Genomic DNA, 53,037 nt, shown 5'->3' with positions numbered 1-53,037 from the left:
CCGCCAGTACCGATTGGCCAAATGGCTGCTGCCAGCCTGCGTAGCGCTGGTCCTTGAAGTGTTGGAGTTTATCGTTCTGCACCATGGCCGCGGCACGCTCCAGCGCCAGGGCTAGGACATCCATCGCGGCGACGTGGCCGTGAAACAGGTCGATATCGTCGAGACTCTGGCGACGCACCTTGGAGTCGAAATTGAAACCGCCGTTGGTGAAGCCGCCAGCCTTGAGGATTTCGTAGGTGGCGAGGGTCATCTCTTCGACGCTGTTGGGGAACTGGTCCGTGTCCCAGCCGTTCTGCGGGTCGCCACGGTTGGCGTCGATGCTGCCGAAAATCCCCAGCGAGACCGCCGTGGCGATTTCGTGGTGGAAGCTGTGCCCGGCCAGCGTGGCGTGGTTGGCCTCGATATTGACCTTGATCTCGTTTTCCAGGCCGTACTGCTGCAGAAAACCGAACACCGTGGCGCTGTCGTAATCGTACTGATGCTTGGTCGGCTCCTGTGGCTTGGGCTCGATCAGCAGATCGCCCTTGAAACCTATCTTGTGCTTGTGTTCAACGACCATGCGCATGAAGCGACCGAGTTGTTCGCGTTCACGCTTGAGGTCGGTATTGAGCAGGGTTTCGTAGCCTTCGCGACCGCCCCACAACACGTAGTTGGACCCTTTGAGACGCTGGGTGGCATTCATTGCGCTGAACACCTGGGTCGCGGCGTAGGCGAACACTTCCGGGTCCGGGTTGCTCGCAGCGCCTGCGGCAAAGCGTGGATTGCTGAAGCAGTTGGCCGTGCCCCACAGCAGTTTTATGCCGCTCTGTTGCTGATGGCGCTCAAGATGATCGACCATGTGCGCGAAGTTGTGGCGATACTCCTTGAGTGAGGCGCCTTCCGGTGCCACATCGGTGTCGTGGAAGCTGTAGTAGTCGATGCCGAGCTTGGAGAAGAACTCGAACGCCGCTTCGGCCTTGCCGATGGCCAGTTCCATCGGGTCACCGGAACCTTGCCATGGGCGCTTGAAGGTGCCGACACCGAACATGTCGGCGCCCGGCCATACGAAGGTGTGCCAGTAGCAGGCCGCCATGCGCAAGTGCTCGCGCATGGGTTTGCCGAGGACCAGCCTGTCGGCGTCATAGTGGCGAAAGGCGAGGGGCGAGTCGCTGTCAGGGCCTTCGTAGCGAACCCTGTCGACGTCGGGGAAGTACGGCATGAGCGTTTTCCTTATTGTTCTTGGCGGTGTCTGGATACTAGCAACGGCCCTGCATGCGCTGATTATGAAAATCGTCAACGTACAGTGCGATTTTGAGTGTTGAGATTCGTCGGTCAGCGGCCTAGTCTGTGGCCCACGGCGTCGTGCTTATCGAATCGGCATAAAAACAATGAAAACCGTACCTCCCGTTCACCGCATCGCGCTGTTGTTCAACGGCAGCAAGATTTATGACCGCGGCATCATCAGTGGCATCGGCAACTACCTCAGCAGCACCCGGGTGTCTTGGGACTTGTTCCTCGAGGAGGATTTCCTCTGTCGCCTGAAAGGCATCGAGCGCTGGCAGGGCGACGGGATCATTGCCGATTTCGATGACCCGCTGATCGGCGAGGCCCTGGCCGGGATCAAACTGCCGGTGGTAGCGGTGGGCGGGTCCTATCAGGACGAGCGCGCCTACCCGAAGGGCATTCCATATGTGGCGACTGACAATCATGCCTTGATCAAGGCAGCCTACGAGCACCTGATCGAGGCCGGGTTGACGCGCTTTGCCTGCTTCAGCCTGCCTGAAGCACAAGCCAATCGCTGGGCACAGGAGCGCGAGCAGGCCTTTCGCCGCTTGCTGCAACGCGACGGCCTGCGCGCCGAGGTCTATCGTGGCCTGGGCACCAGCGCGCCGCTCTGGGACAGCGCTGTGGAGCAGCAGATCGCCTGGCTGCAAAGCTTGCCCAAGCCGATCGGCATCATCGCCGTGACCGACGCCCGCGCCCGTCAGCTATTGCAGGCCTGCCTGACCGCCGGAATTGCTGTCCCCGAACAGGTGGCACTGATCGGCATCGACAATGATCCGTTGACCCGGACCCTCACTCGCGTGCCACTGAGTTCGGTCGTTCAAGGAACCGATACGATGGGTCGCACCGCTGCACGTCTGCTGCACCAGATGCTGCACGGCATGCCGTCCTCGGGTACACACATTCTGATACCGCCGGACACTGTCAACGTGCAGGCTTCGAGTTTGCATCAGCCCTTGGGTGACCCCTATGTGATGCAGGCGCTGCTGTTTATCCGGCAGTACGCGTGCCAGGGCATCAAGACTGCACAGGTAGCCGCCTATGTGGGCGTCTCGCGCTCGTCACTGGAGTCGCACTTTCGCCGCGTAAGGGGCTGCAGCGTGCACGACGAGATCCTGCGTTTCAAACTGGCCGCCGCTGCAAACGGACTGGAAAACACCGGGCTGGCCATTGCCGAGATCGCCCGTGATTGTGGTTTCCGGTCTGCGCAATACCTGCACACCGTGTTCCGTCGCGAGTTCGGCTGCACGCCGCGAGAGTACCAGCAGGGTGCCCATGCGGCCGTGCAATGCTCAAGTACCTGACAAGGTCAGGCAGCCACGACCCTGATCGTCCAGAAGTCGGAGGACAGATTTTCATCCAGCAGATAACTGTAGGGCAGGGTGAAGTAGCCTTCCATGCCCCAGCCCGCGCCCCATGAGTTGCGCAAGATGAAATGCTGATGGGCATCGTTGTAGCCCACTGCCAATACGCAGTGCCCTCCCAGCATTTTTTCGTGAGGACCCGGCATTGGGGCATGCCCGGTCTTGGCAACTTTCTTGCTTTCAAAGCTCTCGTAGACGGAAAAACCAATGACAAACGGATAACCTGCCGCCAGGCAGCCTTTCATCTGATTGAGGTTTTGCGCAACTTTCTGATAAGACACCGCCTTGTACTTTCTTGCATCCTTGTAGCAGGCTGCCGGAGGTTTGACAGCAAACTTCTCAATATCATAAGGCCACTCTTTCTCGGGACAATCACCTTGCTTCACTACACTTTTAATGCCGTGCCGGATCATCGCGCCGCTGTCCGAATCGACGGTATGTTCAATAACCCGTTCGTTGTAATAGATAAACAACCGCGAGGGTTCGAATGCCGGCGTCAGCTTTTGCTTCATGCGATCAAACTGAATCGCTCCGGCAATGCCGTTTGCGGTGCAACTGCCCAGTTGGCCCTGATCGTATACAGGCGGGCAATGGGGGCGCAGGTCAACCCTGTGTGGAAGCGCCGCCAGTGCGGTGGGCGGGGCGGCATACAGATGATCGCGATGATCAGGCAGATCGCGAATCCATCCATACTGTTTGACGGTATAGGTCATTTCGTATCCCCTTGTAAGGCACGGTCAGGAAAATTGATATCGCTCATGTAAGCAGGTTTTCGATAGGCGTGGATTAAAATTCATTTAGTACATAGTGTTCTATGAGTTGGCCGGGCAGGCTTGGTTGGTCAAGGGTGTTAGTTGAGTAAAAACCACTTTAATCAGTTCATTACATGGCCTTATGCAATGGGCTTACACCTCTTTTTGCGCATGGCACGGACCAGGGGTTTTATCGGAAGTGGCGAAACGATACCGCTTGGGCGGAACCTGTCCTGCACCCTGATAAGCGTACCAATGGGTACATTTAAATTGACAGCGTGCGGTGCACGGGCTAAAAAATACTCCTTGGTACAGTTATGGGCGAAGCGTCAATCGCCGCATGCAAGATGAGGGGGTAGGGGGATGGAGACGATGAAACTGCATGAAGTACTGACTGCTCGCCTGCGTATCGATAAGCCGCAAGCGCTTTGCAACCCGCAGCGGGGGCAGCGCAGCAGCGGTGAGATACTGGGAGGAGAGTTTAACGGCGATGGATTGCAGGGGCAGGTTCTTCCGGGAGGCAGCCTTTTTCTCGTGCCCCAGGATGACAGCCTTGCACGATTCAGCCTGTACTACACCTTGCTGACTGACGATGGAATAAAGATAGATGTCGTTGGAGAGGGGCTCGTGGCCTTCGATGAAACGGACCGCGCACCATTGGACGAATCGCGCTGTCGGTTCACGTGCAGCAAGCAGTTCAGCGTTGCTTCCGGTGCGCATGATGACCTGCAGAGAAACCTGTACGTCGGCAGAGTAAATATACACGCCGGGGATGACCGCATGCGTGTCAGTATTTTTCAGGTTAACGAGATATAAAGAGCCTTCACAGAAGCAGGCAGATGTGAAAGCGAGTGTTGGCTTTGTCTATCGAGGCGCAACCCTTGTCGTCGACACCTGTCGGGCCCGGCGCAACGAAATTTAAACTATTTTTCCTATTGATGTATAGAAGCAGGTCTTGATTCGTTTGCACCCGGAAGAGGGGGGGCCTTGTCAGGCCTGAGCGTGTGGGAGCTGGATGCTCCGGGTACTCGGCAGCACAAACACAGCATCGTGAAAAGGCTTCATCCGGGGCCGTTGAAGCATGTTCATTGCATCCCGATCATTTTGTCGAAGTCGCCAGTTCACAGGGGTTTGAACTGCTCGAAATGTTGTCTCCCGACAAGCAGCTCGAGCGTTACTGTCAAAGGCGTGAGGAGGGTCTGTCGCTCACGCCGAATATCTATCTGGTTTATTCGGTTAAGGCGTGAACCTTACTGGCTGACAAAAAAGCTCAAGCCCTTGCCGACCCCACACTCATAACTCACTGGACTGCCCACCTGTTGATAACCAGGAACATTCAGCGTGGTCATGCTGAATGTGGCGGTGCCGTTCGAGCGTATCTGATAGCGAATGAATTGCTCGATGGGCTTGTTATTGCGATCGAGGCTGAAGTGAGTGTCCGAAAACGCCAGGGTGCCGTCGGGGGTAATGCGGTAGGCATCGATGCGTTTGCCGCCTTTGGTTTTGGACGGCTCGGCACCGGCGATCGAGGATTTGCATTGTCCCAGGTCGATCACCACGGCGACCGACTCTCCAGTGTTCAACGCCTGGGTGATGGCGGAGTAGGTGGGTAGCGCGTCGCCTGCGCAAGCGAGGCCTGGCAGTGAAAGAGCAAACAGTGCAGCGGCGTAGGAATGTTTCATGGCAGCTCCAGGAAGTCAGTCTGAAGGGCGAAAAGACCCGTCCATCTCGCAATTATCGAGCGTCGCGAAACCTACCATAAGCTTCGATCCAGATGGGCCCACGATAGCAGTGGCACCTCTCTGTTCAGAGCATCTTCATCCTTTTTCCTGTTCTGCCGATAGACATGACGGAGTTAATTTATTCACCGGTCACGGGAAGGGGATTGAAGATGCTGAGACAGCTGAAAATAGCCGCGCGGACCTCCGCCTGCTTTGCGTTGATGGTGGTGCTGGTGTTCGGGCTTGGTATTTTCAGCATTCAGCAATTGCACGGTATTCGTGAGCAATCGCTTGAAATCGAAAACGATGCCCTTCCCGGGATTGCGCTGGGTGACGATATTGCCCTGGCGGTCGAGAAAACCCGCACTACCGTGGCTAAAATGCTTGCCTCGCATGACCCTGCACAGGTGACTCTGGCTCACACCGAGCTCCTTGAAAAGAAGGCCGGGTTCCAAAAGGCCGTAGAGGCCTACGACCCGCTCATCACCGAGGATGACGAGCGCGCGCTCGTCGAGGGGCTGAAGAGCACTTATCAGGGCTACATCGACCGTGCCGAAAAGGTCTATACGCTGATCAACGAGAATCAGGCGGATGCCGGAAGGGCGCTCGTATGGGGCGAGATGAAGGCCATGGCGGAAAGTATCGAAGCCGCCCTGGGCAAGCTGGAAAAGATCAATGATGACTCCGAAGCCGAATCCAGCGCTGCAGCGACGTCGGTGTATGAGAACGCCCTGATCGTCACTTATGGGGTCATGTTTCTGACGGTGTTGTTGACCGTATTGCTTGCCTGGCGTCTGACCAAAAGTCTCGCAGTGCCGATCAGTCAGGCGCTGCACAGCTCGGAAACCATTGCCGCGGGCGACCTGCGTCCCAGCGCAATCAACCGTGAGGGCACTGATGAGGCGGCCCTGTTGCTGCAATCGATGGAGCGCATGCGCGGCAATTTGAGCCAGACCCTGACCCAGGTGGGCGATGCCGCTCACCAGTTGGCGTCGGCCACGGAAGAAATGAGCGCCCTGATGGTCAACAGCAACGCCGATCTGGTGGTGCAGAACAGCGAAATCGAAATGGCCGCCACCGCCGTCACCGAGATGAGTCAGGCGGTCGATGAAGTGGCGCGTAATGCGGTGACCACTTCGGTGGAATCCAAAGCCTCTTCGGTGTCGGCCCGCGAAGGTCAGGAAGAGCTCAATCAAACCGTCAAATCGATCCTTGAATTGACCCGAAATGTTGGCACGGCCTCGACCGAGGCGCAGGCGCTGGCAACCCGCACGCTGGATATCACCAAGGTTCTGGATGTTATCCGCGCAGTGTCCGAGCAAACCAACCTGCTGGCGCTCAACGCGGCCATCGAAGCGGCACGCGCGGGCGATGCCGGACGGGGTTTTGCTGTGGTTGCCGACGAGGTGCGCGCTCTGGCCCACCGCACCAGCGAATCGACTCGCGAGATCGAAACCATGATCGGGCACATCCAGCAGGGCACCAAAAGTACTCTGGTCGCGCTTGAAGTCAGTACCGAACAGGCGCAACGCACCAAACAACAGGCTGAGTCGGCCAATGCTGTGCTGGCCAGCATCGCCAGTTCGGTCATGGTTATCGATGAGCGCAATACGGTGATCGCCAGCGCCTCCGAAGAACAAGCGCTGGTTGCGCGGGAAGTGGACCGCAACCTGGTGCGCATCCGTGATTTGTCGGCACAATCGGCGGTGCGCACCAGCCAGACCGGCAGTGCCAGCCAGTCACTGGCCGAGCTGGCGAGTGACCTGACGACCACCCTGGGGCAGTTCAAGCTCAGATAACACGGGCCGATAGCAGGCCCGTTACCGCATCGATTCGTTGTTGTCCGTGCAACAGCGAATCGACAAAGTGTCCGGCGTTTGCGCCGGTAAAACCTGGCTACTGCGCACCCACACCATCCAGCGCAACGGCGTGAAAGCGCCTGCCGCCGGGCCTCGCGCCATAGCCAGGCGCAGCGCACGGTTTTGGGCATGACCTGTGCACTGCTGATCAGGATTGTTTTCCTGAGCCAGCGGAGCCACCCGAATGCCTGATGTCGTCCCGATCCCCAAGACCAACCGCCTGCATGCAATAGGGCGCACTCTGGTGCTGACCCTGTTGGCCACCAGCCTCGTCGCAACCGCGTATGCCGAGGACAGCGATGTGCCTTCGCTGGCCGGTAAACGCATTGCGATCAGCATGACCGGCACCAGTCACTACTTCGATATCAAGGCTTTTCAGGCGCAGGTGGATGAGGTCAAGCGCCTGGGCGGCACGCCCATCACGCTCGATGCCGGTCGCAACGACAAGAACCTGGTCAATCAATTGCAGACCGTGGTCACGCAAAAGCCCGATGCGGTGATTCAGACCCTCGGCACCCTCAGCGTTATCGACCCGTGGCTCAAGCGCATCAGCAAGGCGGGGATTCCGCTGTTCACCATCGACGCGCCCTCGCAATACAGCCTCAACAACACCACGTCCGACAACGTGGCCACTGGCAAGGCATTGGCCGGGCAACTGATCAAGGACGCAGGTGGCCAGGGTAATGTGCTGGTGTTCAATGGCTTTTATGGCGTGCCGGTCTGCGCCATTCGTTATGACCAGCTCAAGTTGGCACTCAAGGATCATCCGCAGCTGAAAATCATCGAGCCCGAGTTGCGCGATGTCATTCCCAACACGGTTCAGGACGCCTACTCGCAAGTCTCGGCGTTGCTCAACAAGTACCCCAAAGGCAGTGTTTCGGCGATCTGGGCCGCCTGGGACATCCCGCAACTGGGCGCCAGCAAGGCACTGATCGATGCCGGCAGAACCGAAATCAAGACCTACGGCGTCGACGGCACGCCGGAAGTGCTCGAGCTGATGCGCCGCGAAGATTCGCCGGTGGGTGCTGTGGTTGCCCAGCAGCCTGCATTGATCGGCAAAACCGCGGTGCAGAACGTCGCCCGTTACCTGGCCGGACAGCACGATCTGCCAAAGGAGACCCAGGTGCCCACCTTGCTGACCACGGCCGCCAATCTGCCGGACGTGCAAAAGCTCAGAGGCGACAACTGACGCGGGAGATCGATCATGGGATCAGCGATTACAGACGTTGCGGCGTTGCCACCAGCCTTGCACTTGAAGGGTATCAGCAAGCGCTTTGGCGCCACCCAGGCGCTGGACGGCGTCAACCTGCGAGTCGAGGCCGGAACGATTCACGGGCTGGTGGGTGAAAACGGGGCGGGCAAGTCGACCCTGATCAAGGTCCTCGCCGGTATTCATCGCGCCGATGCCGGCCGCTTGAGTATTCATGGCCAGCCGTTCGAGAGTTTCACGCCGCGTCAGGTCGAAGCCGCAGGCGTGCATTTCATTCATCAGGAGCGATTGCTGCCGGGCAGCTTCAGCGTCGGCGAGGCACTGTTTTTCGGGCAGGAAATCAAGCGTGGGCCCTTCGTCGATCGCCGCGCCCAAGAGCGTGAGGCGGCAAGACTTCTGGACGATTACTTTGCCATACGCCTGCCCGCCGGGGCGCTGGTACGCGATCTGGACAGCGCCCAACGACAGATACTGCAGATCACTCGCGCGTTGCTGGCCAGGCCGAAGGTGCTGGTGTTCGACGAGCCGAGTGTGTCACTGGTCAAGCAGGAGGTGGACCGCTTGCTGGACATCGTTCGCCGCCTGCGCGATGAAGGGCTGACCATTGTCTACATTTCCCACTACTTGCAAGAGATCGAATCGCTGTGTGATCAGGTAACCGTGTTGCGTAACGGCCGCGATGTGGCGGTGGTCGATCCGGCACTCACCAGCACTGCGCAGATCGCCCGGCTGATGGTCAATCGGGAGGTAGGCGAGCAATATTTTCGTGCCCGTACATCACCCGGCACGCCCGTGCTGCAACTGCGCGGGCTGGGGGCAGGGCGCTTTTACGACGGCGTTGACCTGAGCGTGCGGCGTGGCGAAGTGCTGGGCCTGACCGGTCTGGTCGGCTCGGGTGCCAAGGAGCTGCTCAAGAGCCTGTTCGGGCTGCTCAAGCCGGATCGCGGCGAATTGCTCTTGAACGGTCAGCCTTTGCAATTGAAATCACCGCGTGACGCGGTACGCCATGGCATCGCACTGGTCCCCGAGGAGCGCCGCACGCATGGCGTGGCACCGGCGCTTTCGGTGCTGGAGAACATCACGCTGGCCAGCCTGGGGCGCTTCAGCCGCTGGGGATTGCTCGACGCTGCGGCGCAAGCCGGGGAAAGCCAACACCTGATCGACGAACTGGCAATCAAGACCTCAGGCCATGATGCGCCGGTGCACGCGCTCAGCGGTGGCAACCAGCAGAAGGTTGCGCTGGGCAAGTGGCTGAGCCGCCATTCGACGTTATACCTGCTGGACGAGCCCAGCGTTGGCGTCGACATCGGCGCCAAGGTGGAGATCTACCGATTGATTGCCCGGCTTGCCGAGGGCGGCGCGGCGGTGCTGGTGCTGTCGTCGGACTTGCCGGAGCTGATCGGCATCACTCAGCGCATTGTGGTCCTGCACAGAGGACGCATTGCAGGCGAATTCGATTCATTGAGCACCGACAGCGACCAACTGCTGGCCTGCGCCACGGGCGCCAGTGAAAGCGACCATGACAGCCAATCACTCCCTGCGGAGGCCCATTATGTCCGCGCTTGATCTATCCGTTGCGCAGGCTGGCGATCCAGCGCAACGCTGGCTCGTGCAGCTGGCTCAGCGAGGTTCGTTGCTGGTGTTTCTGGCGATTTTGCTCGGCTTTGCCGTCAGTGCGCCGAACTTTATCAGCCTCGGCAACATCAGCAATGTGTTCGCCCAGTCAGCAACCCTCGGCATACTCGCGCTGGGGCTGACCTGCGTGGTTATCGGTGGTGGTTCCAATGTGGTCAGCGGCGGCCTGGACCTGTCGCTGGCGGCCAATCTCGGTCTGTGTGCGGCCGTCTACAGCAGCCTGAACAATGCCGGGTTCTATGCTTGGCAAGCGATTGGCCTGACGCTCGGCTGCGGCCTGCTGGTCGGCGCGTTCAACGGCCTGGCGGTGGTGTTTCTACGCTTGCCGCCGTTACTGGCGACCCTGGCGAGCATGAACCTGATTGCCGGCCTGGAGCTGGTGCTGACCCAGAACACTGTGCTGGCGACCGACTCGGCCTTGCTCGACAGCCTGGCGTCCGGCGTCTGGCTGGGCATTCCCGCGCTGGCCTGGGTACTGCTGGGTGTCGCTGCGGTGTTGTGGCTGGTGATTCAGCACAGCGCGTTTGGTCTGCGTCTGTACGCCATTGGCGAATACCCGCAAGCCGCCGAGGCTGCCGGGTTGAATCTGCGGCGCTATGTGTTTGCCAGTTACCTGATTGCCGGCGGATGCGCCGCCATTGCTGCGTTCTGTTCCGCAGCGTTTTTCAGCGGCAGCACGACCGGTTCCGGTGACATGTTGCTGTCAGTGGTGGCCATCGCTTTTCTCGGCGTGGTGTTCTCGCGGCGTCTGACCGCGAACATTCCCGGCACCCTGTTGGCGACGCTGCTCCTGGGCTTTTTGATCAACGGTTTTCAATTGCTGAACATTTCCAGCTTCTGGGTCAACGGCGTGCAAGGTGTGTTGATTCTGTTGGTGGTGGCATTTTCCGGGGCATTCGGCCGCCGGGAGGGTGAACAATGAGTACGCTGACCCTGAGTACCTCCTCGACGCTGGTCAAGGTGCTGCCGCGCCTTTTGCCAGCGGTCCTGCCGCTGTTGGTGTCGGTCATCCTGCTGTTTTTCGCGATCAATGCGCCGGGCTTTCTGAGTTGGGGCAACCTGTCGAGCCTGGTGCTGAACAACTTCGTGTTGCTGGCCATCGTCGCAATCGGCATGACCTGGGCCGTTGCGGCTGGCGGTATCGATCTGTCGGTGGGAACGGCGCTGGACTTTGCCAGCCTCGGTTTCGTCGTCACCCTGAATGGCGGTCATGGCCTGGGCGCGGCCATTGCGGTGGCCCTGCTGGCGGGGGGCATCGCCGGGGCGTTCAACGCGATGCTGATCGCCGGGCTGCGCATTTCGCCGTTCCTGGCGACGCTGGGTACGCTGTTTATCGGCACCAGCGTGCAACAGTTGTTGTCCGACGGTGGCCAGCCGATCTATATCGCTCAGGGCGCGTTACCGGGCATCAGCGCTGTGTTGATCCTCGGCGTGCCGTTGCCGTTGTTGGTGGTAGGGTTGCTGGCAGGGCTTTACGGGCTGATTCTGGCGCGTGGCCGTCTGGGACGGGAAATCCTTGCGCTGGGCACGCAGCCGCAACTGGCGTATTACTCGGGCCTGCCCACGCGACGCATTGCCGTGCAGGTGTTTTTCGCCAGCGCGCTGGCCTGTGCGGTGGCGGGTATCCTGCTCAGCTCGACGGTCAACGCCTACGTGCCGATGTCAGGCAACGCTTACCTGATCAATGCCATCGGCGCGGTGTTCATCGGTACGACGCTCAGTCGTCAAGGGCGTCCGAATATTCCGGGCACACTTTTGGGTGTGCTCTTCATCAACGTGATCGCCAACGGCCTGTTGCTGATCGGCTGGAACTTCTATTGGCAGCAGGTTGCGACCGGGGCGCTGATCTTTCTGGTGCTGGCGTTCAGTTTTACCAGTCGCCACCTGCTGCGTAACGCGGCGTGAGTGCTCTTTACGCGTTGCCTTTACCGCTGCCGATCTGCCAGACAAACGGCGGCTCGGTGCCGTTGATGCGCCAGTCACCGACAATGCGCGCCTTGTAGATCAGCGGATTGTGCGATGCCGCTGTGCGCGCATTACGCCAGTGGCGATCCAGCGCCTTGTTGACGCTGACACCTGAAGCGCCCAATGCATTGAACAGTTCGCTTGCAGCGCGCAGCACCAGTTCCGAGACGATCACCTGGGCCTTGGCGGTCTCGATTTCGGCGGCGATATTGGCGTCTTTTTCCCGCTGTGAGTCATTGCCAAAGCGTGCCACGTACGCACGCTGCAATGGCTCGGCGGAGCGCAACGTTGCGGCCTCTGCGGCGTAAACCTGAGCGGCGATCTGACCGACCACTTGCTGCACTTGCGAGTCCTGGCTGACGCTCCCGGCGTTGCCATGGCTGAAGACGCGTTTGCGATCGCGCACTTCCTGAGCGATGTCGCGTTCGACAGCTCGACCAATACCGGCCAGCACCGCCAGCAGCACCAATTGATAAAACGCCGTCTGGTATTTGAAGCGTTGCTCGAACGGTATGACGTGTGTGGCCGGCAGCGGTACATTGTCGTAGACCGAGGTGCCGCTGCCGGTGGTGCGCTGGCCGAACCCGTCCCAGTCGTCACTGTGGCGCACACCGGCATGCCTGGCGTCGACGACCGCGATCACGTCGGCACCGGTATCGGAGCGCTGGGCATAGACGTCGATCCAGTCGGCAAAGATGCTGCCGGTGCTGTAGAACTTAGTGCCGCTGAGCACGAAACCATCGCCTTGCGGGCTGACCTTGGTAATCACGTCGCCGATTTTCACCGCGCCGACTTCGGTCCAGCCGTTACCCACCAGATCCCCGGCGACAAAGCGCGCAAACCACTGGTCACGGTCCGCACCGGGTGGTGCATTCAGGCGGTCTTCGACGAAAGCGAAGTGCGCGCGCAGGGCTTGCGGAATATTCGAGTCGGCTTCGGCCAGCTCGATCAGCAGTTGAAACAGCTGGCTGATCGATGCACCCGCACCGCCATATTCGACGGGCACACGCACAGCGCCGAAACCGGCTTTCTGCAGCCAGGCAATCGCTTCATGGGGCAGGGCGCGGGCTTTTTCGCGTTCGACGCTGCCAGCGCCGATCTCACGGAAGATCGGGCGAAATCGGTTGGCCAGGGTTTCGTAATCGGTCCCCAGCGAGAGTGGGTTTGAGCCGGTTGTTTGAGTCATGCAGTACTCCTGAGCGCGAAGAGATCGGCACACGGGCCGGTGGAAGGTTCGCAGGACTCTCTGCATGCTTTATGCCTGAATATAACTAATTGATTTTAATAGCTTATTTTTGGTGAGATGTTTTTCTTGTTGGTCAGCCAACAGTGGCATGAGCGCTGGCTGGCAAACCCCATCGCGTCGTCAGCCACGTCGGCAGCTCATGAGCCCTGAAATACCTGTGTCTGCGCTGGATGCGCTGCGAGTGCGCCGCTGTTCGGCCAGCAACAGCGTTTGAACATTTTGCGCTGCAGGGTGCGGCCATTCATGAGCGTTGCTTCGCAACTTACTGCTTTTAAAGGGAAATATTTTTCGGCACGGGCTGTGCAATGTTCAGGGTCAAGCGTGTTGAGTGTTTTCAACCTGTCGCCAACGAGCAGGAGCCTGTCCATGAGTTTTCCTTCCTCCCTTTCAACTGCCGCACCTCCCGCAGCGCATGTCATTGGCTCGGACGCCGAAGCCCTTGAAGTGGCCAGAGCATTGGCCGGTCGCTTTGCTGAAGAAGCTTCAGTGCGTGATCGCGAACGGCGTCTGCCAGTCGCCGAGCTGGATGAGTTCTCCGCCAGCGGCCTTTGGGCTATTACCGTACCCAAGGCCTATGGCGGTGCGGGCGTTTCCTATGTCACCGTCGCGGAAGTGATCAAGCTTGTTTCTGCCGCTGACCCTTCACTCGGGCAAATCCCGCAGAACCATCTGGGCGTGCTCGACATTCTCTTGCAGACCGGCACCGAGGAGCAGAAGCGCCACTACTTCGGCAAGGCGCTGGCCGGCTACCGCTTTGGCAATGCGTTCTCGGAGTCGAAAAGCAAGAACGCCGGCGCCTTCCAGACCCGGATTCGATTCGATGGCGAGCACGCAGTGCTGGATGGCGAAAAGTTCTACTGCACCGGCGCACTGTTCGCGCACATCGTGCCGGTTTCAGGCGTCAACGAGCAGAATCAGGTGTTCATCGCTTTCGTCGAGCGCGACAATCCGGGGCTGACCATCATCGATAACTGGGACGGTTTCGGTCAGCGCACCACGGCCAGCGGCGGGGCGGTGTTGAAGGCCGTTCGCGTACCCTCGAGTGCGGTGATCCCGGCGCATCGCGCTTTCGACGAACCGACTGCCCATGGGCCGATTTCGCAGATCATTCAGGCCGCGGTGGATACCGGCATTGCTCACGGCGCGTTCGAGGAAACCCTGAAGCACGCCCGGTTGGCCCGGCCATGGATCGACAGCAAGCAGGATTTCGGCTGGCAGGACCCGTTCAGCATTGCTGCCATCGGCGACTTGCAGTGGCGGCTGCACGGCACCGACGCGATCCTCGCCAAGGCCGGGCAGGCCATCGACCATGCCCTGGCCGAACCCAGCGAAGCCAGCGTCGCACAGGCCTCGGTAATCGTCGCCCAGGCCAAGGTGCTGTCGGCGCAGATTGCCTTGCTCGCCAGCACCCAGCTGTTCGAACTGGCCGGCACCCGCTCGGTGCTCGGCAAACTCAATCTGGATCGTTACTGGCGCAACGCGCGGACCCACACGCTGCATGACCCGGCGCGCTGGAAATACCACCTGATCGGCAATCAGGCGCTCAACGGTATCGCGCCGCCACGTCACGCCTGGAACTGATCGAGGAGTACGCCCATGACACATCCCGCTATTACCGCACAACTGGCGGTTGCTACCGAAGACCTTGATCAGGCGCGCCAGGGCCTGCAACACACACTCGACTACCTGCGTGAGCACGGTCGGCCGTGGTCGCTCAGTGGTCTGCAGCGCATCGTCGATGACCCCTATGTGATCAGCAAGGTCGGGGATCTGCAGATTCGTCTGGACGTCGCCGCCGCGCTGCTGGAACGCGCCCGGCGGCAGGACGGTTCTGCCGAACAACGCCTGATCGCCAGCAGCGAGGCGGTCATTGCCAGCGCCGATGCTTTGCAGGCGGTGGGCAATATTCAGTACGAATTGACCGGGCAGCGCCCGTCATTGCCAGCCCCAACCGGCCGTGAACCGCTGCGCTGGCACTATCAGGTTATCGGCAATCAACGCCTCAATGGCGTGGTTCCGCCGCAGCTTCAGGAGTAAGTGTATGTCCCGCCAAATCCGCCTCAACGCGTTTGACATGAACTGCGTCGGCCATCAATCGCCGGGCCTCTGGGCGCATCCGCGTGATCGCTCCTGGCAGTACAAGGACCTCGAATACTGGACCGATCTGGCGAAAATTCTCGAGCGCGGCAAGTTCGATGGTTTGTTCATTGCCGATGTGCTGGGTATTTACGACGTCTATCGCGGCAACGGCGAGGCGGCGATTCGCCAGGCCACTCAGGTGCCGGTCAATGACCCGTTGCAGCTCATCCCGCCCATGGCGCTGGTGACTGAACACCTGGGCTTCGGCCTGACCGCGTCGCTGTCGTTCGAACATCCCTATCCGTTTGCCCGTCGCCTGTCGACGCTGGATCACCTGACCAAGGGGCGCGCAGGCTGGAATATCGTCACCTCGTATCTGGAAAGCGGCGCGAAGAACCTGGGCCAGAAAACCCTCACCGAACACGACGCGCGCTACGACTACGCGGAGGAGTATCTGGAGGTGTGTTACAAACTCTGGGAAGGCAGCTGGGAAGACGGCGCAATTCTGCGTGACCGGGAGCGCCGGGTATTCAGTGATCCCACCAAAATCCACGAGATTCGCCATGTCGGCAAACACTTCCAGGTGCCTGGCATCCACTTGTGCGAGCCGTCGCCGCAACGCACGCCTGTGCTCTATCAGGCCGGCGCTTCAAGCCGCGGCAAGCAGTTCGCCGCCGAGCACGCCGAATGCGTTTTCGTTGCAGCCCCCTCGAAAGTCCTGCTGAAAAAGACCGTGGCCGATATCCGCCGGCGCACTGCAGAGGCTGGTCGTGACCCGTCCAAGGTGCTGATTTTCAATTTGCAGACGGTGATCCTCGGCGAGACGGATGCCAAGGCCAAGGCCAAATTCGAAGAATACAAAAGCTGGGTCAGTTATGAGGGCGCGATGGCTTTGATTTCCGGCTGGACCGGCATCGACTTCAGCCAGTTCAAGCCCGACGAACCCCTGCGCCACGTTCACACCAATGCCATTCAGTCGGCCGTCGAGACTTTTTCCACGGCAGACCCGAACACGATATGGACGCCGCAGGCACTGGCCGATTGGGTCGGCATCGGTGGCTTCGGCCCGCTGTTTGTCGGCAGTCCGGAAACCGTGGCTGATCTGCTGCAGGAGTGGGTTGAAGAAACAGACGTCGACGGGTTCAACCTGGCGTACGCGCTGACCCACGAAACCTTCATTGACGTGGTCGAACTGTTGGTGCCGGAGCTTCAGAAACGCGGCGTCTACAAGACCGAATACGCCAATGGCACGTTGCGCGAAAAGCTGTTTGGCGATGGCCCGCGCCTGGAAGCAGGTCATCCGGGTGCTGTCTTCCGTGACCTTGCTGCGCTGCATCGCAACCGGCAAACGGAGACTGCGTGAACGCGTGACACATAGGGTCACGACAGGCATTCCCACTGGAGCGTGGGAAACGAGAATTCTCCAGATCACTATTGTGCCCACTCCGCGTGGGCATGCCTTTCTGGACGCTCCGCGTCCGATGTTGAGTGCTCGGAACGGTATGGATGCGTGATGCGCGCTCAGCACAGTGACGGTCACAACTCCAGCTTATAGCCCACCCCCATACAGCGATTGGATCGGGTCTTGACCCGGGCAGGCCTGTTCCTGTCTGCGGCTCAGGTTGCCAACAGATGCAGTGCTGTCGGGGCTCTTCCAGCGTGGCACCGTCCAACGAGGCTTTGGTGATTTTTTCTACTAGCCTTTGAATAATCGTCAGGCTTAAACGTTTTACCCTTACGCGCAGTGCGGCCATTTGCAGGTTCGCACTGTGGTTTTGATCCTTCATGAACAGGAGTTCTCATGAAACCCTCCCAGCCGAAGTACGCCCACGCCTTGTTGCTGCTGGTCACTTCACTCAGCATTCAAACGCCGGCTATGGCCCGTGTGGCATCCTCGGCGACCGCCGACAACGTGGCTCGGCTTGCAGTGGTCAAACCGGTCAGCAGCTGTGCTGCACTGAGCAGCGTGGATCTCAGTGATCTCGGCGGGCAGGGCAATCGTGTGCTGGCGGCCAGTGAGTCGACCCGTGATGGTGTTGCGGTGTGTACTGTGGAAGCCCGGTTGGCTCCGCAGATCAACTTTCGGCTCGAGCTGCCAACCGGCACCTGGGAGCAGCGTTACCTGCAAGTCGGCTGCGGCGGGTTGTGTGGCAACGTCAACTCGACCGTGCGTGCCGCTGATGGCTGCAGATCCCTGAGTGCTGGCGCATTCGCGGTGGCCTCCACCGACATGGGCCATCTGGCGGCAGACGAGCATTTTGGCGATGACCCACAAAAACGCGCCGATTTCGCCCATCGTGGTGTGCACCTCACTGCGCTGGCCTCGAAGAAACTTATCGCCGCATTCTATGGACGCAAAGCGCAATATGCCTACTTCAGTGGCTGCTCGGACGGCGGTCGCGAGGCGTTGGTCGAAGCACAGCGTTACCCGGACGATTTCGACGGCATCATTGCCGGAGCCCCGGCGCTCAACTTCCAAGTGCAGAAAACCCTGTATCACGGCTGGATGGCACGTTCCAACCGCGGCGCGGACGGCAAGCCGATCCTACTCGCTTCACGACTGCCGTTGCTGCACAAGGCAGTACTCGAGCAATGCGATCTGCTGGACGGGCAGATCGATGGCCTTATAGCGGATCCGCGTATCTGTCACTTCGACCCTACCGCGCTGCAATGCAAGGCTTCCGCCGACCCCGCCACGTGCCTGAGCGCAGAGGAGGTGGCCACGGTCAGACGCTTTTACGAAGGCCCGAAGGACGCTGTCAGTGGCGAGCGGCTGACCCTGGGCGGCCCGCAGCCGGGTTCGGAACTGGCTTGGGCCGGCGTGTTCGTGCCGATCAGCGCCGATCAGACTGTGTACAGCGAAAAGGCCGCGCTGGAAGCCATTCGCAATGTTGTGTTCGAGAACAACCCACCAGCAAGTTTCGATTTGAATGCGCTGGACTTCGACAAGAAAACCTTTGACCAGCTACGCCCGCTGCATGCGCTGTACGACGCTACCAATCCCGATCTCTCGCCATTCGCCAGCCGCGGCGGCAAGCTGATTCTCTGGCACGGCTGGGCCGACCCGAACGTCTCACCGCTCAACACCCTGGCGTATCACGAGGCGCTTGAAGCCGAGATGGGCAAAACCCGCACCGAGGCCTTCTCGAGGCTGTACATGCTACCCGGCGTTTATCATTGCGGCGGCGGGGAAGGTCCAAGCCTGGTCGATCTGCTGACGCCGATCATGGCCTGGGTCGAAAAAAGCCGCGCTCCGGATGCCATCGTTGTCCGACAGGCAGGCCCCGACAAGGCCGGCAACAGGCAGAGACCGCTGACACAGTCGCTGCCGGCGTCCATGGTCAAGGAAAACGTGGGCAATCGCGGACGCACCCGCAAGGTCTTCCCGTACCCGTTCATGGCCGAGTACGACCACAAGGGCTACGCGAAAAACGCAAACAGCTACCAGCGCGCCCAGCCGCTGACCACGGAAAAAACACCGCAATGGATGGGCAGCGGGTTCTTCAAACCCTATACGCCTCTGGAACGTCAGGCGCATTAGCGGTTGCATCGGTACAGCGTGGGCGAATTATTTTCTCCTCGTTCTTGACATGGCATGCGAACCAGTACAGAATTGCGTCCATTCCTGAGCGAGGAATTGAAAAAAACCCTTTAGATTCAATGGGTTGGAAGCCAAAGAAATACAGGTTTCCCGCGAAATCAAAATACGTTTGATGTTCAAGTGAAGCATCTTTCGTTTGAGGCCGAGTAGCAAAATGGTTATGCAGCGGATTGCAAATCCGCCTACGCCGGTTCGATTCCGACCTCGGCCTCCACTATTCAAAGCCCCGCAGATTAACGTCTGCGGGGTTTTTTATTGGGCGCAGATTTGTATTTTTCCATCTGATCAGGACAACTCCGGGACACTGAAATCATTCATAGGCACCACGTTTAGCAAGCAAAAGAACTGACTCATACACGTTTGAAAGCTGGCGTGAGTGGCGTGAGTGGTCTATTAATTTGATGTGTGTCTTAACGAGGGTTCAGCCTTGGTCGGTAGAATTTCTGATTCCGAACTTCATGAAATGCGGATTCGCAAGTTGCAGAACGACATCGCCGATTCGGAGCGTCTCGGGATGCCGGTGAAATTCATGCATCTGTCCGCGCTGACGCCCACCAGTCGGGAGCAGCATATCGAACGACATGGCGAGTTGTTCACGGGGCAGCAGATGCTCGATTGGTGGGCAGAGGGAGATAATCGGGTGCGCTGTCGATGCGCATGCACCCCGGTTCTTCTGGACAGGCAAGGCAGGCCAATGACGCCTGACCTGATAGCCAACGCCAAGCAGGCGCTGAAGGCCTTCAAGCTTTCCTGATCTTTCGTCTGATGCTTTTTGCGAAATGGACGTGTTTCGGCAGACCCGATTCTCGACTGTGCTCCCACCATTCAAAAGTCCCGCAGATTAACGTCTGCGTGGTTTTTATCGGGCGCGAGAAAATGAGGGATTCCGAAAGCCGAGTTCAGACGCTATTTAAAACGGCTTGCGTTGATATAGCCGTATTGGTTTTGCTGATAAATCGTGTAAGGCAGGAGCAATGTATCTACGATGCCTGATAAGCCCATGTCCAGTAAAACCCACTCAGGCGCATTGGTCTTCTGATAAGCGCTACTCTGTCTGGGCTCGGCGTTCAGTTCACAGAAATCGAGCATGACCCCGCTGTAAACGCGCGGAATGGAGGAGCAATTTGATTTCCAGTCAGTAAGCTTTTCACCTGCGACGGAATCGGGTCTAAACGTAGTGTTGATCGTTCCGCACCCCGTCAAGGCAAGTGCCAGCAGTAGCATGGCATGGGTTTTCAGATGAAACCTGCCTGACGGTTTTTGCTCTACGAAACTCGGCTTCATAACAACGTTCCTTGTATTTTCGATGCGTTTAGGACGGCAGTTCAGGCGCATGAGGCACATACGTTGTAATGCCGCGTGAACAGTGCACAGTCCTTCCCTGCTGATGCTATGGAGACCTACAGCACGATTATTGCTTGGCAAGACTACCTATCCTGTCAGGCTCAATCGAGGTAAGTCCCATGAGCAAACCCCTTGTCCGCTGGCCGATCGATCCGCGCAGAACGGCGGTCATCGTTGTAGACATGCAAAAGGTATTTTGTGAGCCCAGCGGGGCGTTGTACGTAAAAAGTACTGCGGACATCATCCAGCCTATCCAGAAGCTGCTGCAAACCGCACGGGCTGCGCAGGTGCCGGTGGTTTATCTTCGCCATATCGTGCGCGGCGATGGTTCTGATACCGGGCGCATGCGCGATCTTTATCCGAATGTGGAGCAGATACTGGCACGGCATGATCCGGACGTTGAGGTCATCGAAGCACTCGCGCCCAGGTCGGGTGACGTGATTGTCGACAAGCTGTTTTACAGCGGCTTTCATAACACGGACCTGGACACCGTGCTGCGTGCGCGGGATGTCGACACGATCATCGTCTGTGGTACGGTCACCAATGTGTGTTGTGAAACCACGATCAGGGACGGCGTGCATCGTGAGTACAAAGTCATCGCCCTGAGTGACGCGAATGCTGCGATGGACTACCCGGACGTCGGGTTCGGCGCTGTTTCAGCCGAGGAGGTTCAGCGCATATCGCTGACGACGATTGCCTATGAGTTCGGCGAAGTAACGACGACCGCCGACGTCATCGAGCGTTTTGCAAGCGCCTGAAAACAGCGGGTCGAATGTGCGCAATTCTGGCCCGTTTTTTCATACCTGTGCATTCAAACCATGCGTTCTGTTTCAGACCATTTGATCCGGCTTTAACCGTCGAAACAGCTAACTGCTTGTATGAACGATGAATTCTTCCAGTGGCATGCTTTCTGCTCTTGCCTCGCTGACCTTCACCCTTGTAGGTGAGCCTTTTCGGCAGCGTGTCAGCGAGAGGAAACAGCCGTATGACTCTGCACTATGTGCCCATTATCAACCTGGCCCCTTATTTTTCAGAAGACCCGGACGGCAAGGCTGCCGTAGCCAAGGCAGTCAATCAGGCATGCAGGGACATCGGGTTTCTGGTCATCACCGAGCACCAGATTCCCGGAGAGCTTATCGACAGGGTCTCGCGTTTGACCCGCCAATTCTTTGATTTGCCGCTGGCGGAAAAGCGCAAGGTAGATCGGCCCAGCCCGGAGATGGTGCGGGGTTACAGTGCGGTGGCCGAGGAGAGCCTTTCCTATTCTCTGGAGGAGAGTGCGCCGGGAGATCTCAAGGAGTCTTTCTCCATCGGGCCGAGCGATGTGCCGGATGAAGATTATTATCACAATGCTCAGGCCGGCTCGCACTTCGCACCGAATGTCTGGCCTGCGCAAAACCTGCTGCCCGGATTCAAGGAGACTTATCAGGCCTATTTCGATGCCATGAGCGAGTTGGCTCAATCGTTGATGCGCCTGTTTGCCCTGGCATTGGAACTGGATGAGTGTTTTTTCAATGACAAGATCGACCGGCATATCAGCATGTTCCGCAGCCTGAGTTATCCGGACATCAAGACCGAAGTCGAGGCTGGCCAGTTACGCGCCAGTGCGCATACCGACTACGGCAGTCTGACGATAGTGCGCCCTGATAACGCGCTGGGCGGCTTGCAAGTACGTAATCGTCAAGGTGAGTGGGTCGATGTGCCGTATGTCGAAAATGGTTTTGTGGTCAACATTGGCGATCTGATGATGCAGTGGACCAACGACCAGTGGATTTCCACGCTGCATCGAGTGGTTAACCCGCCGATGACCAGCGAGCAGGACAATCGTCGACAGTCTCTGGTGTTTTTCCACCAACCCAACTACGACACGTTGATTCAATGCCTGCCAGGCTGCCTGCAACCTGGCGCCACACCTCGGCATGCGCCGGTGACATCAGGCGATCATTTGCTGTCCAAGTTCGTCAAGCAGACCACTTTTGGCGGCAGCAAGGTGGCCTGATATGAACTCATTGTCTTACGTCAACGTGTTCGCGCAGGACATCGTCCGCCTGAGCACGTTTTACTCGAACCTGTTCGGCTTTCGCGAAATCGAGGCCATCAGGTCGCCGATCTTTCGTGGACTGGACACAGGCAAGTCCTGCATTGGTTTCAACGCGCTGGATGCTTACGAGTTGCTTGGCCTGGAAGCGTTTGCAGGCAGCAAGGGGTGCAGGTTCTTGCTCAACATCGACGTGTCCGACCAAGCCGAGGTGGACCGACTGGTGCCGCTGGCGGTGGCGCAGGGCGCAATACTGGTCAAGGATCCGTACCTGACCTATTACAACTGGTATCAGGCCGTGCTGCTGGACCCCGAGCAGAATGTCTTTCGCATTAACGTGATGCTCTGAAACGCTAATGCCGAGTATGGAGTGGAGAGCGGGCTGGCTTGTCTAGCTTCCCGCACCCTTGTTTCAGGGTTTTATGGAAAAATCTACTCGCTGAACTGCTAGCTATTCCGTTCATGAAAGCAGGTCTTCAATTGGGTAACAGGCAAGGTATGCCTGATTTAATAATTGAGGACAGGGACATGAGTGAATCTGCTGACGCGCGACCCAAACACGGTATGGTAATCGACCCTGAGTCCCGTGGTTCTTATGCTATATCGCAAGGGCTGTTGCTGGAATGGGAGGTGGTCGCTATGGAAGGAGGCAAAAACTTTCCAGACCCGACATTTGGTCTTGCACACGACTTCCCTGGCATCGATGAGCCTATTAATCTCGATCCGCTTCCGTCGGCGCCGCCGCTGGCTGACCCGCCACAAGACGGGCTCATACTGTGTGGAGGGCAAGGTGATCGGCGGAAACGCTTGAATTACACGGATAGTGAGATCGTTGAAGAAATAAAAATCCTGAAACCGACAACGGAATCCACCGGCTGGCCCCGAAAGCCTGTGAACGGCGGGGAAGAATTTACAGTAACGTGGAATTATCCCGCCAAGCATGTGACACGCGGATATCGATGGTTTATTACCAAGGAAGGCTGGGACGATAGCAAGCGTATTACCCGGGAGTCTTTCAAGGAAAAGAACCATGTCACTGATAAGCACTTCACAGCGGACGGTCAGGACGGGTTGATGTGGAGCGATATCTTGGATTGGAGTCCTTTCGATCAGCACCGTGATGAGCTTCAGCCGAAAGTCATTACAACAGCAAGACTACCTAAAGGTAAGCACGGGCATCATGTCATTCTTCTTGTCTGGATCGTCGCCGAAACCGATAAAGCATTTTATCAGGCGTTTGATGTCGATTTTGATGTGCCCGTGTCTGGAAAATGAGGCGGTAGCTGTGAAGGGCAGGGTGCAAGCGACCAGCGAAGCGTTGGCCATGCGTGTTCTGCATAAGGAATAGATGATCAGAAAGCCCGGCTTCAGCGCCGGGCTTTTTTGTGCAAGCCAGGCCTGAGTATCGCCTACTGACTTGCGTACGTAGCCGATCACTGGCTCAAGAGTTCTTTGCGGACGATGTCTGCCCCTGCACTTAACGCGCGCAGCTTGCCGCTGGCGACATGACGAGGGAGAGGGGCCATTCCGCAGTTGGTGCAGGGATAGAGTTTGTCGGCGTCGACGAATTTAAGCGCTTTCCTTAGCGTGTTGGCGACTTGCTCAGGCGTTTCAATGGCATGGCTTGCCACATCAATGGCTCCTACCATCACTTTCTTGCCTCGAATGAGTTCAAGCAGATCCATAGGGACGTGCGAGTTGTGACATTCCAACGAGATGATGTCGATACTGGAGTTTTGCAGCCTGGGAAAGGCCTCTTCGTACTGTCGCCATTCGGAGCCCAGCGTTTTTTTCCAGTCGGTATTCGCCTTGATGCCGTAGCCATAGCAAATATGCACGGCCGTTTCACATGTAAGCCCTTCAACTGCCCTTTCCAAGGTGGCGACGCCCCAGTCATTCACTTCATCAAAAAACACATTGAATGCAGGCTCATCAAACTGAATAATATCAACCCCGGCAGCCTCTAGCTCTTTGGCCTCCTGGTTGAGGATTTTGGCAAATTCCCAAGCCAGTTTTTCACGATTTTTATAATGAGCATCGTAGAGGGTGTCAATCATCGTCATTGGTCCGGGCAAGGCCCACTTGATAGGCTGCCTGGTTTGCTGGCGTAGAAATCTTGCGTCTTCAACAAAAACTGGTTTTCGGCGAGCGACAGCACCCACCACCGTTGGCACGCTCGCATCATAGCGGTCTCGAATTCTAACGGTCTCGCGCTGTTCAAAATCGACGCCATCGAGATGCTCAATAAATGTAGTTACAAAATGCTGGCGCGTTTGTTCACCGTCGCTGACGATATCAATATTGGCCAGTTGTTGTTCTTGCAGCGACAAACGTAACGCATCCTGCTTACCTTCAACCCGTTCTTCCCCTTGCAATTTCCACGGTGACCAGAGCGTCTCAGGTTGTGCAAGCCAGGACGGTTTAGGCAAGCTGCCAGCAGTGGAGGTGGGCAAAAGTTTTTTCATGAAAAATCAACCTTGGTTTTTAAATGATCAAAGAATGCAGCTTGTGGACCACTGATCCAGAAGGGGCTGATAGGGTTTGATAAAGTGCTCTTCAACAAATTTCCCTTGCTTTATAGCCAGCTGACTTCGCTCCTCGCGGTCGTACACAATGCGGGTCAACGAGTAATCGTTATTTTTCAAGCTAGGCTGATAGATTTTTCCTGCCGTTGAATTTGCGTTATAGATCTCAGGGCGATAAATTTTCTGGAAGGTGTCCATCGTGCTGATGGTGCTAATAAGCTCCAGATTGGTGTAGTCACCCAGCAAATCGTCCGAGAAATAAAACGCCAGAGGCGCAACGCTGTTCGGGGGCATGAAATAGCGAACCTTTAAGCCCATTTTCATGAAATATTCATCCGTCAACGAGTATTCATCCTGCTGGTATTCATACCCTAAAACAGGATGCTGATTCTCGGTCCGGTGGTAGGTCCTGGCGCTCGATACACTCAGGCAGATAACAGGCGGTTTGTCAAAATGCGCTTTGTAGCTGGTTGAATTGACAAAGCTTCTGTAGAGCTTTCCGTGCAGATCTCCGAAATCTTCTGGCGTGCTGAGCCCGGACTGGTTTTTTTTGTGCTCTGGTAATCTCACGCTGAAATCATAGTCTCGCACGTAGGAAGAGAAGTTATTTCCTACCATTCCGTTAATATGCGTATTGGTTTTTCGGTCAATGATCGTTGTCTTCAAAACCTCAATTAACGGAATAGCAGAGTGATCACCTTCAGCATCGATATTCATTTCCGCAGAGACAATGTTCAGCGCCAGCGTATAACGATCGCCTTTAGGGTTGTCCCAGTGCGCCAGGGCATTGAAGCGATTGTCGATCATCTTCAAGGTATTACGTAAATTCTCTCGGCGACTTTTTCCCCTGGCCAGGTTCGCAAAATTAGTCGTGACTCGGGTAGTGTCTGAGGGTGAGTAATTCTCATCAAAACAAGTACACTTGATAGAAAATGTGAATTCTTTTTTCATCTAGGCTTGGCATCCTTCCTTACGAGGCAACGCCCGGATAGGCGTCTTGCCCCTTTTAGCGTTGACTGATGTCTGTGTCTTCGATCAGCAGCCGTTATTCTGCTGAGGGTGAAGAGCTGTAGGGATTTTAGGTCGGTTGCCTACATGAACAAAAACGAATTGATTTCAATAAATCATTAGTCACGCTCATGATTGCCCTAAGGGTATGCAGGTCTCTGGGAGGGGGGATCGGTCAATATTCAGCGTGGTCGATGCTGATGGTGAGTGATTCTCGATGTCTGCATGGACAGACAGATTTTGGCGAGGTCATGGAAAGCACCACAAGTCAGGATGAGGTCTACGGCCCGCGCAATTGATGTATCGATCGCCCAAGCCCAGTCTCACGGCTTGGCTTTTCCATGCCTGCGATTTACTCAGATCCCTCGGGACGTCTGGTTACCAAGTTCAGCGAGGGCCTTATTCGTACCTGTTTTCCCTGTGCAACAGTCGGCTTAGCGTCTTTTACGTATGATGGCGCTTTGATATTGCTCCGGTGTGTGTTAATAAATCCTTTCCGAGGTTTGGAAGGGAGATTCACATGAAACCCGATTCACTTAGGATTAAGCATTTATTGGACCTGCTCCCGAGTTACGCTGCTTCTAGCGGGATTCATCTTGATGATCTTCTTGAAAAGTGGAGATCATCCAGTGGAAATATTACGAGACCCCTAGAGGAAGCTGAGTTTTTCTATCTGGCAAACCGCTGTGTTGATTCAGGCCTTCTTTTAGTTTCTAGGGATTGGGTTATCCAGATAACTCGATCCGGTCAAAATTATCTCGATCCCAAGACGAAAAAATTTGGCCGGGTTTAACTGAGCCATTTTCTTCTGACAGGGCTCGCCCTACTGGCGGATCTTTTTTATGTAAGGGGTAAAGAGGGATCCGAGCGACCTTGGCCCAGACAAAGCTACTTGGCTGACCGGGCGGTACAGGCCCAATCCTGCTGGGTGACTTCTTGTGGTTCAGAAAAGTCCTCTCCAAGGATGCGACCGATCGCGACATGGACGTGCCGATATCGACACCGTCCGCAGGCTTAACGAACTGATCGACTCCGAACTGGTGATCCGCAAAAAAAGGATGGAGGGGCTTTGGTGTAGTCGCTGATCGGTATTCGCTCCCGTTCATGTCCTGGATGTATTCGCATGGGATGACAATGCTGTCTGGGGGCGATGTGATTTCAGACCAGACTCGCGGCGTGCCGTCCTCGCGCCTCAAGTGAGGCGGAAGATCTGTGCGCAAGCACATAGGCATCTGAATGCGCTATTGTCAGATGCCTACTATACACACACGCGTTCTGATCAACTTTATTCAGGTCTTGAACTTATTGACCAATACTCCAAATGAGGCGGCAAGTCGAGAAAGCTCTGCACTCGAGGCATTGGTTTGGTGTGCGCCAGTTGCAGTCTGAGTGGAGATATCTTGAATATTAACCAGATTTCGGTCCACCTCTCGAGCTACGTGAGCTTGCTCTTCGGCGGCGCTTGCGATCACGAGATTTTTCTCATTAATCATTGAGACACCTTCGGTGATTCTGTCTAGCGCGTGACCTGCCTGAACCGCTTGATCACGGGTTTCTCCTGCAAGGCTCCTACTGTTATTCATCGAGATCACTGCTTCATCCGCACCCGCACGAATTTGGGCCATCATAGCCTCAATGTCTGCGGTCGATGCCTGCGTTCGGTGCGCAAGGGCGCGCACTTCATCGGCGACTACCGCAAAGCCGCGACCCTGCTCGCCAGCCCTGGCTGCCTCAATTGCGGCATTCAAGGCCAACAGGTTGGTTTGCTGGGCTATGGACTGAATAACTGCGAGAACGCCTGTGATCTCATTGACTCTCGTGGCGAGTACCGTGACCTTTTCAGTCGATTGAGAAATCTGCTCTGCCATAGTATTAACCGATCCAACGGCATTCTTTACTTGATCACGTCCTTCAATAGCACTGCGGCTAGTTTCTTCAGAGGACTCAGACGCGCCTGAGGCATTGCGCGCTACCTCCTCAACCGCTGCTGTCATCTCGTTCACCGCCGTAGCGGCTTGCTGGATCTCATCGTTCTGGCGTATCAGTGCTCTGGAGCTCTCCTCCGTAACTGCATTCAACTCTTCTGACGCAGAGGCCAGTTGATCAGCCGCATTGGCAATTTCTTTAACAGTATTTCTTAGGTTAACTTGCATCGTGCTTAGTGCTGATTGCAGTGTGCTGATCTCGTCATTCCCGGTGACATCAATTTGTTGAGAAAGGTCGCCGTCGGCCACTTGCTTTGCGGTCCGTAGAGCCCCCAAAAGCGGTCGAGTGATCGAGCGTGTGACCAATAAGCCCAGAATAATTGCAGCAACAAACGCGATCACTACGCCTATGCCCAATGAACCGTATGCGGCGCTCGCAGTCTTCGCGGATTCTATTGCGACCTCATCGCTCTGGCGCTTGTTAGACGCTACTATTATTTTTAACTCATCGTTTGTTTTCTTGTAGGCAGGATCGACCTCTTGTGCGAATAGCTTGTTCGCGCTTTCAAGGTCACCTTTCGCCGCTAATTCGATCACGCGAGAGGATGCGTTAATGTACGCTGGCCAGTCTTTTTCAAACTGATCACCTGCCGCTCTTTCATCATCTTCCAGAGGCGTTTGCCGATATGCATTGAAAAGTTGTTCTACTTCTTTTTGATTGTCTGCTAAGGACTTCAACGTCTCGTCATATTTGGCTTGGTCTGCCTTTGCAAATTTATACAGCAGTGCGCGGTGCAAGTCGCGATAATGCGCTATCGCATTTGAGCGTGCATTACTCGTGTTGTACACAGATACGAGGTTGTTACTGACGATCCCATCTACGCTGTTTTTGAGGCCTGTGATACCCGTGTATCCGACAAGGCCGACACCTAGTGTGACAACTGCGCATACCACAAACGCAGAAATTAGGCGCGTTGATAACATAGTGCCGCGTAAGAGATTCATCGTAGTGTAGCCTTCCTTGATTTCCCTATCCGAACTAGAAGGGTAATGCAATCGTATCGGCCAGTTACTGCCGTTCCTTCAGTGGCTGGCGACAAGCGGTTCAGCCCTGCACCCGTTGTTCAAGGCAACTGTCGTTAAAACGCTGTCAAGCCACGCGCCGATCAGTATCGCTGCCCGAGCAGTGTTTACCGGGAGCGCGAGTAGTTTGGCGAGCAGGCGCCAGAAGCGATTGATCATGCTGCCACTTGGTGTTGAGCTGATATGCGCCACGGATCATTCGCTTGAGTGAGAGCTACCATGGGCGGCGGGGTAACGCTTTTGCCGCACATGTGGACCTGCTGCGGTGACCAGAGCCAAGGTTGGTACCGGTTCGCCCGCGCCGCTGACGCTCTCGGTCCCGTAATAACTGATCAGGAACGCGGCAAAGAGTTTTTTGAAATTGCAGACCACGACTGTTTTCGCGGACCAAAACAAAAAGGGCCTACTGAGCAAAATGCCCCGTAAGCCCTTTATATATATGTGGTTCCCCGAACCGGGTTCGAACCGGCACGTCCAAAGGACGAGGGATTTTAAGTCCGTAAATTTATCCTTTATAAACATATGGTTAGCAATGATCCTGCACCGCACGATACGTTAATTACCTGCCTTGCAGCCCTTTAAATTCAAGGGGGTAAAAATAATTGCGGTGCAGAATTTACTTGGTTGGAGTGACCTTTTTCCCGATCCTTTTGCGGATGTAATTCTCGGTCATCACCACGGTGGTGTGCCCGAGCTGATCGCGGGCTTGAAGGATATCGCCGCTCGATTCAGCCTTATCCGTGCCGGCTTTCGCTCGCAGGTCTCGCATCTGAAACTCTCCCTTCTCGACACCGGCCGCCTCGCGTGCCGCATCAAATCTCCCCCGCAACATGCTGCTCGTCATAGGCTGGCCGTTATCCATAACGATCAGCCTGGAAGTGCGGATCCTGTGTCCTTCCTTTCTGGTCATAATGCGGTCAATGACCACTTTCAGCTCACCTGTAATTTCAATCCTCCTTTTTGCATTCGTCTTGCCTTGTTGAACCCATAGCCGGCCGTCGCGTATATCGCGCTCGTCCATTTTCAGCGTGTCCGCAATCCGCTGTCCGGTCAGGTAGAACAGATCCAGAGCATCGCGTAGAGGCTGCTCCGCATGGCCGTAAACCAGAGCAAACATCTCGTCCTCGATGTAATGGTCTCGCCCAACTTCCTTGTGACCCTTTACGCCCGCGCACGGGTTGGCCAGCGCCGTGTAGCCGGCGCTCCTCGCAAAATTCCAGATAGCACTCAGTAGCGCCTTCTCCCTGTTTGCTCGTACAGGGGCAGTCTTGCCTCGCTGGCGCAGGTACTGCACGACGTGTTGAGGTTCGATCGCTTCCAGCGGTGCTGGCGGATCGTCGAAGAACTTCAGAAGTTGCTTCAGCTCCCTGGCATTGTCTTTCTGTGTTGCCGGGCTTTTGGTGGGCACGACCTCAGCCATGTACTTTTCCGCGACATACGCAAAGGTCAGCACCTGCTGGACGAGAGCCGAGGATGTTCGGCTCTTCTCCAGCTTGGCGTACTCGACGATCGCCATGCCATAGTCAGAGCCCAGTGGGATTTCCTTTCGCGGTGAACCTCCGATGTCATAGTAGTAATAGACGACCCCGCTGCGCTGTTTACGCTTTCTGAGCCGTGTGACGCTGTCGGGGTTAATCGGCTTTCTTCCCATTTATCCCACCAGCCGTGGCTGCCATTTAGGTTTGCCTGGAGTCGTGGTGGTCACGGCTTCGCCAGTCAGCGCTGACGCAATGACACATGGCCAACCACTTCTTTTAATCGTGTGCCGAATCCCGTTCCGCTTTAACACCGTTATTTGGCCGGCTTTCGTTTTGGCACCGGTTAGGGTGCATACCTCTTCGTGCGACAGAAAGTGAATTTCGTCCATCAGTAGCTCCTGCAGCCCGCTCAGGACCGCCCTTGTTAGATATTGAAATGAGTGTGGGCCGCGCTTGGCGGCGGAAGGGGTTAGAGGTAAACAAACTGGCTATTGGGGTCGAAGGGGTTGCCTTCTGGGTCGGGGACCACCTCAGGGACGTTCTGGCGAATGAACTCGTCGAAACAGACCGGGCAGTAAGTTCGATATCGAGTTGTCAGCTGGCCATGCCCCTTGTAATCGCACTTAGGGCACTTGATCGCGCTCGGCTGGACGGAAGCCATCGTGATTCCGGCACCGCTCATTTCTACTTTCATGGGCACGTCTCCGCCCGCCGGTCAGCGGCAGGCTGTAAATGGGAAGGGGATATCGGGCAGGTGCTACCGATCACTGCTATGGTCCACGCAGTCAGCAGGAGCTGGCGCAACACCAAGGAGAGGTCATGGAATGCACCACAACGGCGTATGAGGTTTACGGTCCGCGCAATGCCAGGCTCGGCAGGCGGGCGGTGGACGGCAATATCTGGTCGGAAACAACGATGATTTTCAGAATCATCGATGACCGGGTCTACTCAATGCACGAGCAGTACCTGGGCAGGCTCAAGTACGGCATGGCTATGACTGACAGGGGAGAGCTGATATTTATGGTGCGGTAGGCTCAGGTCGTCACGCGCTTGAACTCGACGACCCAGACCCATGGATTGGAGTTCCAGTCGCCACCGACGGATGTCCAGAGCAGCTCGAACGATTTGCGCGGGTCAGCGCTGTAGGTTTCGATCCCATCGACGTGCCACCACTCACCGAGTTCGGCATGATCGGTGTAAAGCCTTATGCCTTCGGCCTTGGCCTGATCCTCGCTGATATCCTGCAACCGCTCGACGCGCACGGCTGTAATTTCCAACAGGATGCGGCTGGCCCAGCGCGGGATATGAATGGATGGGCGCCAACGGCCTTCTTTGCCGCCGAGCAAATCTTCTGACCAGCAGGCAAATTGGTAGGGCTTCGAGCGCGGATCGTCGTAATTGAATGCGCCGCCCTCATCGAGGAAGCTGGCATCTTCCATCAAGTCGCGCACGTCGCCGTCTGCTCGATACGCGATGCCTGGTGCGCCCTGCAAGTTCACGTCTGACCACGTCTCTCGCACCCATAGCCGGTCGCCAGGCTGGCCGTACGGGCACTTTGCGCTCCATTCCCCGCCGCTGCGGGTGGAGCAGGCATAGAAGCCGTCTATCTCGTCGCCATTCAAGGCGCGGCCGGCCATGTACTCAAACCGGTGATCACGCCGCGACCAGCTCAGGTCGAATGGCTGAACCTTCACTACTCGCCGCGTGACTGTCTTCTGGCCGGACAGGATGGCGCGCACCATCGGCGCGCTGAACAGGATCGGCCGTTCCTTTATTTCAAACATGACTTCGTCCTTGCCGCACACGCGGCTGACATTGAATTGATTGAGAGGGGGTGGTTACTGCGGGGTGTTCGGGCGCACCGGGCAAAAGTGAGGCCCTGTCAAACCCTTGGAGAAGCGCTTTATGAGTTCAAGTATCGGCCTTTCGGCGGTGATACTCGGTTGTTTCGGCACTGCCTGGGCAGCTGCACGCCAGCATATTGGCTTGCTGGTCATGCCTGGCCGCCGTTCAGCTTGGCGCGGGCCAGCCAGAGTTCGAACATTACCCGCCTAGATATGTACGAATAGCCGCCTGTTCTTTCGCAGAAGCTCAATAGCATTGAGTGCAGCGGGTAGCGCGTGTTGTGCCAAGATTCAAACGCTGCGCGCTCATCCACCTTCGCCGTGGCGGGCTGGTCTTGCGATTTTGATATGCTGAATCCGTTGGCACAAAGCATCATGCAGAAGTTGGCTACGTCCACCGGGTCGCCCTTTTCAACATGATCGCGCAGCATCTGGCTAAGGTCATCTTGACTGCAGTGTTGCCAGCCAGAGCGACCATTTGCTGCCGACTTTGCCATTTTATGCGCCATCAGCTTTGAGAAAATGTAGACGGCGTTATCGTCTGACTTGAAATCCGGCTCGCCCTGATGACCGACTGGCTGGACGACGAACGCCTTGAACGCAACCCAAAGGCCTTGAACGTATTCGTCCGCATACCCTTCGCGGTCATCACCACGGCGAAGCCAGTGTCCGTCGAGCCAGCCCTTTACAGGATGCTCGATCGACAGCACCCATTTCTGGAAGAGTTCACGCGGGCCTCGGGGATTCTGATCGTTCGGCTGGGCGAGCGCTGACGGTTGACAGGCGGGCCTGGCCAGCATCGATTCGCACTCACGCCAATTAGGAGAGAACTGACCGCAGGCTGCGCACGACGACCTCGGGTAGGGCTTTCCTTCGGCGGCGAGTCGCTGGCGACAGTTCACCGGCACAGCCTTGCATTCATTGCTCATGATTTTTCCCCAGTGTATTCACGCCAAGCGACCTTCACGCCGTTGACCAGAAAGCCCCAGTCGCCTTTCCAGCGGCTGGTGATGAAGAGCGTGTACACGCCGCCGGGCGACACTTCGTCGATGCGGTGGTATTCGCCGTGTTTGAGCTGTGCGGTGGAGCCCGGTCGCCGCCAGTATTCGAGATCGCTATGCCCGCCAGCCAACCAGAAGTGGCGGCGCTGTTCGTTGTAGAACCCGCGCAGGATGACCGTGCGCGCATCCCACGGATGGTCGTGCAGGTCCCGGTCGGCGTCGGGCCGCATGATGTGGTGCACGCGGATCGACCAAGGGCACCAGCGTATGCGGCCGAGGTGGGTTTCCCGGCGCACGCCTTCGCGCTCAAAAAGTACCGCGGTGGGATCGAAGTCTGCTCGAGCACTTGCGACAAGGAACACACGGCGGCGTCGTTGGGCCAGGCCGAAATATTGGGCGTCCAGGATCCGCCACGCGATTGTTCTTTTGGGTCCATACACACAACCAGCGTCCTGCCACCGCTTCCCTGGAGGTTGCAGTTCGCAGTCTTCCCCAGCAAGCGCGCCAAGAAAGCATCCGAAGGCGTTGCCTTTGTCGGAAAGGACACCGGGGACGTTCTCCCAGACGATGATGCTTTCGGGTTGGTTACGACTGGTTCGAACATGGTCAACTGCATCTGCAAGCTCCACATATTTGATGGTTAGGGCACCGCGCGGGTCGAGCATGCCCTGTCTCATGCCGGCGACACTGAACGCCTGGCACGGCGTGCCGCCCACAAGTACGTCCGGCGCTTTGATCTTGCCAGCCAGGACCAAGGCCCCGAGTTTGGTCATGTCGCCAAGGTTCGGAGTGCGAGGGTAGTGGTGGGCCAGCACGGCGCTGGGGAAGGGTTCAATCTCGGCGAACCACACCGGTTCCATGCCCAGCGGGTGCCAGGCTGCGGTCGCGGCCTCAATGCCGCTGCACACGCTTCCGTACTGCAGGGGCGGGTATTGCTGGTGAGCGGACATAGTTCATCCTCGCCGAGGCGGCGTGAGTCGTTGATTTGGTGGGGGTTATGCGCTGAACAGGCTGAGCTGCTGTTCCTGTAGTTGCTGATCTTGCTGCTGGGTCTGACGCTTCGTCTGCGCGTAGGCTATGCGGGCTTTGGCGATCGCCATGTACGCGGCGTCCTGCTCAATCCCTATGAAATCGAACCCCTCAAGCACCGCTGCCTTACCTGTGCTTCCCGAACCCATGAAGGGGTCAAGCGTTTTTCCACCAAGTGGTGTGACCAGACGGAGCAGGTAAGCCATAAGGTCCGTTGGCTTCACCGTTGGGTGGTTATTGCCCTTCGTGTCTGTCGTCTCGACCTTGCGCAGCGTGGTGCCCTTCTTGAACTGGGGGCCAGGGTCGATCAGACCTGCGTGGCGATCCGTCCGGCTGGTCTTTGCGCAGTAGAAGAAACGGGCGGCGCTGCCGGTATCACCGTGGAATGCGCCAGCCATACGCTCGCGCATTCCGCTGTAGCTCACCGCGCCACTGAATCCGTTGGCCGTGGGTTCGGTACCCATGACCGGGGCGGCTGCACCAGCCTCGGCGGGGAACATGCCCACGATCACATCGCTGCCGTCATGGATCAGGTTCGCAGGCCAGCGGCCCGATGCAGCGGATCCACCGCCAGCGCGCAGGCTGGTCGCGCTCTGCGCCTCGATCGACCGAGTGCCCGCATTGCCTCGATCGCCTGAGCAGTTCCGGGCATATGCTGCGTCGACCACGCCGATGCGGCAGGCGTCTATGTTGAGCGCCCCCGTCCCGTGCTCGAGCACGTTGGCCGCTACGGTACCGGGAAAAGGCTTGCGTGCCATGCAGATCGGCTCATGCGCGGGCTTGAGTGCGGTACCCCAGCCCACGTGCTCGCCCTTGAGGTTATGCGACTTCGGAAAGCCGCTGCCGAACACCCACATGATCTGGTCGCGGATCTCGAAGCCTGCCTCCTCGATTCCCATTGCCATATGGTGATAGGTGCGAGCTGCGGCGAACGAAAGTAGGTGGCCGCCGGGCTTCAGTAACCGCAAGCATTCGATCCACACGTCTGCGCTTGGAACCTCCCCATCCCATTCAAGCCCCATGAATCCCTTCATTACAGAGCCTTGGGTCGCTGCGCTTCTGCCGCCCGGCCTTGCACTTGTTAAGCCGTAGGGCGGGTCGGTCACAATACTGTCGATGGAGTTCGAAGGCAGGCCGCGCATCACCTCCAGGCAGTCGCCGAGATGTAGTTCATACTTCATGGATACTCCAGGCAGCCGCCCGCCTGCATAGGCGTGGTAGCGTTTCATGGGTGGATGGGTTATAGATCAGGTTTGCAACCTAAAGGGAATAAGGTCATGGATGCAGCTTGGGGGGTTGTATTGGGTGCAGCTATCGGCGCGACAAGTTCATTTGGCGCTATGTGGCTTCAGGCTCATTACCAGTCAAAAAGAGAGAGGGCAAAGACTATTCTCGACTTGGCTATTCGCCATAGAAGCGAGGCCTTTCAATACGCCGATAAGATTACCGGGCCTATATCTGTAAGCCCGCTTGCCGTTCACGTCCACTTTCAGGACCAACTGCTACGGCTGGTTGAGGAAGGTTCGCTTACCCCCGAATCGCTAGAAAGGCTTCACGTCGATAACAGCCTTTTGGAGAAGGTTATCCGCGAGTCAAAGCTCAAGCGTGTTACTGAGGAAGTGATTCAAGCTCGGTCCGGCGGTTGATCGAGCCTGCCGAGGCGTTCAGCGCAATAGGTGGGGGTGGGGTTAGGCGGTCTTGGCGACTGGTTCGGCCAGTGCTTGCTGAACAGCTTCAACAATGCGCAGCAGGTAGTCGTATTCGTGGTTGCGCTCCACGGCACGCTCGCCGACCGGGTAATGCCACTCATCACCGAACAGAGCCGTCAGCAATTCGCCGTGATGCCAGCAATCGTTTTGGGTTTCGATTTCACTTAGATCTTCGATGCGGTCCCAAAGCTCTCGTGCGTCCTGCGCATCCAGCGAGCCACACTCCCAAGTTTGCAGATTCCGATGGCGGCGGCGCTCGATCACGCACTTAGCGGCCAGCGCCTTGCCGCTGAACCGTGTGCTGTCTAGTCCGCGGCTCAGGCAGTTGAGAACGTAACCTGAATCGCACTGCGTCACGAACTGGGCCACAGTGCGCGGCCCCATTCCGCCCCAGTAGGCGTTCCAGCTCTTGCTCCAGCAGTTGATGGTGATTTTTCCCTGCGCTGTCTGGTAGCCGGGGTTGCCTTCAATTGGGCAGTCACGGCGGCCGAAGTCTTCGAGGAAAACAGTTATCGGATCAAGGCGAGGCATGTCCGAGATCACCAGTTTTGTAACTGCACTTTTTTCGATCTTCATGGCGTTTCTCCATGCATGCGCCGCCCTCCGTGTCCGGTGGTGGCAAATTGGTTTGGGATGGGGTATTACGGGTGACCGGCATGGAGCTGGCTACCACGAGGAGACGTTTATGGCGATCGAGACAAAGAGCAGCGAGGATTACCTTGATTACGAAATCAGGGTGAAGGTGTTCGGCCCGGTAAAGACCAATCCAAGGGACGATCGGTGTCAGATGGCTCACTACTTGGGGGCTGTTGCCGTCTTTCAGGGCGATGCCGAAATACCGGGAACACTTGACCATCTTCAAGGCCAATACGCAGACATGTACCTTGCGGAGAACGCGGCGCTGGCACGTGGACGAGAGCTTGTTAACAGGATCGTTGCGCTGCCGTAACTGGGGCCACATCGCCGCGTTTACTCGGATTCTGACGCGTCAGTTCCAAGCATTCGATCCTGCTCGGCAGGGCAGGCACGCATGAAGTACAGCCCTAGGTTCTGCCAAGCTTCCTGCGGGCTGTTGATTCCGTTGCGCTTCATCGCGGCTGACATGCCGGCTTTCACGCCGGACGCCAGGCTGATGGTTACCTTCTCAATCCCGAGCCGTTCCGCCTCGGCTTTCTTTCGGTCCCGATAGTCCTTGGAGTGCTGCGCCTGTGTCTTTGGCGTGCGCTTCACTTACGGTAGATACTGTTCACCGGGTAATCGATGTCGAAGTCGGCGATGAGTCGCTCCATGAGCGTGCTGCTGATGCCTATCAGGTTCTTGGCGGCGTAACGCGAAAGCCCGCTTTCCCTCGCTTCCTTGATGCGCAGCACATTCAGCGCATACTCTGGTGACCTGATCTGCTTTGCGCGTTATCGTGGATGATTGCGGATGACCAAAGGAGGCTTGAAACGTGTGGATTGGAACCGAGAAGGAACGATTTAAGGTTCAGCGACGAATCATGTTTGTCCCGCTACTTGTCGCGATGCTCTTTGCTGCTGTGAAGGTCGAAGCGTACTTTTCGGGATGCGCGACCCTCAGCGACTTGCTGAAAGTAATCTTTGTTGCCGGCCTTACTGGGGGCATCTTTTACCTTGCCGGAAAGTGGTGACCTGGCGCAGTGCTCTCTGTGGTGGCAAATAGGTTGGGGGTGAGCTATAGATGTTGACCGGCATGGAGCCCGATCATGGAGTGTGAGATGAGTAATCAGGCGCAAGTAGATGCACTGGAACACCTATTGATCGCTGTTTTGAACAGTTCGTTAGGGGCTCCAAAAGACTATCTGATCGAAAAGGCACAAGGGACACTGCTGGGAATTGATGGTCCTGGTGGGCCAGAACAGAAGTCTGAGGCAGTGAAGCATCTTAAATACATCGCATCACGCCTCGGGTAAGCGCCTCCCTTCGTGTCCGGTGGTGGCAATTTTGTTGGAAGTGGTTTCTGATAGGTTTTATTAAAGTTATATCTGTGGAGTGGTGTTTAATATGGATAAGATTTTATTGACGGCATTTTTAACTGCTCTTGCTGGGTTCGTCACTGCGGCGCTTAGCATTGTTAAGCTAGTTAATGAAAAAGAAAGCAAGACAACTGAATTTCGGCAGTCTTGGACCGACTCTGCTCGAAAAGCTCTTGCTGATCTTATTGCTAAGATTAACTCTCAGGCGAGTGTCACGACTGATACGCGTCGCAGATTTAACAGTTTTGAGAAGCTGGGTAATTCTAAACCTGCAAGTGAAGAGGGAAGAGTTTTTAAGGCGGAAAACGCGGTTTTTATTCGAGAAAGCTGGAAGGAGAGTCTGGATGCTTCAAGGGTTTTGATGCAGGATATATATCACTCATATGCCACAGTAAAGCTGCATTTCAAACCGCATGACGAAAAGTTTGCTATTGTCGAAAATAAAGTTGAGGGCTGTATATTAAAGCTCAAGGAGATGCGAGCTGAAAATGACATTCAGAAAGTGTTAGTCATGCGCGAGCAAGTGCACGCCGCAGCTGACGAAATATCAAACGCTGCGAGGTTTTTGCTCAAAAGTGAATGGGAGACGGTCAAGCTTGGAGAACCAGCCTATAGGAAGACTCAGCGATGGTCGGTAAGAGTTTGCGTTGTTATGTTTTTTGTCTTATTCGTTATAGGTATCCATTTCGTAGTTTCCTACTTGAAAAACGATCGCCCTCCTGAATACAGACCGGTAAGCGAGATGTCCCAGGCACCGATACAGAACGATACATCGGCTAGGAGACATTAGTATTAGTGCTCAACAAGTCAAGTAATAAACTGGCTCCTTCAGGCTGCTGAGACGCAAGTGCATGTGTTGCTGTCGTCTGCCGCGAAGGACGCGGCTTTGAATGCGCTTCATGCAGCCATAACCTGATGCCAGGCCCCGGCCGCGTAGAACAGCTTCGCGGCCTGAGCCTCGTCAAGCGAAACCTCGGCGGGGATCGCAATCCAGCCAGAGGCCACCAGATGGTTCTGGTTACAGGTACCGCGCAGCTCCAGGTAGTAATGCTCGATGGCTTCAGTGAGTCGGTCGACCTTGTGCAGGCCCTCGGGCGATATCTCAACGGACTTCACGTACTCAGCACCGCGCTCGTCTCGACACATGGCGCTGATATAGATCGTCCATCGGTATGAGAAGTCGAAGAGGGCGTTCGCAATGGCCAAGGTGCGGATCTGCTTGTGGCTCTTCCAGTTCACCATGACCTGCAAACCACTGGGGTCTACGTTAACCACGGCGACATGATTACTGCTGAGCAGGGCGCGACAACTGCGTTCGGCGCGGACAAAGCAGTTGTTTTGCTTGCGGCGCTTCATAGCTCGGCCGCCATTTTGCGCAGTGTGTTCCTTTCGCGGCGACTCATGGCAGGGGGCTTGCGGTTCAGCACCGTGGCAGGGTCGATCCAGTCCCTGCGCTTTGGCCGCGGCTCTGGCTTGAACACGCCCACCTGCTGAATCTTGCCGTCTTTCCGCTCGAACTTGGCGATGGCCGCAGCCAGGCGCGCGGATTCGATGCTGTTGCGCTGGATGGCGCTCAGTTCGGTAGTCATCATGCTGCTTTACTCCTCAGCTGCCTCTCGTAGCCATCAACCAGCAGCTTGAACTCCCATAGGTCTTCTTCAAGCTTTTCGATGTAGTCATCTTCGCGCTTGAATTCTTTCCACCAGAGCTGGCGGCCAACCGGGCGCAGAAGAGGGCAGTACATCCCGATGTGCCACCACTTTCGACCAGTAATCCACATGCAGCCCTGCACCTGGTCAATCACTTCGCTGGCGTCGTTATCGATGTGAAATGTGCGGAGCTTGTCGGGGGCCATGAAACATTTGTATTCCGAGCCGCCATCGTCGCCGATGAAGCCGTCGGCACTTGCGCCGAACGCACCGTCGTCCGTCTTCACAAGGCCGACCTGCTGGACGATGAGGCCAGTCTGAATTTCATGCTCCATCCGCGCTTCCGGCTCAAGCTCATGGCCGCGGCGCATTTGCCACGTTTCGAAGCCGCCATCCAGCGGCGCGCCGCCGATCCGTTCAACTGCCAGCTCAAAAGCGTAGGTCAGCGCAGCACCGGATGGCTCGCCAACCGTTTCGCCATCTAAGGCACGCTGCACAACTTCTGCTTTCGGCCCGGACTTGTAGCCAGCGAGTTCGATTGCTTTCGCTTCGCTTCGACCGGACAGGATGGCGTCGACATACTTTTTCTGCTGGGTGTTCAGCCCGTTCACTTTGGCGCGCGCCGTGCTGAACATGCTTGCAGTGATGACGCCGGCGCGGCCTTGCAGCCACTCAGGCGATCCCTGAGTGCAATTGACTACAATCATTTTTGTGCCTCCAGCTTGTCTTTGCGGACAGTTACAGCGGTTTTAACCGTGGAGTAGCCGTTCGTGTCGCCTGATGCCTGCAGCACTTTCAAAGCCGCCTGCCAGACATCTTTCAGTTCTTCGGGGGTTTTGGTCTGCTCGACGCGTTCAAGGATGTCCTTCAGCACCTGAGCGCGCATGTCTTCGCCATCAGAACCATCGGACGTCTGGCCGTCATCATCGCGCGTCTCACCTGTAGTGATGTTCAATAGAGCGCAGATGACATAGCGCTTCCCGTAGGTGGTAGACGACCCTACGGCCTGCACATCGTTGCGGCCTTTGCCGATGTCCAGAGGCAACTGCATCGTCGTCTCCTCACGATGCCCGCCGCTGTGCATGAGGATGCCGGTCACCCTTATGGCCTTTTCGATATTCTCAACCTTGAAAGTGACCGCGAAGCCATGACGCTGCATGATTGGCTTCAACGTTCGCGTGATGTCGTCGAGCGTTGCGTAAGCGTTTCCCGTGTGCAAATTGACAGCTGCTTCAAACACCGTCGGTATTTCGCACTGCATTTGCGCCATCGCGGCGTTGAAGGCTTGCTCTGCTGTTTTGGCCTGCATGCGTTCGTGCAGTGCCAGGAGCCGCTCCATCTTCTCGATGTCGCAGGTTGGATCGGCGGCCGCCCGACTGATAACAGCCATGATGCTGTTGTCGGCTTGCGGCGATGCCTGACTGACGGCTGTGCGCCGCTCTTCCGGCATGATGATTGCTGTCGTCATGGACACCTCAGAAATTGATGGTTACGTTCGGGACTTCGCGGCGGGCGATCTTCAGAACAATCGCCCGTGCCATTTCCTCGGTGAGGTTCAGAGTCATGAACGCGTCTTTTGCAGCGCCCATGATTGCGGCTTTGTGTGCTTGATCGCGCTCGCGGGCTTTCTGCTGGCGCAGCTCTTCAGCCTTGGCATCTGCCTGCCGCTTCACCTCGGCCAGTCGTGCCTGCTCAACTGCCTCAGCCTGACGCTGCTCGGCGGCGGCGCGCTCCTGCTCGGCACGCTGAAGGTCTGCAATCCGATCCTGCTCGGCCTGAAGCTTCTGGCGCTCAGCCTGCTCTTCCTGCAGCTTTATCTGTAAGCGCTGGCGCTCGGCTTCTGCCTCAGCATCCCGGAGCTTCTGATCGGCGGCGCGCTTTTGGGCTTCGGCCTGATCTTTCAATTCCTGCTCACGACGTGCAGCGGCTTCGCGATCGGCCAGGGCCTTCTGTTCGGCTTCACGCTGGGCGCGCTCAACGGCCTGGCGGGCGATCTCGGCGTCACGCTTTTCCTGCTCGCGCTTCGCCTGCTCTGCGTTGAATTGGGCGATGGCTGCCAGCTCTGCTTCGTGCTTGGTGCGATCGGTCAGAAGGGTGCGCAGGGTTGCCAGCGACCGGTCTTTGGCCTGGGCCGCTTCCGCCAGAAACTCTTCCCAACTGTCGTTGATTTCCACCAGCTCCAGTTCGGCGATGATCCGAGCGATATTTTCGGCGCTGGGCGTATCTGCGAACACAGCCATGTCCTTGATGCGCTGGATTCCGTCGCTGTGAGCGTCGATTCGCTTGTCGTTCGCTTCTTCCCAGTCGGTCAGTGGCTTGCGGGTAGCGTCACGCAGTGCATCCATCTTGATGACGAACTCGCGCAGCTCGGTTTCGACGACCTTCGGCATTTCCTTCAGGCGTTTCAGGTAATCCCGGCCTGGCTTCTCGACGGCAGTTTTCGACTTGCTGACCTTGGCCGCCAGTGAGGCGATGCGGGCGCGGCCCTTTGCCGTGGCCAGGTCCGGTACTTCGGCAGTGACCTCGGCGGTAACTGCCCGGAGAAACTGGTTCAGGCCGCCTGTGACGTAAATTACCGGGGCGTTGTCGGCGCTGATGTCGTCAATAGTGATGACTTTCTGAGTAGCGGACATGGTTGCTCCTTGCGCCATGCTGTTGCCGGGGCGCTGCGATTGAATAGGGACGGGATTACTGCGTGATGTGCGATGCGTAGGCGCTTGCGAGCATCCAAGCAGTTACAAGGGCCAGCACGACGAATGAGCCTCGCCAGGTGTAGATGCGCAGCTGGCGCTGCTTGCGGGTCATGATCGGGCACCCAGCGGCCTACGTTTGAGCCAGTCTGCTTTGATCGGGTAGGGCAGGTCAGCGACGCGCATGCCGACGGGGTAGGTGATCGTTCCGCGTACCTGGGCGCGGGCTCTCACCTCGTCGAGTTGCTCATCGATGAGGGATTTGACTATTGGCTGGCTCATGCCGCCTCCTTGCGCTGCTGGCAGTGCCTCAGCAGGCGACTGCAGTAGTGGGAAAACTCTTCAAGGGCGATGAGCTCATCGGTCATCATCTTCGTGATCATCTGCTGGACCAGAACAACCTCGCCGCGTTTGCTGGCGGGGTGCTTGAGGGTTTCGAGCGCCTCGTCGATCAGGATGTGCGGGCTCACAGTTCTCCATCCTCGCGCTGAGCGATCACACCGTCTGCCGCCAAAGGCCGCAAAAGCCCCTCTGCGATTTCGAATAGGGCGTCTTTAGGGTTGGGGCAGTTCAACACGGTGTCTGCGGCCTCTCTGGCGCAGGCGGGCGAACCGAACTTGGCCATGTAGACCAGTCGCCCCAGCGCTGACTGGCTCGCACCAGATTCGCCCAGTTTCTCCATGGCGAACTCATCGACCGCGATCAGGAAGCGCTCGAATGTGACGCCTTGAGGCTCCTGCAGGCTGCGTTTGAACTTGATGTCGTCGCCGTGGACCAGAGCGTGCGCACTGTTGGCAACCCAAAGTCGTTCGGCAGGCGTCAATGCTCTCTCTGGATTTCCCGCGAGAGGCAACACCTTTGCTGCTGCGTTCATGGTCGTCTCCAGGGGCTGGGTTATGCGGTGAGCAAGGTAAGTGCCGCCTGGTGGTCGGCGACGTCTTTCTGATGAGCTTTGCGCCATGCGATCTGCAATTTCAAAAGATGAATTTCGCCTGACTTGGTGGTTTTGAAATACTCGCCAGAGTCGTCTGTCCCACACAGATGAATGTCGCCTTTCTCTACGAGAGCCTGAACCGTCCTGTGCAGGTCTGAATCGATCTTCTCTTCGTTCGGACCTACGTGGAGCGCGCTTTTCTGGTTGGCGAAATACAGGACCTTTTCAACTGTGTATTTGGTTCGAGCCATGAGCTTCATGCTCCTTGATCTGTGAACCCCTTCGACTGAACACTCAAGAACGGCTAGAGGCCATACAGGCACCGGAGAGGGTTCAGTCGGAGAGGTCCGCGGGATGGAGGGGGCAGATGGCCGGGCGCGAATCCGGCGAGAGCGGAGCCTTTCGGCACGACCGCTCGGATGAGCAACCAGCCAAAGCTGGTGCCTTTTAACCGCGTTTCTCCAGGGCCGCCGAAGCGTTCAACCCAGCGTTCAACGCCGCATCTGCTTTGCTGGTTACGTCTCCAGCGCGGACTTGCACCGCCGTGTTGATTCCCAAGGGTTGACGCAGGGGGCCGCTTTCGCGGTGTGTACTCATCCGCATCGGGGTGTGATCTACGCGAGGTCGTCACCTCTGGCTTTGCCTGCCGCCGCGCTGTGTCGACGGTGCTCAGTGGCTCGCCTGATTACGAGTCAGGTGCCTTGCTCCGCTGCAGATCACACTCCGATGCAGCCTGGCGCTATGACAGGGTTCGGGCAGTTTTCGTCAGGCTGACGCTGGTTTTCTACCGCGACCCGCTACTGGCGTCGGTCGCGGCCTGCTGCGTAAGCGGTAGATGTCTCTCCCTTCTGCCGCTGGGATGCGCGGGGCGCATTGCTTGCCAGGTCATTCACTCGGTCAAGGCGTTTCACCATCGTCAGCCGTACAGGGTTCTCCCTATCGTGGGCAGCCTTTCGGGGCTGTCTGATCGCCGGTCGCCGGTAGAGGCAATGCGGTCTGTTGTTTGTTGCGCAGGCTGTTAAAGAGCGGTTCGATCCGCTGGGCCTGTTGAGGGGCTGTTGCGTCTCGATGGGCAGACAATACGCACACGTATTAATCCAGTCAATACGCATGCGTATTATTTTTCGCGCGCCCACAAAAAAACCCGCTCTTAGGCGGGCTTTATTGCCAGATTGAAGTGGCTATGCGGCGGGCTTCACCCAAAACACCTCTCCGTGGAGCGCAAGCTTCATACCCAGCGCTTTGCGAACAGCGGTGGCGTCTTGCTTGTTTGCATATGCGCCGACGCTCAGGACCGAGCCGTCCGGCTCCAGCATGGGATAGCCTGATGCATGAATTAATGTGGCAACGCGCTCTACATCGGGACCAGGTCTGCAAGGTATGCGCACGACCCATCCATGTACCAAGGCCGTTGGCTCGGCAGCTTCTACATCGGCACCACAGAACCGGCACTTCACAGCTGCAGCCTTGATACTCTCGGCGCAGAAAGGGCATGCCCGGGTATCCACAGCTTCTTGTGGTGCGGGCTGAGACGCTTTGCGCCCGAAGATCACCATCAGCAAGCCAGCGATCGTGATGATCCCGCCCGTGAGCGTTAAGTTTGATCGGTCGGACATCAGGCCCAGATTATTGACTCTGCCCAAGCCGGTAGGCACCGATATATCCATGCCAATGGCATAGATCAGACACGCAATACCCGCAATCAAAACAAAAATGCCAAAACTACGCATCGCCAGCTCTCCCTGAATGATTTGGGATTCTACCATGCAGGCGAATAGCGGCCGACGATACGCCACCGCAAAATCTCGCTCATCGGCCCGCCGGGTCAGATCGAGCAGGGGCGAGCTTTGCAAAGGCGAGGAGGGCACTGGAGGCGCTTTAGGCATAACGCCAGCACTATCCAATATCCCGACTACACTCGGCCCAACGTAGGCCTCAGGAATTCTCCTGGCTTGCAACCAGGATGGACCGAATGAATTCCCAAATGGATCTGAGGCCTTGCATAGAGGCAGCGTTTTTGCCAATGAAGTGCGTGTGCGTGATCGCGCCTGACGCATCAATGACGATCCGGGTATTCGACACGAACACAGAGGCGGAAGAGTTCACCGTCACAGGCATCGATGCTGCGGCGCTGGTGACGATCCGGGACATCGTCGGGCTCGTACTCAAGGTGAAAGGGGAGATGAGGCTGAGGCGGCTGGCGTCTGATCGGCAGCAGAGGGCGTGCAAGGGGTAGAACGAAAAAGCCCGGCGCTGAGCCGGGCTTCTGTTACTTACAGGTCCCACCTTTGTGGTGAGAGCCAGTACCGCCTGTTGGATGCGTGCCCTTGGGGCATGCTGAGGCAGAGACTGAAGCGAATGAAAGTAGTGCGATGAGCCCAGCGATAGCGATCTTTTTCATAGAGCCTCCTTGCACTGCGAGATGCAGTACAAGGCTATCGGCGTGAGCAAAGCCTTCTTGAAGGAAGCCCGGCGCTGGGCTGGGTTTCTAATGCTATCTCGCTGGTTTGAATGACCCCAAGCTCTGAGTAGCTCTATTGAGCGCTCGATGGGCATCAGACACCGTCCCATCGACGTGAGGCCGAGCGCAAACGATTCTGCCGAGTAAACGATGTATCAACATTAATCGGCGATTGGTGCACTCATCATCCATAAGCTTGTTGGCGCGCCTTGCTGTTGCAGAGATTTGCGTTCTGGTCATGTGATTCTCCGGACTCGGATAAACTGAATTAAAAGGCTCCGAGCCAGGAGCACGATGCTGTCACGACAATCGGCATGCAATCGAAAAGCGCAGTGCTAGGCCGGGCTTTGCTTGCGGCTTCGGCTGCGTAGTGGCATCGTGCAACCCATCTCCCCATAAGTCACGGAGCGGCAGATGTTGGAAGAATTTAGCAGTAAGTATGAGCCTAAAGGCAATACGATGCTTTTCGTTGAAAATGACACTCAAGTAGCCCTTAGATTCGACAATGAAGACCAATCCCTATGGGCTACGTACCAGAATGTTGCTGATATTTTCGGGGTTGATTTATCCGTAGCTAAAAAGCACATCAAGAACATCTACTCCGATGAGGAGCTAGAGAAAGAGGCAACCAGTGCAAAATTTGCACTAGTTCAAATTGAAGGTGGACGCGAGGTTTTACGCGAAGGAATTCTCCATTTTAACCTAGATGTGATGATCTCTGTTGGCTACCGTGTTAACGCGAAAAGGGCTGTGAAATTTCGGCAATGGGCGACGAGAACCCTCAAGGCATTCATCGAGCAAGGTTACGTCATAAATGAAAAGGCTCTTCGTGAGTCTCCAGAAAAGCTTAACAAGCTTGCGGCCGCCATACGAGCACTCCGTTCAGAGGAAAAGCAGGTATACGCGAAAGTCAGGGATTGCTTCAAGCTCTGTTCATCCGACTATGATCCAGGCTCAAAGACGGTAAGGTCGTTTTATGCTTTATTGCAGGATAAGTTTCATCATGCTGTTACCGGCATGACAAGCTCAAAGCTAATTCTCGACCGAGCTGATCACTTGGCCGATTATATGGGCGTGCAAACAATGCGTGGGGACTTTCCGACCTTTGAGGAAGCCAAGACTGGTAAGAACTATCTGAAAAGCGAAGAGCTTTATCGACTGCATATTCTGTCTGAACAATTCATGCTTTTTGCGGAAGGCACCGCACTCGCAAAGCGTGAAATGACCATGGAGTCCTTACATCTTCAGTTAGACCGGTTGCTGGTGCTCAATGATTATCCCGTCTTTAGCGGGTATGAAGATTATATCAAAGAGGAAGCTATCAGCCACGCACGACAGGAGCTTAAACGCTATAAAGATCGTAGGAAGATCGAAGCTTTTGGCTATGAATATGATGAAGAAGCTTTAGCTTCCGGAGATTATGACGAGGCACTGAATAATGAATGACGGGACTGTAAAGATTCTGACTATTACAGATCACCCGTTTGATATTCACCGGCATGGAAGCCATGATCTGACGACTAAAGGTAGAGAGGCGCTGGAATGGCTACGTGAGCATGGAGGCTCAGTCAGGGCGGATCGTTATCATTCTTACATTAGAAGTATTGAAAGCTTTGGAGAAAATGAAAAGTCTCCAGATACCGAAGAAGAGTTTTATAGTTTTCTAAATGCGCATTCAGAAATAAATGAACTGATACGCATTTATGAGGCTCTTCAATCTACAGAATCATCGAGCTTTCAGAATGCGTTGAGAAGGATTGCCTCTGGTAATATTTTTAAGGGGGCGGCACCCCATCAGCCTGAGCGTGATTTTCTTTATGAGCTTTCAGTTGCTTCTAGAATTTTGAGGGCTGGTTATGAAGTTGATCTTAACGGATTGGCTGATATGATTACCATCGTTGATGGGCGAAAGGTATATGTAGAGGCTAAGCGTGTTAAATCGAGAGGGCAACTTGGAAAACGTATAAGTGAGGCAGATAAGCAGCTTGCGAGGCGCATATCTCAAGATGCGTCAAGTCAGTCGGTAGGTTTTGCAGCTATTGGTCTCACAGATATAATGAATCCCTATAACTCAATGGCGTTTGTTGATGAGGCAGAGTCTTTGCGGAAGCATAATTCAAATATGCTGCATTCTTTTGTTGCTGAAAATGATTTGGACTTCCACAGAGGTATGACTAATAGGTGTATGGGGGTTATGGCAGATTTCTCCATGCAAGGTATGGAGTACGATACAGTGAATGGAAATATTAATGGTATGCGACTCATGAATTGCAGAGTGGCAACGTTCAGACGCTACGCCACTAGGTCTGGCAAGCTAAACGTGGTTGATAGAATACTTCCTGGGATGGCTAACCAGTCGCTCTTTGTGTGACTTACGCAACCGCCCCAGCTTTCACCTCACCCGCATACCATAGAAGTGATTCAGCGCTATCAGCTCAACCACAGCCACGAAAACGCACAATACGACGAAACCCGGACTGAAGACCCGCTTTCGGCCGGATGATCCTCCGCCCAGCCAGGCCGAGTTGGAAGCGCCAGGAATCAGCATGAGTAACGCCAGCCAAGCAATGGCCCCGGCCTTGCTCCGGAAACCCTGTTCTCGCCATGCGCTCATCACTTTAGTAAATTAAAGCTAGGGCAATTCATTGCATGATGGCGTCGCATGAGCGCTGGATACACCGACTCATCGTAAACCGGGAAGCCAGGGCCGGGGTCTGTGCGTTGGGCGTCGTGAAGCACGTCGTTAATAAAGGCTGATCTTGCGAGATCCTGAACCGCCTGACATTGCTCAAGTCGCTCGGCTTCCGTCGCTGGCATTGGTATGGCTTCGACTTTCTTTTCGTATTCAGTTTTTGGCCTGCTGGCGCAGCTTGAGATAATAAGCGAAGCGACTATCAGTACCGCGACTCGAAATACATTCATCTCACATTTCCATAATGACGGGCCAGATGACCCGGCTACTCAGATCGTTCCCGCACAATCCGTCCTTGCCTAACCTCATCTACATACCCAGCCAGCTTGTCCTCGTCGGCCTGGAACAAAATGATCATCTTCAGGATGACCTGGGCATCAAGCTCGTTACCCGCCAGGCTCAATCGCTCGACGATCCGCAGCAACTCCACGGCCGACCACTTCAAGTCAGAAGCGAGGCCCTGTAGGTCGCGTGCCAATTGTTGATTCGGCTTCGTCAATCCCATGACTGGTACTCCTACGAATTCCCGCCGCGCCATATGGCTCGGCTTTCATGCAAATTTCGTCAGCGATCTGACCACCACACCGATGATCCTACAATCGTCCGCGCACTGTACCGTAGGGTAGGCCGAGTTCAGGGGCTTGAGGTATCTGACGCCGCCATCTTCTACCAGCTTCTTGAAAGTCGCCTCGTTGCTGCCGGCCAGCTTCGCGATCACCAGCTTGCCTGGGATTACTTCTGCCCGGGTGTCGACGAGTATCTGTGAGCCCTCTGGAATCGAAGGGGCAGTAGGTGCCGTCATCGAGTCCCCTTTAACCACCAGCCAGAAAGCCGGGCCTTTAGCCTTGTAGTCAGACATCTCGTAATCATCAGAGGCACCAGGCGCGTAAGGCTCAACCGCTTCAGACCACGCGCCAGCAGCTACCCAGCTCACTACAGGATAGCGGTACATGCGCGAGGGCTGGTCAACGTGAGCGACATTGGATTGCTCTGCTGATTCTGAGGCCGGTCGCGGCCCACCGTCCCACAGCCATTTGCTCGGAACACGCAAAACCTTCGCAATCCTCTCGATGTTTTCACGCTTAGGGGATTTTGATTCGCCAGTAATTATCCTGTGAATAGTCGGCTGCGTGACGCCAGCCTGACGCGCCAGCTCGCCCTCGCTCCAGCCGCGAGCATTCATCTCCGAGAAGACTCGGTCCCCGATATGCATTTTTCACCAATAAGAAAACGTATTACGAGAGTGTATTGCCTGACCCAATACGCACGCGTATTATTTGTTCAATACGTCGCCGAATTGGAGGCACCTATGACGATTCAACAGATGCTTACCGGCTTGTTCGCCATGGGCTTTTCCCAGAAAGCGATCGCCGAAAAAGCTGAGACCACTCAGCCAACTATTCACCGGGCCAGTAAGGGGGCCGGGGTTCGCTACGAGACAGGGAAAGCTATTGAGACCCTGTACGAAGAAGCCATCCAGAAATCAGCCGCTTAAACCCCTTCATCAGCTGCGCGCCGCTGGCCTAAACGGCTGATGAGATGTCGCTGGTCCGCCGCGTCAATGAACAGATATTGCCCTGCCTCAACGCCAGGCACTACGGAAACAGAATCGAGGTTTTACGAATGGAAAATTTCTTGCGGTCCTGCCAGAGCGCCGTCCTCGAAAACGAGGCCAAAAGCTTGGCAGCGAAAATGGGGGTTGCTCACGTGAGCCTGCTCCAGCGCGCCAACCCAGACAACGATGCTCATCACCTGACCATCGAGCACCTGTTCGGGATTCTGCTGCACACGAATGATTTGCGGCCGCTGAAGGCCCTTGCTGACGAGTTCGGTTGCGATGTCATTGCACGCCTGCGGCCAGCGCCGAAACCACTGCTTGCGGCATTGGCACATCTCGCCGCCGAGTCGGGAGACGTGAAGCGCCTGATCTACGACGCAACAACTGATAACCACATCAGCCAGCACGAGAAGGCCCAGGGTGACAAAGCCATTCAAGAGGCGATCGACGCGCTTCAGGTGCTTCGCGAATCGCTGAAGGCCGCCTGATGAGCCGGACCAAAAGGGTCGGGAAGTCCTGATATGCAGTACACCGTCACGATAAACCAGGTGAAGGCATTGGAATGGGGGCTGAATTCTCAGCAGGCCCTGCTGTTTGCCTTCGTCTACGGCTGTCCCAGCTGGACCAAGCCAATCAAGACCGATGGCGGGATTTTCTTCGCGCTGAGCAAAGCGAAGATCATCGAGGAGCTTCCGCTGCTCACTGACAAGCCTGATACCGCTTACCGCATGCTGAAGGCTCTGGAAGACGCCGGGTTGATTGAGCTTTCCAGCACTTCAAATATCACACTTTTTCGTCTGACAGCGAAGGCCGTCGAGTGGAATCAGAAGCTCGACGGGTCGGAAAAATATCCGACCCTACCAGACGGCAAGGCTCGGAAAAAAATCCGAGCTACCTCGGAGAAAAATCCGATCAAGGTCGGAAAAAAATCCGGGCAAGGGTCGGAAAAATCTCCGACAAATCAGGATACAAGTAATCAGGATACCAATCAGGGTACAAGTCAGGACTTGCAAGACCCTCCCGGCGAGCCGGGTCAGTCCTGCGGTTTGGCTGTGGTTGACGATCGCGCCGACACGCCACGGGTTGAGATTCCCACCGATATGCCTGGGCCGAAAGATCGAACCTGCAAAACCTTCAAGGTCTGGGCGAACTACGCCATGGCCTACCGCAAGCGTTACAGCGCCTGGCCGGTTTGGAATGCCAAAGTCGGCGGCCAACTCGGCCAGCTGGTCGACCGTCTCGGCGCTGATGTCGCTCACCACGTCGCTGCCCACTTCCTGAAGACCAGCGATGCCGCCGTTCTGCGCAAATGCCACAGCCTCAACGAGCTGCTGGCAAACGCAGAGAGTTATCACACCCAGTGGGTAACCGGTCAGCGCGTCAACGGCACTACTGCCCGCCAGCTGGAAAGGACTGAGGCGAATCTATCCGCAGCGGAGCAGGCCGCCCAGATGGTTCTGGCCAAACGCCAAGCAGGTGACCGCAATGAATACCTCTGAAATGAACGATCAGCAGGTCGCAGGACTGGCGGCCGCCATCTGCGCAACCGCTGAAGCCATGGGGCAGGAAATGAATCCTGGCACGGCAGCGATAATGGCCGAAGACCTGTGTGCTTACTCGGTGCCGATCGTCAAAGCCGCGCTGAAGGCCTGCCGTTTCGAAGTGAAGGGAAAGTTGGCCATGGCTGACATCCTCCAGCGCGTCCAGTCTTCCGACGGCCGCCCGGGCAAGGACGAGGCATGGGCCATCGCCATGACGACCAGCGACGAATTCGAAACCGTCGTTCTCACTGACGAGATCCAGCTAGCTTTGGCTGCCGCGAAACCTGTTCTCGATGCTGGCGACAAGATCGGCGCACGCATGGCCTTCATCAGCGCTTACGAACGACTTGTGAGCCAGGCCCGCAATGATCAAAAGGGCGTTAGCTGGCGCGTTTCAGTCGGTTTCGACGCCAATCGCCGTGTTGAGGCCATCACCAAAGCCGTGCAGATGCAGCGCATCCCGCAAGAGCGCGGGCAGTTGTACCTGGCCGATTTGAACGTGGTGCCCATCACGCAGGACGGCCAGGCCATTGCTGGCTTGATCACCGGCCAGGTTGCCAACCCAAGCCCGGACGTTCGAGAAAAGCTTCAGGCGGTGAAAGACAGCATGCGCGAAATGAGCAAGGCCTCGGCCAAGCGCAGGCACGAATTGAAGATCAAGGCCGCCAATGATTTGGCCGACCGCCTCGCGCTGCTCCAGCGACAGGCTGAGGAATTGCAATTGAAGAGGGCGGAGTTGTGACCGACAAAATCAGCGTGAATTGCCAATCAAAGCTCACCGAAGCCGTCACACGCATGACGGCGATGTTCCGCGAGAAGAAGTTCGTCGTTGTGTCGCTGCGCCCGGGCAAAGACCGCACCCTCGACCAGAACGCCCTTTGGTTCGCGTTTTACAAACGAATCTCGGAGATGACGCAGATCGGCGACGCCAGCGAGGCGCGCAAGTACTGCAAATTGCACCATGGCGTTCAGATCCTGATCAATGAGGACGAGGACTACCGCGCGGCTTGGCACAGGACCACCAAGCACCTGAGCTACGAGGAAAAGCTTGACCTGATGGGCGACAACAAGCTGTTGGGGCCAGATGGTTTCCCGGTCACCAGCCTGTTCAATCGCGCTCAAGGCATCGCGTACACGGACCGCATCCTGGCCGAGTTCACGGCGCTGGGCGTCTTTTTCGGTGACCTGATCGGTGAGGCAGCTGCATGAAGCGCACCTCACTGCAACGCAAGGTACCACTCAAGGCCAGTGGCATTCCCCAGCGCACTCCACGCGCCAAGAAGTGCGCCCACTGCGCAGAGCTGTTCCGGCCTGCACGCCCCGGGCAAAAGGTGTGCGGACCAGCCTGCGCCATTGCCATGCCCGCCGAGAACCTTCCGCAGGCTCGCAAGGCGCTGGCTGATATCGAGCGCAAAGAAATCAAGGCTCGCAAGGAGAAACTGAAGTCCCGCAGCGACCACATGAAGGACACCCAGCAGGCTTTCAACGAGTGGGTTCGTCACCGTGATGCCCCGCTGCCTTGCGTGAGCTGCGGACGGCATCACAACGGCCAGTGGCACGCCGGGCACTATCGGTCCGTCGGTGGTCACCCGGCCCTGAGATTCGAACCGCTCAACGTATGGAGGCAGTGCGCTCCGTGCAACATGCACAAGTCCGGGGATCTGGTGAATTACCGGGCTGAGCTGGTACGCCGTATCGGCATTGTCAACGTGGAATGGCTAGAGGGACCGCACGAGCCCCAGAAGTACACCATCGAAGAATTGAAAGCCCTGACAGCCAAGTACCGGGCACTGACCAGAGAATTGAAGAAAGGAGAAGCGGCATTATGTATCGGAACGTT

Annotated in this window: 63 protein-coding genes, 1 tRNA gene and 7 pseudogenes (3 of these 71 only partly in view); 34 read left to right on the top strand and 37 right to left on the bottom strand. The window is 56.6% G+C overall.

What is annotated here, in order from left to right:
* A protein-coding gene (gene xylA, locus V476_RS25670; RefSeq protein WP_024663180.1) for a xylose isomerase crosses the window boundary here: on the bottom strand, positions 1–1,198 show its 5' portion. 119 nt of this gene lie to the left of the window's left edge; 1,198 of the gene's 1,317 nt are visible here — the first part of the coding sequence; its start codon is at positions 1,196–1,198; its stop codon lies off the left edge, out of view.
* 169 nt (positions 1,199–1,367) lie between these two features.
* Here xylA and V476_RS25665 point away from each other — a divergent pair, with 169 nt between their 5' ends.
* Positions 1,368–2,567: a XylR family transcriptional regulator gene (locus V476_RS25665; protein WP_024960699.1), complete on the top strand. Its 1,200-nt coding sequence runs from the start codon at positions 1,368–1,370 to the stop codon at positions 2,565–2,567.
* Between the two features lie 5 nt (positions 2,568–2,572).
* Here V476_RS25665 and V476_RS25660 read toward each other — a convergent pair whose 3' ends face one another.
* Entirely contained in the window at positions 2,573–3,340 is a 768-nt protein-coding gene (locus V476_RS25660; RefSeq protein ID WP_003393999.1) for a C1 family peptidase, read from the bottom strand.
* 402 nt (positions 3,341–3,742) lie between these two features.
* Between V476_RS25660 and V476_RS25655 the strand changes: the two genes are divergently transcribed.
* Entirely contained in the window at positions 3,743–4,195 is a 453-nt protein-coding gene (locus V476_RS25655; protein WP_024960698.1) for a DUF3237 family protein, read from the top strand.
* 434 nt (positions 4,196–4,629) lie between these two features.
* On the opposite strand, the gene V476_RS25650 is transcribed toward V476_RS25655, so the two are convergent.
* Positions 4,630–5,061: a VirK family protein gene (locus V476_RS25650; RefSeq protein WP_024960697.1), complete on the bottom strand. Its 432-nt coding sequence runs from the start codon at positions 5,059–5,061 to the stop codon at positions 4,630–4,632.
* 164 nt (positions 5,062–5,225) lie between these two features.
* Between V476_RS25650 and V476_RS29530 the strand changes: the two are divergent.
* The 6 genes and pseudogenes from V476_RS29530 to V476_RS25620 form a co-directional block, all read left to right on the top strand.
* Positions 5,226–5,747 (top strand): annotated as a pseudogene (locus V476_RS29530) (MCP four helix bundle domain-containing protein); the annotation flags it as partial.
* Positions 5,721–6,899 carry a methyl-accepting chemotaxis protein gene (locus V476_RS25645; RefSeq protein ID WP_373365881.1) on the top strand — a complete coding sequence of 393 codons (1,179 nt, stop codon included), beginning with the start codon at positions 5,721–5,723 and terminating at the stop codon, positions 6,897–6,899. The pseudogene V476_RS29530 and the gene V476_RS25645, both read left to right, overlap by 27 nt.
* 244 nt (positions 6,900–7,143) lie before the next feature.
* A complete protein-coding gene (locus tag V476_RS25635; protein WP_024960695.1) occupies positions 7,144–8,148 on the top strand; it encodes a sugar ABC transporter substrate-binding protein in 1,005 nt (334 codons plus the stop codon).
* Positions 8,149–8,163: 15 nt separating this feature from the next.
* A complete protein-coding gene (locus tag V476_RS25630) occupies positions 8,164–9,735 on the top strand; it encodes a sugar ABC transporter ATP-binding protein (protein ID WP_024960694.1) in 1,572 nt (523 codons plus the stop codon).
* The gene (locus V476_RS25625) at positions 9,722–10,726 is read left to right on the top strand and encodes an ABC transporter permease (RefSeq protein ID WP_024960693.1); all 1,005 of its coding nucleotides are present in this window, start codon (positions 9,722–9,724) and stop codon (positions 10,724–10,726) included. Before V476_RS25630 ends, V476_RS25625 begins: the two co-directional genes overlap by 14 nt.
* Entirely contained in the window at positions 10,723–11,709 is a 987-nt protein-coding gene (locus V476_RS25620) for an ABC transporter permease (RefSeq protein ID WP_024960692.1), read from the top strand. The genes V476_RS25625 and V476_RS25620 overlap by 4 nt, the downstream gene beginning before the upstream one ends.
* 7 nt (positions 11,710–11,716) lie before the next feature.
* On the opposite strand, the gene V476_RS25615 is transcribed toward V476_RS25620, so the two are convergent.
* Together V476_RS25615 and V476_RS29030 are read right to left on the bottom strand one after the other, a co-directional pair.
* Positions 11,717–12,955, bottom strand: coding sequence for an acyl-CoA dehydrogenase family protein (locus V476_RS25615; RefSeq protein WP_024960691.1), 1,239 nt, complete (start codon positions 12,953–12,955; stop codon positions 11,717–11,719).
* A gap of 197 nt (positions 12,956–13,152) precedes the next feature.
* Entirely contained in the window at positions 13,153–13,383 is a 231-nt protein-coding gene (locus V476_RS29030; RefSeq protein WP_032629464.1) for a hypothetical protein, read from the bottom strand.
* On the opposite strand from V476_RS29030, the gene V476_RS25605 reads away from it, so the two are divergent.
* From V476_RS25605 to V476_RS25595, 3 genes are read left to right on the top strand one after another with little or no spacing between them, the layout of a single operon-like run.
* A complete protein-coding gene (locus V476_RS25605; protein WP_024960690.1) occupies positions 13,382–14,596 on the top strand; it encodes an SfnB family sulfur acquisition oxidoreductase in 1,215 nt (404 codons plus the stop codon). The two genes, V476_RS29030 and V476_RS25605, sit on opposite strands and share 2 nt — an antisense overlap.
* Positions 14,597–14,611: 15 nt before the next feature.
* Entirely contained in the window at positions 14,612–15,052 is a 441-nt protein-coding gene (locus tag V476_RS25600; protein WP_004417568.1) for an acyl-CoA dehydrogenase, read from the top strand.
* A 4-nt stretch (positions 15,053–15,056) separates the two neighbouring features.
* Positions 15,057–16,457, top strand: a complete 1,401-nt coding sequence (locus tag V476_RS25595) for an LLM class flavin-dependent oxidoreductase (protein ID WP_024960689.1) — start codon at positions 15,057–15,059, stop codon at positions 16,455–16,457.
* A 173-nt stretch (positions 16,458–16,630) separates the two neighbouring features.
* Here V476_RS25595 and V476_RS28415 read toward each other — a convergent pair.
* A pseudogene (locus V476_RS28415) lies at positions 16,631–16,724 on the bottom strand (two-component system response regulator BaeR); the annotation flags it as partial.
* Between the two features lie 171 nt (positions 16,725–16,895).
* Between V476_RS28415 and V476_RS25590 the strand changes: the two are divergent.
* The 3 genes from V476_RS25590 to V476_RS25580 all read left to right on the top strand — a co-directional run bounded on the left by V476_RS25590 (position 16,896) and on the right by V476_RS25580 (position 19,449).
* Positions 16,896–18,635, top strand: coding sequence for a tannase/feruloyl esterase family alpha/beta hydrolase (locus tag V476_RS25590; RefSeq protein WP_024960688.1), 1,740 nt, complete (start codon positions 16,896–16,898; stop codon positions 18,633–18,635).
* Positions 18,636–18,835: 200 nt separating this feature from the next.
* A tRNA-Cys gene (locus V476_RS25585) sits at positions 18,836–18,909 on the top strand.
* Positions 18,910–19,158: 249 nt separating this feature from the next.
* Positions 19,159–19,449, top strand: coding sequence for a hypothetical protein (locus tag V476_RS25580; RefSeq protein WP_003314807.1), 291 nt, complete (start codon positions 19,159–19,161; stop codon positions 19,447–19,449).
* 152 nt (positions 19,450–19,601) lie between these two features.
* On the opposite strand, the gene V476_RS25575 is transcribed toward V476_RS25580, so the two are convergent.
* Positions 19,602–19,979 carry a YceK/YidQ family lipoprotein gene (locus V476_RS25575; protein WP_024960687.1) on the bottom strand — a complete coding sequence of 126 codons (378 nt, stop codon included), beginning with the start codon at positions 19,977–19,979 and terminating at the stop codon, positions 19,602–19,604.
* 179 nt (positions 19,980–20,158) lie between these two features.
* Here V476_RS25575 and V476_RS25570 point away from each other — a divergent pair, with 179 nt between their 5' ends.
* The 4 genes from V476_RS25570 to V476_RS25555 all read left to right on the top strand — a co-directional run bounded on the left by V476_RS25570 (position 20,159) and on the right by V476_RS25555 (position 23,352).
* Positions 20,159–20,797, top strand: a complete 639-nt coding sequence (locus tag V476_RS25570; protein ID WP_024960686.1) for an isochorismatase family protein — start codon at positions 20,159–20,161, stop codon at positions 20,795–20,797.
* A 227-nt stretch (positions 20,798–21,024) separates the two neighbouring features.
* Complete coding sequence (locus V476_RS25565; protein ID WP_024960685.1) at positions 21,025–22,038, top strand: isopenicillin N synthase family dioxygenase; 1,014 nt, start codon at positions 21,025–21,027, stop codon at positions 22,036–22,038.
* A gap of 1 nt (position 22,039) precedes the next feature.
* On the top strand, positions 22,040–22,426 hold the full coding sequence (locus V476_RS25560) for a VOC family protein (protein ID WP_024960684.1): 387 nt from the start codon (positions 22,040–22,042) through the stop codon (positions 22,424–22,426).
* Between the two features lie 149 nt (positions 22,427–22,575).
* Positions 22,576–23,352, top strand: a complete 777-nt coding sequence (locus V476_RS25555) for a lytic polysaccharide monooxygenase auxiliary activity family 9 protein (RefSeq protein ID WP_024960683.1) — start codon at positions 22,576–22,578, stop codon at positions 23,350–23,352.
* A gap of 158 nt (positions 23,353–23,510) precedes the next feature.
* Here V476_RS25555 and V476_RS25550 read toward each other — a convergent pair whose 3' ends face one another.
* A complete protein-coding gene (locus V476_RS25550; protein WP_024960682.1) occupies positions 23,511–24,542 on the bottom strand; it encodes a methionine synthase in 1,032 nt (343 codons plus the stop codon).
* Positions 24,543–24,569: 27 nt separating this feature from the next.
* The gene (locus V476_RS25545) at positions 24,570–25,553 is read right to left on the bottom strand and encodes a DUF1852 domain-containing protein (protein WP_024960681.1); all 984 of its coding nucleotides are present in this window, start codon (positions 25,551–25,553) and stop codon (positions 24,570–24,572) included.
* A 953-nt stretch (positions 25,554–26,506) separates the two neighbouring features.
* Here V476_RS25545 and V476_RS27805 point away from each other — a divergent pair.
* Positions 26,507–26,665 (top strand): annotated as a pseudogene (locus V476_RS27805) (chemotaxis protein); the annotation flags it as partial.
* Positions 26,666–26,899: 234 nt separating this feature from the next.
* Here the strand turns inward: V476_RS27805 and V476_RS29525 are convergent.
* The 6 genes and pseudogenes from V476_RS29525 to V476_RS25520 form a co-directional block, all read right to left on the bottom strand.
* A complete protein-coding gene (locus V476_RS29525; protein WP_373365880.1) occupies positions 26,900–27,763 on the bottom strand; it encodes a methyl-accepting chemotaxis protein in 864 nt (287 codons plus the stop codon).
* Positions 27,758–28,519: pseudogene (locus V476_RS29520) on the bottom strand (MCP four helix bundle domain-containing protein); the annotation flags it as partial. The gene V476_RS29525 and the pseudogene V476_RS29520, both read right to left, overlap by 6 nt.
* A 254-nt stretch (positions 28,520–28,773) precedes the next feature.
* Positions 28,774–28,963 (bottom strand): annotated as a pseudogene (locus V476_RS29025) (hypothetical protein); the annotation flags it as partial.
* A 271-nt stretch (positions 28,964–29,234) separates the two neighbouring features.
* Complete coding sequence (locus V476_RS25530) at positions 29,235–30,269, bottom strand: site-specific integrase (RefSeq protein WP_024961060.1); 1,035 nt, start codon at positions 30,267–30,269, stop codon at positions 29,235–29,237.
* Positions 30,270–30,485: a DUF4224 domain-containing protein gene (locus V476_RS25525; protein WP_010436434.1), complete on the bottom strand. Its 216-nt coding sequence runs from the start codon at positions 30,483–30,485 to the stop codon at positions 30,270–30,272. It abuts the gene before it with no gap.
* Positions 30,486–30,565: 80 nt separating this feature from the next.
* Positions 30,566–30,757: a hypothetical protein gene (locus V476_RS25520; protein WP_024961059.1), complete on the bottom strand. Its 192-nt coding sequence runs from the start codon at positions 30,755–30,757 to the stop codon at positions 30,566–30,568.
* 158 nt (positions 30,758–30,915) lie between these two features.
* Here V476_RS25520 and V476_RS25515 point away from each other — a divergent pair, with 158 nt between their 5' ends.
* Positions 30,916–31,128 carry a hypothetical protein gene (locus V476_RS25515; RefSeq protein WP_024961058.1) on the top strand — a complete coding sequence of 71 codons (213 nt, stop codon included), beginning with the start codon at positions 30,916–30,918 and terminating at the stop codon, positions 31,126–31,128.
* A gap of 2 nt (positions 31,129–31,130) precedes the next feature.
* On the opposite strand, the gene V476_RS25510 is transcribed toward V476_RS25515, so the two are convergent.
* From V476_RS25510 to V476_RS25495, 5 genes and pseudogenes are all read right to left on the bottom strand, one after another.
* Positions 31,131–31,880, bottom strand: coding sequence for a hypothetical protein (locus V476_RS25510; RefSeq protein WP_024961057.1), 750 nt, complete (start codon positions 31,878–31,880; stop codon positions 31,131–31,133).
* A gap of 209 nt (positions 31,881–32,089) precedes the next feature.
* Positions 32,090–32,869 (bottom strand): hypothetical protein, encoded by a 780-nt coding sequence (locus tag V476_RS28755; protein ID WP_174518590.1) that lies wholly within the window; start codon positions 32,867–32,869, stop codon positions 32,090–32,092.
* Positions 32,866–33,231 (bottom strand): annotated as a pseudogene (locus tag V476_RS28750) (hypothetical protein); the annotation flags it as partial. The pseudogene V476_RS28750 and the gene V476_RS28755, both read right to left, overlap by 4 nt.
* Positions 33,223–33,891, bottom strand: a pseudogene (locus tag V476_RS28690) (DNA cytosine methyltransferase); the annotation flags it as partial. The pseudogenes V476_RS28690 and V476_RS28750, both read right to left, overlap by 9 nt.
* 45 nt (positions 33,892–33,936) lie before the next feature.
* Entirely contained in the window at positions 33,937–35,151 is a 1,215-nt protein-coding gene (locus V476_RS25495) for a DNA-methyltransferase (protein WP_027902974.1), read from the bottom strand.
* 96 nt (positions 35,152–35,247) lie between these two features.
* On the opposite strand from V476_RS25495, the gene V476_RS25490 reads away from it, so the two are divergent.
* Positions 35,248–35,616: a hypothetical protein gene (locus V476_RS25490; RefSeq protein ID WP_024961054.1), complete on the top strand. Its 369-nt coding sequence runs from the start codon at positions 35,248–35,250 to the stop codon at positions 35,614–35,616.
* Positions 35,617–35,658: 42 nt separating this feature from the next.
* Here V476_RS25490 and V476_RS25485 read toward each other — a convergent pair whose 3' ends face one another.
* Entirely contained in the window at positions 35,659–36,255 is a 597-nt protein-coding gene (locus V476_RS25485) for a phiTE_072 family protein (protein WP_024961053.1), read from the bottom strand.
* A 109-nt stretch (positions 36,256–36,364) separates the two neighbouring features.
* Here V476_RS25485 and V476_RS25480 point away from each other — a divergent pair, with 109 nt between their 5' ends.
* A complete protein-coding gene (locus V476_RS25480; RefSeq protein ID WP_024961052.1) occupies positions 36,365–36,628 on the top strand; it encodes a hypothetical protein in 264 nt (87 codons plus the stop codon).
* A gap of 20 nt (positions 36,629–36,648) precedes the next feature.
* Here V476_RS25480 and V476_RS25475 read toward each other — a convergent pair whose 3' ends face one another.
* Both V476_RS25475 and V476_RS28685 read right to left on the bottom strand, forming a co-directional pair.
* Complete coding sequence (locus tag V476_RS25475; RefSeq protein ID WP_024961051.1) at positions 36,649–36,909, bottom strand: hypothetical protein; 261 nt, start codon at positions 36,907–36,909, stop codon at positions 36,649–36,651.
* Positions 36,906–37,049 (bottom strand): hypothetical protein, encoded by a 144-nt coding sequence (locus V476_RS28685; RefSeq protein WP_003393076.1) that lies wholly within the window; start codon positions 37,047–37,049, stop codon positions 36,906–36,908. The genes V476_RS25475 and V476_RS28685 overlap by 4 nt, the downstream gene beginning before the upstream one ends.
* A 365-nt stretch (positions 37,050–37,414) precedes the next feature.
* Here V476_RS28685 and V476_RS25460 point away from each other — a divergent pair, with 365 nt between their 5' ends.
* Entirely contained in the window at positions 37,415–37,609 is a 195-nt protein-coding gene (locus V476_RS25460; protein WP_146050734.1) for a hypothetical protein, read from the top strand.
* Between the two features lie 91 nt (positions 37,610–37,700).
* Positions 37,701–38,462, top strand: coding sequence for a hypothetical protein (locus tag V476_RS25455; RefSeq protein ID WP_024660233.1), 762 nt, complete (start codon positions 37,701–37,703; stop codon positions 38,460–38,462).
* A gap of 107 nt (positions 38,463–38,569) precedes the next feature.
* On the opposite strand, the gene V476_RS25450 is transcribed toward V476_RS25455, so the two are convergent.
* The 10 genes from V476_RS25450 to V476_RS25410 all read right to left on the bottom strand — a co-directional run bounded on the left by V476_RS25450 (position 38,570) and on the right by V476_RS25410 (position 44,831).
* On the bottom strand, positions 38,570–39,028 hold the full coding sequence (locus tag V476_RS25450; protein ID WP_024961049.1) for a hypothetical protein: 459 nt from the start codon (positions 39,026–39,028) through the stop codon (positions 38,570–38,572).
* Positions 39,025–39,264 (bottom strand): hypothetical protein, encoded by a 240-nt coding sequence (locus V476_RS25445; protein WP_024961048.1) that lies wholly within the window; start codon positions 39,262–39,264, stop codon positions 39,025–39,027. Before V476_RS25445 ends, V476_RS25450 begins: the two co-directional genes overlap by 4 nt.
* Positions 39,261–40,028, bottom strand: a complete 768-nt coding sequence (locus V476_RS25440; RefSeq protein WP_024961047.1) for a lambda exonuclease family protein — start codon at positions 40,026–40,028, stop codon at positions 39,261–39,263. Before V476_RS25440 ends, V476_RS25445 begins: the two co-directional genes overlap by 4 nt.
* Positions 40,025–40,789, bottom strand: coding sequence for an ERF family protein (locus V476_RS25435; protein WP_024961046.1), 765 nt, complete (start codon positions 40,787–40,789; stop codon positions 40,025–40,027). The genes V476_RS25440 and V476_RS25435 overlap by 4 nt, the downstream gene beginning before the upstream one ends.
* Before the next feature lie 7 nt (positions 40,790–40,796).
* Positions 40,797–41,954 carry a coiled-coil domain-containing protein gene (locus V476_RS25430; protein WP_024961045.1) on the bottom strand — a complete coding sequence of 386 codons (1,158 nt, stop codon included), beginning with the start codon at positions 41,952–41,954 and terminating at the stop codon, positions 40,797–40,799.
* A 168-nt stretch (positions 41,955–42,122) separates the two neighbouring features.
* Positions 42,123–42,293 carry a hypothetical protein gene (locus V476_RS28680; RefSeq protein WP_032629585.1) on the bottom strand — a complete coding sequence of 57 codons (171 nt, stop codon included), beginning with the start codon at positions 42,291–42,293 and terminating at the stop codon, positions 42,123–42,125.
* Entirely contained in the window at positions 42,290–42,481 is a 192-nt protein-coding gene (locus tag V476_RS25425) for a hypothetical protein (RefSeq protein ID WP_024961044.1), read from the bottom strand. The genes V476_RS28680 and V476_RS25425 overlap by 4 nt, the downstream gene beginning before the upstream one ends.
* Positions 42,478–42,885, bottom strand: a complete 408-nt coding sequence (locus V476_RS25420) for a hypothetical protein (RefSeq protein ID WP_024961043.1) — start codon at positions 42,883–42,885, stop codon at positions 42,478–42,480. Before V476_RS25420 ends, V476_RS25425 begins: the two co-directional genes overlap by 4 nt.
* A gap of 20 nt (positions 42,886–42,905) precedes the next feature.
* A complete protein-coding gene (locus tag V476_RS28510) occupies positions 42,906–43,196 on the bottom strand; it encodes a hypothetical protein (protein WP_024961042.1) in 291 nt (96 codons plus the stop codon).
* A 930-nt stretch (positions 43,197–44,126) separates the two neighbouring features.
* Positions 44,127–44,831 carry a hypothetical protein gene (locus V476_RS25410; protein WP_141251957.1) on the bottom strand — a complete coding sequence of 235 codons (705 nt, stop codon included), beginning with the start codon at positions 44,829–44,831 and terminating at the stop codon, positions 44,127–44,129.
* Between the two features lie 86 nt (positions 44,832–44,917).
* On the opposite strand from V476_RS25410, the gene V476_RS25405 reads away from it, so the two are divergent.
* The 3 genes from V476_RS25405 (at position 44,918) to V476_RS28405 (ending at position 47,777) form a co-directional block, all read left to right on the top strand.
* Positions 44,918–45,181, top strand: a complete 264-nt coding sequence (locus V476_RS25405; RefSeq protein WP_024961041.1) for a DUF1652 domain-containing protein — start codon at positions 44,918–44,920, stop codon at positions 45,179–45,181.
* Between the two features lie 639 nt (positions 45,182–45,820).
* Positions 45,821–46,852, top strand: coding sequence for a RhuM family protein (gene rhuM, locus V476_RS25400; RefSeq protein WP_024961040.1), 1,032 nt, complete (start codon positions 45,821–45,823; stop codon positions 46,850–46,852).
* Entirely contained in the window at positions 46,845–47,777 is a 933-nt protein-coding gene (locus tag V476_RS28405) for a hypothetical protein (protein WP_146050733.1), read from the top strand. Before rhuM ends, V476_RS28405 begins: the two co-directional genes overlap by 8 nt.
* Positions 47,778–47,798: 21 nt before the next feature.
* Here the strand turns inward: V476_RS28405 and V476_RS29020 are convergent, their stop codons facing one another.
* Genes V476_RS29020 through V476_RS25375 form a run of 4 tightly spaced genes read right to left on the bottom strand, consistent with a single transcriptional unit; the run spans position 47,799 to position 49,311 of the window.
* The gene (locus V476_RS29020) at positions 47,799–48,020 is read right to left on the bottom strand and encodes a hypothetical protein (RefSeq protein ID WP_024961038.1); all 222 of its coding nucleotides are present in this window, start codon (positions 48,018–48,020) and stop codon (positions 47,799–47,801) included.
* Entirely contained in the window at positions 48,020–48,328 is a 309-nt protein-coding gene (locus V476_RS29210; RefSeq protein WP_024961037.1) for a hypothetical protein, read from the bottom strand. The genes V476_RS29020 and V476_RS29210 overlap by 1 nt, the downstream gene beginning before the upstream one ends.
* A gap of 35 nt (positions 48,329–48,363) precedes the next feature.
* Positions 48,364–48,603 (bottom strand): hypothetical protein, encoded by a 240-nt coding sequence (locus V476_RS25380; protein ID WP_024961036.1) that lies wholly within the window; start codon positions 48,601–48,603, stop codon positions 48,364–48,366.
* Between the two features lie 45 nt (positions 48,604–48,648).
* Positions 48,649–49,311 carry a LexA family protein gene (locus V476_RS25375; protein WP_016567844.1) on the bottom strand — a complete coding sequence of 221 codons (663 nt, stop codon included), beginning with the start codon at positions 49,309–49,311 and terminating at the stop codon, positions 48,649–48,651.
* A 96-nt stretch (positions 49,312–49,407) separates the two neighbouring features.
* Here V476_RS25375 and V476_RS25370 point away from each other — a divergent pair, with 96 nt between their 5' ends.
* Positions 49,408–49,593 carry a hypothetical protein gene (locus V476_RS25370; RefSeq protein WP_016567845.1) on the top strand — a complete coding sequence of 62 codons (186 nt, stop codon included), beginning with the start codon at positions 49,408–49,410 and terminating at the stop codon, positions 49,591–49,593.
* A 128-nt stretch (positions 49,594–49,721) separates the two neighbouring features.
* Positions 49,722–50,144: a phage regulatory CII family protein gene (locus V476_RS25365; RefSeq protein WP_016567846.1), complete on the top strand. Its 423-nt coding sequence runs from the start codon at positions 49,722–49,724 to the stop codon at positions 50,142–50,144.
* 33 nt (positions 50,145–50,177) lie between these two features.
* Positions 50,178–51,155, top strand: a complete 978-nt coding sequence (locus tag V476_RS25360; protein WP_024961035.1) for a hypothetical protein — start codon at positions 50,178–50,180, stop codon at positions 51,153–51,155.
* On the top strand, positions 51,142–51,939 hold the full coding sequence (locus V476_RS25355; protein ID WP_024961034.1) for a hypothetical protein: 798 nt from the start codon (positions 51,142–51,144) through the stop codon (positions 51,937–51,939). Before V476_RS25360 ends, V476_RS25355 begins: the two co-directional genes overlap by 14 nt.
* Complete coding sequence (locus V476_RS25350; RefSeq protein WP_024961033.1) at positions 51,936–52,406, top strand: hypothetical protein; 471 nt, start codon at positions 51,936–51,938, stop codon at positions 52,404–52,406. The genes V476_RS25355 and V476_RS25350 overlap by 4 nt, the downstream gene beginning before the upstream one ends.
* On the top strand, positions 52,403–53,037 hold the 5' portion of the coding sequence (locus tag V476_RS25345; protein ID WP_024961032.1) for a recombination protein NinG. Its footprint extends 4 nt past the window's final position; the window shows 635 of its 639 coding nt (coding positions 1–635); it begins with the start codon at positions 52,403–52,405; its stop codon lies off the right edge, out of view. The genes V476_RS25350 and V476_RS25345 overlap by 4 nt, the downstream gene beginning before the upstream one ends.
* On the top strand, positions 53,020–53,037 hold the start of the coding sequence (locus V476_RS25340; RefSeq protein WP_024961031.1) for a hypothetical protein. 528 nt of this gene lie beyond the right edge of the window; the window shows 18 of its 546 coding nt (coding positions 1–18); the start codon lies at positions 53,020–53,022; its stop codon lies off the right edge, out of view. Before V476_RS25345 ends, V476_RS25340 begins: the two co-directional genes overlap by 22 nt.

Source organism: Pseudomonas syringae KCTC 12500 (genome assembly GCF_000507185.2).
Lineage (GTDB): Bacteria > Pseudomonadota > Gammaproteobacteria > Pseudomonadales > Pseudomonadaceae > Aquipseudomonas > Aquipseudomonas syringae.
Note: the sequence above shows the minus strand (reverse complement) of the source record. Positions and strands in the feature narration are given on the sequence as shown.

Excerpts from the sequence above, each read along its gene's own strand:
- V476_RS25405 (WP_024961041.1), top strand. The coding sequence starts at position 44,918 with ATGAATTCCCAAATGGATCTGAGGCCTTGCATAGAGGCAGCGTTTTTG.
- V476_RS29020 (WP_024961038.1), bottom strand. The coding sequence starts at position 48,020 with ATGAGCGCATGGCGAGAACAGGGTTTCCGGAGCAAGGCCGGGGCCATT.
- V476_RS25645 (WP_373365881.1), top strand. The coding sequence starts at position 5,721 with ATGAAGGCCATGGCGGAAAGTATCGAAGCCGCCCTGGGCAAGCTGGAA.
- V476_RS25525 (WP_010436434.1), bottom strand. The coding sequence starts at position 30,485 with ATGGACGAAATTCACTTTCTGTCGCACGAAGAGGTATGCACCCTAACC.
- V476_RS28680 (WP_032629585.1), bottom strand. The coding sequence starts at position 42,293 with ATGAGCCAGCCAATAGTCAAATCCCTCATCGATGAGCAACTCGACGAG.
- V476_RS25555 (WP_024960683.1), top strand. The coding sequence starts at position 22,576 with ATGCCTGATTTAATAATTGAGGACAGGGACATGAGTGAATCTGCTGAC.
- V476_RS25365 (WP_016567846.1), top strand. The coding sequence starts at position 49,722 with ATGGAAAATTTCTTGCGGTCCTGCCAGAGCGCCGTCCTCGAAAACGAG.
- V476_RS28405 (WP_146050733.1), top strand. The coding sequence starts at position 46,845 with ATGAATGACGGGACTGTAAAGATTCTGACTATTACAGATCACCCGTTT.
- V476_RS25550 (WP_024960682.1), bottom strand. The coding sequence starts at position 24,542 with ATGAAAAAACTTTTGCCCACCTCCACTGCTGGCAGCTTGCCTAAACCG.
- V476_RS25450 (WP_024961049.1), bottom strand. The coding sequence starts at position 39,028 with ATGAAGCGCCGCAAGCAAAACAACTGCTTTGTCCGCGCCGAACGCAGT.
- V476_RS25355 (WP_024961034.1), top strand. The coding sequence starts at position 51,142 with ATGAATACCTCTGAAATGAACGATCAGCAGGTCGCAGGACTGGCGGCC.
- V476_RS25360 (WP_024961035.1), top strand. The coding sequence starts at position 50,178 with ATGCAGTACACCGTCACGATAAACCAGGTGAAGGCATTGGAATGGGGG.
- V476_RS25650 (WP_024960697.1), bottom strand. The coding sequence starts at position 5,061 with ATGAAACATTCCTACGCCGCTGCACTGTTTGCTCTTTCACTGCCAGGC.
- V476_RS25575 (WP_024960687.1), bottom strand. The coding sequence starts at position 19,979 with ATGAAGCCGAGTTTCGTAGAGCAAAAACCGTCAGGCAGGTTTCATCTG.
- V476_RS25620 (WP_024960692.1), top strand. The coding sequence starts at position 10,723 with ATGAGTACGCTGACCCTGAGTACCTCCTCGACGCTGGTCAAGGTGCTG.
- V476_RS25520 (WP_024961059.1), bottom strand. The coding sequence starts at position 30,757 with ATGGCTTCCGTCCAGCCGAGCGCGATCAAGTGCCCTAAGTGCGATTAC.
- V476_RS25480 (WP_024961052.1), top strand. The coding sequence starts at position 36,365 with ATGGCGATCGAGACAAAGAGCAGCGAGGATTACCTTGATTACGAAATC.
- V476_RS25655 (WP_024960698.1), top strand. The coding sequence starts at position 3,743 with ATGGAGACGATGAAACTGCATGAAGTACTGACTGCTCGCCTGCGTATC.
- V476_RS25625 (WP_024960693.1), top strand. The coding sequence starts at position 9,722 with ATGTCCGCGCTTGATCTATCCGTTGCGCAGGCTGGCGATCCAGCGCAA.
- V476_RS25440 (WP_024961047.1), bottom strand. The coding sequence starts at position 40,028 with ATGATTGTAGTCAATTGCACTCAGGGATCGCCTGAGTGGCTGCAAGGC.
- V476_RS28755 (WP_174518590.1), bottom strand. The coding sequence starts at position 32,869 with ATGAGCAATGAATGCAAGGCTGTGCCGGTGAACTGTCGCCAGCGACTC.
- V476_RS25605 (WP_024960690.1), top strand. The coding sequence starts at position 13,382 with ATGAGTTTTCCTTCCTCCCTTTCAACTGCCGCACCTCCCGCAGCGCAT.
- rhuM (WP_024961040.1), top strand. The coding sequence starts at position 45,821 with ATGTTGGAAGAATTTAGCAGTAAGTATGAGCCTAAAGGCAATACGATG.
- V476_RS25590 (WP_024960688.1), top strand. The coding sequence starts at position 16,896 with ATGAAACCCTCCCAGCCGAAGTACGCCCACGCCTTGTTGCTGCTGGTC.
- V476_RS25495 (WP_027902974.1), bottom strand. The coding sequence starts at position 35,151 with ATGAAGTATGAACTACATCTCGGCGACTGCCTGGAGGTGATGCGCGGC.
- V476_RS25665 (WP_024960699.1), top strand. The coding sequence starts at position 1,368 with ATGAAAACCGTACCTCCCGTTCACCGCATCGCGCTGTTGTTCAACGGC.
- V476_RS25570 (WP_024960686.1), top strand. The coding sequence starts at position 20,159 with ATGAGCAAACCCCTTGTCCGCTGGCCGATCGATCCGCGCAGAACGGCG.
- V476_RS25565 (WP_024960685.1), top strand. The coding sequence starts at position 21,025 with ATGACTCTGCACTATGTGCCCATTATCAACCTGGCCCCTTATTTTTCA.
- V476_RS25420 (WP_024961043.1), bottom strand. The coding sequence starts at position 42,885 with ATGAACGCAGCAGCAAAGGTGTTGCCTCTCGCGGGAAATCCAGAGAGA.
- V476_RS25615 (WP_024960691.1), bottom strand. The coding sequence starts at position 12,955 with ATGACTCAAACAACCGGCTCAAACCCACTCTCGCTGGGGACCGATTAC.
- V476_RS29210 (WP_024961037.1), bottom strand. The coding sequence starts at position 48,328 with ATGAATGTATTTCGAGTCGCGGTACTGATAGTCGCTTCGCTTATTATC.
- V476_RS25445 (WP_024961048.1), bottom strand. The coding sequence starts at position 39,264 with ATGATGACTACCGAACTGAGCGCCATCCAGCGCAACAGCATCGAATCC.
- V476_RS25595 (WP_024960689.1), top strand. The coding sequence starts at position 15,057 with ATGTCCCGCCAAATCCGCCTCAACGCGTTTGACATGAACTGCGTCGGC.
- V476_RS25490 (WP_024961054.1), top strand. The coding sequence starts at position 35,248 with ATGGATGCAGCTTGGGGGGTTGTATTGGGTGCAGCTATCGGCGCGACA.
- V476_RS25430 (WP_024961045.1), bottom strand. The coding sequence starts at position 41,954 with ATGTCCGCTACTCAGAAAGTCATCACTATTGACGACATCAGCGCCGAC.
- V476_RS28510 (WP_024961042.1), bottom strand. The coding sequence starts at position 43,196 with ATGGCTCGAACCAAATACACAGTTGAAAAGGTCCTGTATTTCGCCAAC.
- V476_RS29525 (WP_373365880.1), bottom strand. The coding sequence starts at position 27,763 with ATGCAAGTTAACCTAAGAAATACTGTTAAAGAAATTGCCAATGCGGCT.
- V476_RS25600 (WP_004417568.1), top strand. The coding sequence starts at position 14,612 with ATGACACATCCCGCTATTACCGCACAACTGGCGGTTGCTACCGAAGAC.
- V476_RS25370 (WP_016567845.1), top strand. The coding sequence starts at position 49,408 with ATGACGATTCAACAGATGCTTACCGGCTTGTTCGCCATGGGCTTTTCC.
- V476_RS25375 (WP_016567844.1), bottom strand. The coding sequence starts at position 49,311 with ATGCATATCGGGGACCGAGTCTTCTCGGAGATGAATGCTCGCGGCTGG.
- V476_RS25435 (WP_024961046.1), bottom strand. The coding sequence starts at position 40,789 with ATGACGACAGCAATCATCATGCCGGAAGAGCGGCGCACAGCCGTCAGT.
- V476_RS25635 (WP_024960695.1), top strand. The coding sequence starts at position 7,144 with ATGCCTGATGTCGTCCCGATCCCCAAGACCAACCGCCTGCATGCAATA.
- V476_RS25515 (WP_024961058.1), top strand. The coding sequence starts at position 30,916 with ATGGAATGCACCACAACGGCGTATGAGGTTTACGGTCCGCGCAATGCC.
- V476_RS25510 (WP_024961057.1), bottom strand. The coding sequence starts at position 31,880 with ATGTTTGAAATAAAGGAACGGCCGATCCTGTTCAGCGCGCCGATGGTG.
- V476_RS25545 (WP_024960681.1), bottom strand. The coding sequence starts at position 25,553 with ATGAAAAAAGAATTCACATTTTCTATCAAGTGTACTTGTTTTGATGAG.
- V476_RS25560 (WP_024960684.1), top strand. The coding sequence starts at position 22,040 with ATGAACTCATTGTCTTACGTCAACGTGTTCGCGCAGGACATCGTCCGC.
- V476_RS25660 (WP_003393999.1), bottom strand. The coding sequence starts at position 3,340 with ATGACCTATACCGTCAAACAGTATGGATGGATTCGCGATCTGCCTGAT.
- V476_RS25530 (WP_024961060.1), bottom strand. The coding sequence starts at position 30,269 with ATGGGAAGAAAGCCGATTAACCCCGACAGCGTCACACGGCTCAGAAAG.
- V476_RS25630 (WP_024960694.1), top strand. The coding sequence starts at position 8,164 with ATGGGATCAGCGATTACAGACGTTGCGGCGTTGCCACCAGCCTTGCAC.
- V476_RS25455 (WP_024660233.1), top strand. The coding sequence starts at position 37,701 with ATGGATAAGATTTTATTGACGGCATTTTTAACTGCTCTTGCTGGGTTC.
- V476_RS25485 (WP_024961053.1), bottom strand. The coding sequence starts at position 36,255 with ATGAAGATCGAAAAAAGTGCAGTTACAAAACTGGTGATCTCGGACATG.
- V476_RS25580 (WP_003314807.1), top strand. The coding sequence starts at position 19,159 with ATGCGGATTCGCAAGTTGCAGAACGACATCGCCGATTCGGAGCGTCTC.
- V476_RS25410 (WP_141251957.1), bottom strand. The coding sequence starts at position 44,831 with ATGCCTAAAGCGCCTCCAGTGCCCTCCTCGCCTTTGCAAAGCTCGCCC.
- V476_RS25460 (WP_146050734.1), top strand. The coding sequence starts at position 37,415 with ATGAGTAATCAGGCGCAAGTAGATGCACTGGAACACCTATTGATCGCT.
- V476_RS25380 (WP_024961036.1), bottom strand. The coding sequence starts at position 48,603 with ATGGGATTGACGAAGCCGAATCAACAATTGGCACGCGACCTACAGGGC.
- V476_RS29030 (WP_032629464.1), bottom strand. The coding sequence starts at position 13,383 with ATGGACAGGCTCCTGCTCGTTGGCGACAGGTTGAAAACACTCAACACG.